This window comes from Pseudomonas sp. NPDC089741 (assembly GCF_044748825.1).
Taxonomy (GTDB): Bacteria; Pseudomonadota; Gammaproteobacteria; order Pseudomonadales; family Pseudomonadaceae; genus Aquipseudomonas; species Aquipseudomonas helmanticensis.
This window is the reverse complement of record NZ_JBIVGT010000016.1, coordinates 55,530-113,200: the sequence shown is the minus strand read 5'-3', so window position 1 is coordinate 113,200 and position 57,671 is coordinate 55,530. Positions and strand designations below refer to the sequence as shown.

46 protein-coding genes and 2 pseudogenes (2 of these 48 cut by a window edge) are annotated in these 57,671 nt (G+C 61.4%); 30 read left to right on the top strand and 18 right to left on the bottom strand.

The window, feature by feature from the left end; genetic code table 11:
• The 4 genes from ACIPZE_RS17135 to ACIPZE_RS17120 form a co-directional block, all read right to left on the bottom strand.
• Positions 1–621, bottom strand: partial view of an aminopeptidase P family protein gene (locus ACIPZE_RS17135; RefSeq protein ID WP_400774060.1) — the beginning only. The gene continues 1,188 nt to the left of window position 1, outside the view; only the first 621 of its 1,809 coding nucleotides appear in the window; the start codon lies at positions 619–621; its stop codon lies beyond the left edge, outside the window.
• A 56-nt stretch (positions 622–677) separates the two neighbouring features.
• Positions 678–1,844, bottom strand: coding sequence for an aminotransferase class V-fold PLP-dependent enzyme (locus tag ACIPZE_RS17130; protein WP_400774057.1), 1,167 nt, complete (start codon positions 1,842–1,844; stop codon positions 678–680).
• Between the two features lie 205 nt (positions 1,845–2,049).
• A complete protein-coding gene (locus ACIPZE_RS17125; protein WP_283438848.1) occupies positions 2,050–2,664 on the bottom strand; it encodes a LysE family translocator in 615 nt (204 codons plus the stop codon).
• Between the two features lie 102 nt (positions 2,665–2,766).
• Complete coding sequence (locus tag ACIPZE_RS17120; protein WP_064391321.1) at positions 2,767–3,036, bottom strand: hypothetical protein; 270 nt, start codon at positions 3,034–3,036, stop codon at positions 2,767–2,769.
• Positions 3,037–3,425: 389 nt separating this feature from the next.
• On the opposite strand from ACIPZE_RS17120, the gene msuE reads away from it, so the two are divergent.
• The 4 genes from msuE to ACIPZE_RS17100 all read left to right on the top strand — a co-directional run bounded on the left by msuE (position 3,426) and on the right by ACIPZE_RS17100 (position 7,591).
• Entirely contained in the window at positions 3,426–3,989 is a 564-nt protein-coding gene (msuE, locus tag ACIPZE_RS17115; protein WP_129394835.1) for an FMN reductase, read from the top strand.
• 10 nt (positions 3,990–3,999) lie between these two features.
• Positions 4,000–5,145, top strand: a complete 1,146-nt coding sequence (ssuD, locus tag ACIPZE_RS17110) for an FMNH2-dependent alkanesulfonate monooxygenase (RefSeq protein ID WP_400774053.1) — start codon at positions 4,000–4,002, stop codon at positions 5,143–5,145.
• A 121-nt stretch (positions 5,146–5,266) separates the two neighbouring features.
• The gene (locus ACIPZE_RS17105) at positions 5,267–6,454 is read left to right on the top strand and encodes an acyl-CoA dehydrogenase family protein (protein ID WP_400774051.1); all 1,188 of its coding nucleotides are present in this window, start codon (positions 5,267–5,269) and stop codon (positions 6,452–6,454) included.
• A 36-nt stretch (positions 6,455–6,490) separates the two neighbouring features.
• Positions 6,491–7,591, top strand: a complete 1,101-nt coding sequence (locus ACIPZE_RS17100) for a sigma-54 interaction domain-containing protein (RefSeq protein ID WP_400774048.1) — start codon at positions 6,491–6,493, stop codon at positions 7,589–7,591.
• On the opposite strand, the gene ACIPZE_RS17095 is transcribed toward ACIPZE_RS17100, so the two are convergent.
• Complete coding sequence (locus tag ACIPZE_RS17095; RefSeq protein ID WP_400774045.1) at positions 7,588–7,941, bottom strand: antibiotic biosynthesis monooxygenase; 354 nt, start codon at positions 7,939–7,941, stop codon at positions 7,588–7,590. The genes ACIPZE_RS17100 and ACIPZE_RS17095 overlap by 4 nt on opposite strands.
• Before the next feature lie 93 nt (positions 7,942–8,034).
• Here ACIPZE_RS17095 and soxR point away from each other — a divergent pair, with 93 nt between their 5' ends.
• The 5 genes from soxR (at position 8,035) to ACIPZE_RS17070 (ending at position 12,687) form a co-directional block, all read left to right on the top strand.
• Positions 8,035–8,487 carry a redox-sensitive transcriptional activator SoxR gene (soxR, locus tag ACIPZE_RS17090; protein WP_283438853.1) on the top strand — a complete coding sequence of 151 codons (453 nt, stop codon included), beginning with the start codon at positions 8,035–8,037 and terminating at the stop codon, positions 8,485–8,487.
• Between the two features lie 245 nt (positions 8,488–8,732).
• Positions 8,733–9,191, top strand: a complete 459-nt coding sequence (locus tag ACIPZE_RS17085; RefSeq protein ID WP_129394841.1) for a VOC family protein — start codon at positions 8,733–8,735, stop codon at positions 9,189–9,191.
• Positions 9,192–9,441: 250 nt separating this feature from the next.
• Entirely contained in the window at positions 9,442–10,317 is an 876-nt protein-coding gene (locus ACIPZE_RS17080; RefSeq protein ID WP_400774041.1) for an alpha/beta fold hydrolase, read from the top strand.
• 96 nt (positions 10,318–10,413) lie between these two features.
• Complete coding sequence (locus ACIPZE_RS17075; RefSeq protein WP_400774039.1) at positions 10,414–11,715, top strand: dicarboxylate/amino acid:cation symporter; 1,302 nt, start codon at positions 10,414–10,416, stop codon at positions 11,713–11,715.
• 57 nt (positions 11,716–11,772) lie between these two features.
• On the top strand, positions 11,773–12,687 hold the full coding sequence (locus tag ACIPZE_RS17070) for a LysR substrate-binding domain-containing protein (protein WP_283438855.1): 915 nt from the start codon (positions 11,773–11,775) through the stop codon (positions 12,685–12,687).
• Between the two features lie 76 nt (positions 12,688–12,763).
• Here ACIPZE_RS17070 and leuD read toward each other — a convergent pair whose 3' ends face one another.
• Together leuD and leuC are read right to left on the bottom strand one after the other, a co-directional pair.
• The gene (gene leuD / locus ACIPZE_RS17065; protein WP_283438856.1) at positions 12,764–13,378 is read right to left on the bottom strand and encodes a 3-isopropylmalate dehydratase small subunit; all 615 of its coding nucleotides are present in this window, start codon (positions 13,376–13,378) and stop codon (positions 12,764–12,766) included.
• Positions 13,375–14,793: a 3-isopropylmalate dehydratase large subunit gene (gene leuC, locus ACIPZE_RS17060; protein ID WP_283438857.1), complete on the bottom strand. Its 1,419-nt coding sequence runs from the start codon at positions 14,791–14,793 to the stop codon at positions 13,375–13,377. The genes leuD and leuC overlap by 4 nt, the downstream gene beginning before the upstream one ends.
• A 398-nt stretch (positions 14,794–15,191) precedes the next feature.
• On the opposite strand from leuC, the gene ACIPZE_RS17055 reads away from it, so the two are divergent.
• The 8 genes from ACIPZE_RS17055 to ACIPZE_RS17020 are packed head-to-tail and all read left to right on the top strand — an operon-like array spanning position 15,192 to position 21,451.
• Complete coding sequence (locus tag ACIPZE_RS17055) at positions 15,192–16,394, top strand: PepSY-associated TM helix domain-containing protein (protein ID WP_400774035.1); 1,203 nt, start codon at positions 15,192–15,194, stop codon at positions 16,392–16,394.
• A complete protein-coding gene (locus tag ACIPZE_RS17050; protein WP_129394847.1) occupies positions 16,391–16,930 on the top strand; it encodes a thiamine pyrophosphate-binding protein in 540 nt (179 codons plus the stop codon). Before ACIPZE_RS17055 ends, ACIPZE_RS17050 begins: the two co-directional genes overlap by 4 nt.
• Positions 16,927–17,268 carry a hypothetical protein gene (locus ACIPZE_RS17045; protein WP_283438859.1) on the top strand — a complete coding sequence of 114 codons (342 nt, stop codon included), beginning with the start codon at positions 16,927–16,929 and terminating at the stop codon, positions 17,266–17,268. The genes ACIPZE_RS17050 and ACIPZE_RS17045 overlap by 4 nt, the downstream gene beginning before the upstream one ends.
• Positions 17,265–17,840 (top strand): DUF6162 family protein, encoded by a 576-nt coding sequence (locus tag ACIPZE_RS17040; protein WP_400774030.1) that lies wholly within the window; start codon positions 17,265–17,267, stop codon positions 17,838–17,840. Before ACIPZE_RS17045 ends, ACIPZE_RS17040 begins: the two co-directional genes overlap by 4 nt.
• A gap of 34 nt (positions 17,841–17,874) precedes the next feature.
• Complete coding sequence (locus tag ACIPZE_RS17035; protein WP_283438861.1) at positions 17,875–18,804, top strand: metal ABC transporter substrate-binding protein; 930 nt, start codon at positions 17,875–17,877, stop codon at positions 18,802–18,804.
• Positions 18,801–19,646 carry a metal ABC transporter ATP-binding protein gene (locus tag ACIPZE_RS17030; RefSeq protein WP_400774028.1) on the top strand — a complete coding sequence of 282 codons (846 nt, stop codon included), beginning with the start codon at positions 18,801–18,803 and terminating at the stop codon, positions 19,644–19,646. Before ACIPZE_RS17035 ends, ACIPZE_RS17030 begins: the two co-directional genes overlap by 4 nt.
• Positions 19,646–20,545 (top strand): metal ABC transporter permease, encoded by a 900-nt coding sequence (locus ACIPZE_RS17025; RefSeq protein WP_007917717.1) that lies wholly within the window; start codon positions 19,646–19,648, stop codon positions 20,543–20,545. Before ACIPZE_RS17030 ends, ACIPZE_RS17025 begins: the two co-directional genes overlap by 1 nt.
• Positions 20,546–21,451, top strand: a complete 906-nt coding sequence (locus tag ACIPZE_RS17020; RefSeq protein WP_283438863.1) for a metal ABC transporter solute-binding protein, Zn/Mn family — start codon at positions 20,546–20,548, stop codon at positions 21,449–21,451.
• A gap of 177 nt (positions 21,452–21,628) precedes the next feature.
• On the opposite strand, the gene ACIPZE_RS17015 is transcribed toward ACIPZE_RS17020, so the two are convergent.
• The 5 genes from ACIPZE_RS17015 to ACIPZE_RS16995 form a co-directional block, all read right to left on the bottom strand.
• On the bottom strand, positions 21,629–21,853 hold the full coding sequence (locus ACIPZE_RS17015) for an MbtH family protein (RefSeq protein WP_064391340.1): 225 nt from the start codon (positions 21,851–21,853) through the stop codon (positions 21,629–21,631).
• An 83-nt stretch (positions 21,854–21,936) separates the two neighbouring features.
• The gene (locus tag ACIPZE_RS17010) at positions 21,937–23,349 is read right to left on the bottom strand and encodes an aspartate aminotransferase family protein (RefSeq protein WP_283438864.1); all 1,413 of its coding nucleotides are present in this window, start codon (positions 23,347–23,349) and stop codon (positions 21,937–21,939) included.
• Between the two features lie 143 nt (positions 23,350–23,492).
• Positions 23,493–23,978 carry a GNAT family N-acetyltransferase gene (locus ACIPZE_RS17005; protein ID WP_400774024.1) on the bottom strand — a complete coding sequence of 162 codons (486 nt, stop codon included), beginning with the start codon at positions 23,976–23,978 and terminating at the stop codon, positions 23,493–23,495.
• Between the two features lie 370 nt (positions 23,979–24,348).
• Positions 24,349–25,671 carry an ATP-binding protein gene (locus ACIPZE_RS17000; protein ID WP_400774023.1) on the bottom strand — a complete coding sequence of 441 codons (1,323 nt, stop codon included), beginning with the start codon at positions 25,669–25,671 and terminating at the stop codon, positions 24,349–24,351.
• Positions 25,671–26,351: a response regulator gene (locus ACIPZE_RS16995; RefSeq protein ID WP_129394857.1), complete on the bottom strand. Its 681-nt coding sequence runs from the start codon at positions 26,349–26,351 to the stop codon at positions 25,671–25,673. Before ACIPZE_RS16995 ends, ACIPZE_RS17000 begins: the two co-directional genes overlap by 1 nt.
• Positions 26,352–26,505: 154 nt before the next feature.
• Between ACIPZE_RS16995 and dsbD the strand changes: the two genes are divergently transcribed.
• Genes dsbD through dsbG form a run of 3 tightly spaced genes read left to right on the top strand, consistent with a single transcriptional unit; the run spans position 26,506 to position 29,866 of the window.
• Entirely contained in the window at positions 26,506–28,239 is a 1,734-nt protein-coding gene (dsbD, locus tag ACIPZE_RS16990) for a protein-disulfide reductase DsbD (protein ID WP_283438867.1), read from the top strand.
• Positions 28,239–29,120 (top strand): TlpA disulfide reductase family protein, encoded by an 882-nt coding sequence (locus tag ACIPZE_RS16985; protein ID WP_283438868.1) that lies wholly within the window; start codon positions 28,239–28,241, stop codon positions 29,118–29,120. The genes dsbD and ACIPZE_RS16985 overlap by 1 nt, the downstream gene beginning before the upstream one ends.
• Positions 29,096–29,866: a thiol:disulfide interchange protein DsbG gene (dsbG, locus tag ACIPZE_RS16980; protein ID WP_283438869.1), complete on the top strand. Its 771-nt coding sequence runs from the start codon at positions 29,096–29,098 to the stop codon at positions 29,864–29,866. The genes ACIPZE_RS16985 and dsbG overlap by 25 nt, the downstream gene beginning before the upstream one ends.
• Positions 29,867–29,930: 64 nt before the next feature.
• Here the strand turns inward: dsbG and ACIPZE_RS16975 are convergent, their stop codons facing one another.
• Both ACIPZE_RS16975 and ACIPZE_RS16970 read right to left on the bottom strand, forming a co-directional pair.
• Positions 29,931–30,743: an alpha/beta fold hydrolase gene (locus tag ACIPZE_RS16975; RefSeq protein ID WP_400774020.1), complete on the bottom strand. Its 813-nt coding sequence runs from the start codon at positions 30,741–30,743 to the stop codon at positions 29,931–29,933.
• Positions 30,744–30,924: 181 nt separating this feature from the next.
• Positions 30,925–43,923, bottom strand: a complete 12,999-nt coding sequence (locus ACIPZE_RS16970; RefSeq protein WP_400774017.1) for a non-ribosomal peptide synthetase — start codon at positions 43,921–43,923, stop codon at positions 30,925–30,927.
• Between the two features lie 369 nt (positions 43,924–44,292).
• On the opposite strand from ACIPZE_RS16970, the gene ACIPZE_RS16965 reads away from it, so the two are divergent.
• The gene (locus ACIPZE_RS16965; RefSeq protein WP_283438872.1) at positions 44,293–44,847 is read left to right on the top strand and encodes an RNA polymerase factor sigma-70; all 555 of its coding nucleotides are present in this window, start codon (positions 44,293–44,295) and stop codon (positions 44,845–44,847) included.
• A gap of 110 nt (positions 44,848–44,957) precedes the next feature.
• Here the strand turns inward: ACIPZE_RS16965 and ACIPZE_RS16960 are convergent, their stop codons facing one another.
• From ACIPZE_RS16960 to ACIPZE_RS16950, 3 genes are all read right to left on the bottom strand, one after another.
• Entirely contained in the window at positions 44,958–45,971 is a 1,014-nt protein-coding gene (locus ACIPZE_RS16960) for a GNAT family N-acetyltransferase (RefSeq protein WP_400774015.1), read from the bottom strand.
• A gap of 87 nt (positions 45,972–46,058) precedes the next feature.
• The gene (locus tag ACIPZE_RS16955; protein ID WP_400774012.1) at positions 46,059–46,856 is read right to left on the bottom strand and encodes a substrate-binding periplasmic protein; all 798 of its coding nucleotides are present in this window, start codon (positions 46,854–46,856) and stop codon (positions 46,059–46,061) included.
• Between the two features lie 92 nt (positions 46,857–46,948).
• On the bottom strand, positions 46,949–47,572 hold the full coding sequence (locus ACIPZE_RS16950; protein WP_129394865.1) for a TetR/AcrR family transcriptional regulator: 624 nt from the start codon (positions 47,570–47,572) through the stop codon (positions 46,949–46,951).
• Positions 47,573–47,756: 184 nt separating this feature from the next.
• On the opposite strand from ACIPZE_RS16950, the gene ACIPZE_RS16945 reads away from it, so the two are divergent.
• From ACIPZE_RS16945 to ACIPZE_RS16905, 9 genes and pseudogenes are all read left to right on the top strand, one after another.
• Positions 47,757–49,541, top strand: a complete 1,785-nt coding sequence (locus ACIPZE_RS16945) for an acyclic terpene utilization AtuA family protein (RefSeq protein ID WP_400774010.1) — start codon at positions 47,757–47,759, stop codon at positions 49,539–49,541.
• A gap of 12 nt (positions 49,542–49,553) precedes the next feature.
• The gene (locus ACIPZE_RS16940; RefSeq protein ID WP_283438876.1) at positions 49,554–50,423 is read left to right on the top strand and encodes an SDR family oxidoreductase; all 870 of its coding nucleotides are present in this window, start codon (positions 49,554–49,556) and stop codon (positions 50,421–50,423) included.
• 3 nt (positions 50,424–50,426) lie between these two features.
• A complete protein-coding gene (gene atuC / locus ACIPZE_RS16935; protein WP_283438877.1) occupies positions 50,427–52,043 on the top strand; it encodes a geranyl-CoA carboxylase subunit beta in 1,617 nt (538 codons plus the stop codon).
• Positions 52,044–52,074: 31 nt separating this feature from the next.
• Positions 52,075–53,232, top strand: coding sequence for a citronellyl-CoA dehydrogenase (gene atuD, locus ACIPZE_RS16930; RefSeq protein WP_129394869.1), 1,158 nt, complete (start codon positions 52,075–52,077; stop codon positions 53,230–53,232).
• Entirely contained in the window at positions 53,229–54,026 is a 798-nt protein-coding gene (locus ACIPZE_RS16925) for an enoyl-CoA hydratase/isomerase family protein (RefSeq protein ID WP_283438878.1), read from the top strand. The genes atuD and ACIPZE_RS16925 overlap by 4 nt, the downstream gene beginning before the upstream one ends.
• Positions 54,027–54,137: 111 nt before the next feature.
• A pseudogene (locus ACIPZE_RS16920) lies at positions 54,138–55,605 on the top strand (acetyl/propionyl/methylcrotonyl-CoA carboxylase subunit alpha); the annotation flags it as partial.
• Between the two features lie 140 nt (positions 55,606–55,745).
• Positions 55,746–56,099: pseudogene (locus tag ACIPZE_RS16915) on the top strand (acetyl-CoA carboxylase biotin carboxyl carrier protein subunit); the annotation flags it as partial.
• A gap of 70 nt (positions 56,100–56,169) precedes the next feature.
• On the top strand, positions 56,170–56,712 hold the full coding sequence (locus tag ACIPZE_RS16910; RefSeq protein WP_129394872.1) for an exonuclease domain-containing protein: 543 nt from the start codon (positions 56,170–56,172) through the stop codon (positions 56,710–56,712).
• A gap of 70 nt (positions 56,713–56,782) precedes the next feature.
• Positions 56,783–57,067, top strand: a complete 285-nt coding sequence (locus ACIPZE_RS16905; RefSeq protein WP_007940055.1) for a pyrimidine/purine nucleoside phosphorylase — start codon at positions 56,783–56,785, stop codon at positions 57,065–57,067.
• Between the two features lie 71 nt (positions 57,068–57,138).
• Here the strand turns inward: ACIPZE_RS16905 and ACIPZE_RS16900 are convergent, their stop codons facing one another.
• Positions 57,139–57,671 carry the 3' portion of an MOSC domain-containing protein gene (locus tag ACIPZE_RS16900; RefSeq protein ID WP_283438880.1) on the bottom strand. It continues 274 nt past the right edge of the window, so 533 of the gene's 807 nt are visible here — the last part of the coding sequence; its start codon lies beyond the right edge, outside the window — the gene reads right to left on this strand; its stop codon occupies positions 57,139–57,141.

The window sequence follows — 57,671 nt, the reverse complement described above, 5'->3', positions numbered from 1 at the left end:
CAACCAGGCGATGTCGTCGAGGGTGGCGATGAAGTGCCAGTCGGCGCCGCGTTCCTGCAGGGTTTCGCGCAGCTTGGCGAGTTTCTCGCCACGGCTGACGGTCGCTTGCGGCGGCAGATGTTGATAGATCGCTGCATTCGGCAGGCCCGGGCGATCGCTCCAGACTTCCTGCAACAGATCGATGTCGGTCCGCAGACGTGCACCGCGCGCCTCAAGCTTGCTGCTCAATGTGCGTGCCGAAGCCACCGCCATCACGGCGCCATCGACGGCAACGACGCCACCTTGCGGGGTCTGTTCGGCCAGCCAGTCGAGCGGACTCGGTTGACCCGGTTGTAATTTGACCAGTTCGATGCCGCTGCCCTTGAGTTCCTTGCTGGCCTGTTCCCAGTAACGACTGTCGGCCCAGACACCGGCGAAATCAGCGGTGACAATCAAAGTACCGACCGAACCATGGAACCCCGACAGCCACTGCCGACCTTGCCAGTAACCCGGCAGATATTCCGACAAGTGCGGGTCGGCGGAGGGCACCAGCAAGGCATGGATGCCTTCGCGGCGCATCAGTTCTCGGGTGTGCGCCAGGCGCTGGGGCACCGATCCTTCGGTCGAGGTCTGGGTACTCATCATGTCTCCTGCTAATCACTTCTTCGTTATTGTTCGTAGCCGTGGATTCGGCTCGTTTAAAGCCCGGTCGCCCAGAATGCCGGAGCACTGGCGCAGGCGGTCTTGATCAGTTCAACAGCCTTGTCGACGTCTTCGGCGGTGGTAAAACGGCCGAGACTCAAACGGATGGTGCGGCTGGCCAGATGCGCATCGTGCCCGAGGGCCAGCAGCACATGGGACGGCGCGTTGCTGGCGGAATTGCAGGCCGACGTCGCGGAAAACGCAATCGAGTGACTGAGTGCGGCACTGTTGAATTCGCCTTCGCTGAACGTCAGGCTCAGGGTGTGCGCAATGCGCTGTACAGGGCTGCCATTCAGGCGCACGCCCGGCAGGCTCAGCAGTTGCTCAAGCAAGCGCTCGCGCAGGGCCGCGATGGACTTTTTCTCCGCGTCGAACGCAGCCGCCGCCAAGGCAAACGCTGCGCCCATGCCGGCAATCTGGTGCGTCGCCAAGGTCCCGGAACGCAAGCCACCTTCGTGACCGCCGCCGTGAATCTGCGCCTGCAAACGCTGTTGCGCGCGCGGGCCGACGTACAACGCGCCGATCCCTTTCGGACCGTAGAGTTTGTGTGCCGAGAACGACATCAGATCGACCGGCAACTGCGCCAGATCGATTGCCACCTTGCCGGCGCCTTGAGCGGCATCGACATGGAACAGCGCTTCGCGCCCGCGCACCACGGCGCCGATGGCCTGAATATCGTTGAGCGTGCCCAACTCATTGTTGACCAGCATCAGCGACACCAGAAAGGTGTCGTCGCGCATTGCGGCGCTGACCGCTTGCGGGGTGATCAAGCCGTCGGCGTCCGGCACCAGATAGGTCACGGCAATACCCGCGTCCTGCAACTGGCGAGCGGTATCGAGGATGGCTTTGTGTTCGATCTGACTGGTGATGATGTGGCCGCCAGGCACACCGCGCGCCTGCGCCACGCCCTTGAGGGCGAGGTTGTTGGACTCGGTCGCACCGGACGTCCAGACAATCTGCTCGGCACTGGCACCGACCAGCTCGGCGACTTGCCGCCGGGCCAGTTCGACTGTCTGCCGGGCCTGCTGGCCGAAGGCGTGGGAGCTGGAGGCCGGATTACCGAAGTTACCGTGAAACCCCAGACATTCGATCATCACCTGGATGACCCGCTCGTCCACCGGGGTGGTGGCGGCGTAATCGAAATACAACGGACGTGTGTTCATAAAAGACTCGCAGAGCGTGTTCCGGGATCAGGAGGCTCGTGTCTGCAAACGGCTTGGCGCTGCCTTGTGAGCGGCGCGTCGGTTCGAGACCGTCATCAATACCTGATCGGATGCCGTTAAAGAAGAACAACTTCATTTAAAAGTGCGTAGGAACGCTCCTGAAGTCGAGCTTAACAGGCATCGGGCCGGCGATTGAAGCAATGCGTCAGCTAAAGCTTTCGACAAGCAGCGGGTACAGCGAAATCACCAGCAGTGCGGCCATGCCCCAGTTGAATACGCGCAACCAGCGCGGCTCCTTCAAGACATTGCGCAACAACGTGCCGCAAGCGGCCCAGACGCCGACGCTCGGCAGGTTGATGATGGCGAACACCGCAGCAATCACCACGACATTGGTGAAATAGCCCTGCATCGGCGTGTACGTGCTGATGGCACCGATGGCCATGATCCACGCCTTCGGATTGACCCACTGAAACGCCGCCGCGCCGAGGTAACTGATCGGCTTGGCTTCACCTTCAACGCTGTCACCGACAGGTCCCGAGTGGGCGATTTTCCACGCCAGATACAAAAGATAAGCGGCACCGACGTAGCGCAGAACCGTATAGAGCAGCGGATATGTCTGAAACACCGCGCCCAGACCGAAGCCCACCGCCACCACCAGCACAAAGAACCCGCAGGTGATGCCGAGCATGTGCGGGATGGTCCGGTTAAAACCGAAGTTGACACCCGATGCGAGCAACATGGTGTTGTTCGGCCCCGGGGTGATCGAGGTGACAAGGGCAAACAGGGCAAAGCCCAGCAGCAGATCGAGCGAGAGGTTCATGGTGCGGCAATCCATCAGGGTCATTCAGGTGTTGACCCTATCCCACGCAGCCCGGCAAACCCACGGACAGTTAGGCAAAACTTCAAGCGGTACAGTTGGTTTTCAGCTGGAGCGACCGTGCAGCTGTACGGCACGTTCGGCGCTCATCTCACCCTGTTTGTCGAAACCGTAAGTCTGCTGTGGCTGACCGAGCAACTGAGCTTTTTTCGAGTGGTATTCGTCGAAGGACAACCCACTGCGATTCAGCGCCTCCATCGCCAGTTCACGTGATTCTTCGGCGCTGTAAGGACGCAATTCCGGAGCAACGTGGCTGGCGCATCCGGCCAGTACAGAGACAGCGAGCAGCAGCGAAACAGTCAGTAAATGATTCATGGGAGCGTCCTGGCGAGCAATGTGGGAGTCGATGAAGAAAGGCTACGCCCGCCCACGCTCATGCAGAAATCAACGCTCTCAATAGTGGCTATCAGGAATTCAACAACGACTTCGCATATCTCTAAAAGATCTATAAATATCTAATAACGTTCTTTTACGGAATAACAATCAGTCTTTATAAATCCCTTCATGCGCTCATCACTGTTGCTCCAGCAACTGTTGCTCAGCCAACAGCGATTCAACAAACCGCATCGGTACTCACACAGCCAATCGCTAGCGGAACGCTCAACGCCCCGTAAACCGGGTTCTCCAGGAATTGGTACAGCACTTGCTCCAGTGCAGTGACTTACTCACTGCTCGTTGAGCAACTGTTGAAAAAGGAACTGATCATGTCGCGTCCCCTGAAAGTCGTCGCCCTGTCCGGCGGCACCTGGCGTCCATCGCGCACCTTGGTACTAACTCAAGCCTTGCTGGCTGAGCTGGCCGCGCATCTGCCGATCGAGAGCCACTTGATCGAACTCGGCGACATTGCCCGGCCACTCGGCGGCGCGCTTTCGCGCCAGGAACTCAGCGCGGAAGTCGAAGCCGAGTTGCAAGCCATCGAGCAGGCCGACCTGCTGATCGTCGCCGCGCCGGTGTATCGCGGCTCCTACCCGGGGTTGCTCAAGCATCTGTTCGACCTGATCGATCTCAACGCGCTGATCGATACGCCGGTATTGCTCGCCGCCACCGGTGGCAGCGAACGCCATGCGCTGGTGCTCGATCATCAATTGCGGCCGCTGTTCAGCTTCTTCCAGGCCGTTACGTTGCCGATCGGCGTGTACGCCACCGAAGCGGATTTCGCCGACTACCAGATCACCAGCGAAACCCTGAAAGCACGCATCCGTCTGGCGGCCGAACGCGCTGCGCCGCTGTTCGCGACACAAATCAAACCGTTGCTGAAAATCGCCTGAGGAGCTGTTCATGGATGTTTTCTGGTTTCTCCCGACCCACGGCGACGGCCACTATCTGGGCACCACCCAAGGCGCGCGCCCGGTCACGCTCAACTATCTGAAACAAGTCGCGCAGGCGGCCGACAGCCTCGGTTATCACGGCGTGCTGATTCCCACCGGGCGATCTTGCGAGGATTCGTGGGTGATCGCGTCGGCACTGGTGCCGTTGACCGAACGCCTGCGCTATCTGGTGGCGATCCGTCCGGGGATCATTTCACCGACCGTTTCGGCGCGCATGGCGGCGACCCTCGACCGCTTGTCCAATGGCCGCTTGCTGATCAACGTGGTGACCGGCGGCGATCCAGATGAAAACCGTGGCGACGGCAGCTTCCTCAGCCATAGCGAACGCTACGAAGTCACCGATGAATTCCTGAAAATCTGGCGCCGGGTGCTGCAAGGCGAGGCCGTGGATTTCGACGGCAAACATCTGAAGGTGCAGAACGCCAAAGCGCTTTACCCACCCGTGCAGAAACCTTATCCACCGTTGTACTTCGGCGGTTCCTCCGACGCTGCGCATGATCTCGCTGCCGAACAGGTTGACGTCTACCTGACCTGGGGCGAACCACCGGCCGCCGTCGCCGAAAAACTCGCCGATGTACGTGAACGCGCGGCGCGGCATGGGCGCAAAGTGAAGTTCGGTATCCGTCTGCATGTGATCGTCCGCGAAACCGCCGAAGAGGCATGGAAAGCTGCAGACAAGCTGATCGAACACATCAGCGACGAGACCATCGAGGCGGCGCAGAAATCCTTTTCACGCTTCGACTCTGAAGGGCAGCGGCGCATGGCCGCGCTGCACGATGGTCGGCGCGATAACCTGGAAATCGCCCCCAACCTGTGGGCCGGCGTCGGCCTGGTGCGCGGCGGTGCCGGCACGGCATTGGTCGGCGATCCGCAGCAAGTGGCGGCGCGGATCAAGGAATACGCCGATCTGGGGATCGAGAGTTTCATCTTCTCCGGCTATCCGCATCTGGAAGAGGCTTATCGCTTTGCCGAGCTGGTGTTCCCGCTGCTGCCCGAGCCTTACGCGAGTCTGGCCGGGCGCGGCGTGACCAACCTCACCGGACCGTTTGGCGAAATGATCGCCAACGACGTCCTGCCGACAAAAGCCACCGCATAAACCACCCCTGTAGGAGCTGCCGCAGGCTGCGATCTTTTGATCTGGTGTTTAAAAATCAACGTCAAAAGATCGCAGCCTGCGGCAGCTCCTACACGGGATGATTGAATTCAGGAGTGTTGGTGTGACTGCCAAACCGCAAAATAGCCTTTTATCGCCGTTGCAGACTGCCCGCCAGCTGGCCGCCGAATTTGCATTGACCGCCGTCGAGCGCGACGAACGTGGCGGCACGCCCAAGGCCGAACGCGATGCCCTGCGCGACAGCGGCCTGCTCGCCCTGAGCATTCCCGGCCGTTACGGCGGCCTCGGCGCGAGCTGGAGCGAAACCCTGCAAGTGGTGCGCGAGTTCGCCAAGGTCGACAGTTCGATCGCCCACGTTTTCGGTTTTCATCACCTGATGCTGGCCACCGTGCGCCTGTTCTCTCGCCCGGAACAATGGCAGCCGTGGTTCGAACAGACCGCCCGGCAGAACTGGTTCTGGGGCAACGCGCTGAACCCGCTCGACACCCGCACCGTGGTCAAGAACCTCGGTGGCTGGCGCGAGTTTTCCGGCAAGAAAAGCTTCTGCTCCGGCGCCAGCGACTCGCAAATGCTGATCGCCTCGGCGGTGGACGAAAGCGCCGGCGGCAAGCTGTTGATCGCGGCGATTCCCAGCGGCCGCAGCGGCATCACTCTGCACAACGACTGGAACAACATCGGCCAGCGCCAGACCGACAGCGGTAGCGCGACGTTCGAACGGGTCCGCGTCGAAGAATCGGAACTGCTGCTCGATCCCGGCCCGCTGAGCACGCCGTTCGCCTGCCTGCGGCCGCTGATCGCGCAACTGACTTTCACGCACATGTTCCTCGGGATTGCCGAAGGCGCATTCACCGAGGCGCGGCAATACACCCTCAACGAAACCCGGCCGTGGCACAAATCCTCGGCGCGCGATGTCCGTGAAGATCCGTACGTGCTCGCGCATTACGGCGAGTTCTGGGTGGCCCTCGAAGGTATTCGTCTGCTGGTCGAACGGGCGGCGGCATTGCTCGATGCTGCCTGGGCCAAAGGCCCGACTCTCAGCGCCGAAGAACGCGGTCATGTCGCCACAGCGATTGCCACGGCGAAAGTCGCCGCCAGCCGTCAGGGCCTGGATATTTGCAGCCGCCTGTTCGAAGTCACCGGTGCGCGTTCGACCCACGCCTCGCTGCGCCTTGATCGACATTGGCGCAACCTGCGCACGCAAACCCTGCACGACCCGCTGGATTACAAACTTCATGAGCTGGGCGACTGGGCGCTGAATCAGGCGCTGCCGATGCCGACGTTCTATTCCTGATCTGCCTATATTTGAACTGAAGAAAAGGACGCGCCCATGCAACTGCTGACACTACCGCCCTCACCCGCGCTGGCGACGTCGATCCGCGCCACCGCGCAGGTGTTCGAAGACCCGAAGTCCCAAGCGCTGCTCGCACATTTGCAACAGGTCGCACCGAGCGAAGCCAGCGTGCTGATCATCGGCGAGACCGGCACCGGCAAGGAGCTGGTCGCGCGACATATTCACAACCTGAGCAATCGCCGCCATCGGCCGTTTGTCGCGGTGAACTGCGGCGCCTTCTCCGAATCGCTGGTGGAAGCGGAATTGTTCGGCCATGAAAAAGGCGCGTTTACCGGTGCGCTGAGCGCCAAAGCCGGCTGGTTCGAGGAGGCGGATGGCGGCACGCTGTTTCTCGATGAGATCGGTGATCTGCCGATTGCGATTCAGGTGAAGCTGTTGCGGGTCTTGCAGGAGCGCGAAGTGGTGCGGCTCGGTTCGCGCAAAAGCATCCCCATCGATGTGCGAGTGCTGGCGGCGACCAACGTACAACTGGAAAAAGCCATCAATGCCGGGAATTTTCGCGAGGATCTGTATTACCGCCTCAACGTGGTCAATCTGGAACTCAGCCCGCTGCGCGAGCGTCCCGGCGACATCCTGCCGCTGACCCGCCACTTCATCGAGGCTTATAGCCAGCGCCTCGGTTATGGCCGCGTCAGCATCAGCCCTGGCGCCGAGCACAAACTGCGCGCCTACAGCTGGCCGGGGAATATTCGCGAGCTGGAAAACGTCATCCATCACACGCTGTTGATCTGCCGCAATGGCGTGATCGAACGTGATGATCTGCGCTTGTCGAACCTGCGCATCGAACGCCCGGACGATCATCACGCCAGCGCCGACGACTCACCGGAAGCGTTGCTCGAACAGGCTTTCCAAAAGCTCTTCGCGCAACAGGCCGGCGCTCTGCACGAGAAGGTCGAAGACGCTTTGCTGCGCGCCGCTTATCGCTTCTGCCATTACAACCAGGTGCACACTGCTGCGTTGCTTGGCCTGAGCCGCAACGTCACCCGTACGCGGTTGATCAAGATCGGCGAACTGGCGGTGAACAAGCGGCGGATGACCGAGAACCTGCGCGAGCGCCTGATCCAGTTGTCGATCTAGCCCACCAGATTGCAGTGCAAGGCATCGTCGTGACTGCGGGCGATGCTGCTCAGCACCTGGAAGGAATTGAAAGTGACGGTTTTCGCCTGATGCGTGCGGATCAGTTGCCAGAAGTCCTGTTCGCCACGCTCAAAACTGGAAAACGCCGCCTCCCCCGCTTCGCGGGTCTGCCATTGCAGAAAACTCAACACCCGGCGTCCATCGTCGCTGGCCTGCACGCTGGCGCTGAGGAAACCGTCATAGCGCTGGGCCAGGCGTTCGCTTTGCACCGAAAGCGCAGTGACCAAGGACGTTTGCTGACGCGGCTCGATTTCGAATTCAATCAATTGGGTAAAGCTGCGGTTGTTCATGGAATGCCCCCACTCATCGTAAGACGAGTCTTGCGACTCGAAGGCCTGCAGGGTAAAACCTCTAGTTAAGTCAAGGTCAAGAGTCTTTTTCCAATGATCACCCGGGAAAACCTGCACAAGCAGCTTACGGTCGGAGAAGTCGCGGCGCGCAGTGGTGTCGCGGTGACAGCGCTGCATTTCTACGAAGCCAAAGGCTTGCTCAAGAGCCAGCGCAATGCCGGCAACCAACGGCGTTATCCGCGCGAAGTGCTGCGCCGGGTGGCGTTGATCAAGGTTGCGCAGCGATTGGGGATTCCACTGGCGGAGATTGGCGAGGCGCTGAAAATCCTCCCGGAGGATCGCGCGCCGACGGCAGCGGACTGGAAGGTTTTGTCCGAGCAATGGCGACGCGAGCTGGATGAACGGATCGAGCAACTGACGCTGTTGCGCGACCGGCTCAATGGCTGTATCGGCTGTGGCTGTCTGTCGATGGAAGCCTGCCCGCTACGCAACCAGGGCGACGTACTCGGCGAACAGGGCCCAGGGCCACACTTCCCCAAGGACTAATGGAGAACCCTGTGGCGAGGGGATTTATCCCCGTTGGGCTGCGAAGCAGACCCTAAGCCAGTCAATGAGGTTTGTCTGAAGGAATGAGGATTGAGGTTTTGGGGCTGCTCCGCAGCCCAACGGGGATAAATCCCCTCGCCACAGGTCAGTGTGTACCCCTGCTGCTCGTCGGGTGAAAATCTGGACTGCGTGGACAGTTCTATAGTGATTCTTCATCTCGCAAAACAACAATCAGGGAGAACGTCATGAGCGTCAAACCCATTCCCGAGGGGTATCACAGCATTACCCCGTATCTCGGCATCCACAAGGCCGCCGAGGCCATCGACTTCTACAAAAAAGCCTTCGGTGCCACCGAAGTCATGCGCCTGGCCATGCCCGACGGCGGTATCGGCCACGCCGAACTGCGCATCGGCGACAGCGCCATCATGCTCGGCTCGCCGTGCGATCAGGGGCCATTGAGCAACCCGGACAATGCAGTGTCGGTCGGTTTGCATCTGTACGTGACCGATGTCGACAAATCCTTCCAGCGGGCGCTGGACGCCGGCGCGACCACGGTGTCCGAGGTCAAGGATCAGTTTTACGGTGATCGCAGCGGGACGTTGAAGGATCCCTATGGACACCTGTGGTTTCTGGCCTCGCGCAAAGAGGATCTGACCGAAGAGCAGATCAGGCAGCGGGCGATGGAGATGTTTCAGCAGGGTTGAGTATTTCAGTGTCTGGATTGGCCTCTTCGCGAGCAGGCTCGCTCCCACAGGGTTTTGTGGTGTGACATGAAAAGTGACCACACCAACGATCCCTGTGGGAGCGGGCTTGCCCGCGAAGGGGCCGGCACAGCTGACACAAAAACCTCATGAACACACTTCATGAACCGGCCCATCACGCTTTGCGCCTTGCCCCGAACGCCAGACAATTTCAGGATGCATGCAACAAGAACCCTGAGAAAGGATCAGCCTGATGTTTGCCGGATTCCTCAAAGACCAGCGTCACGTCAACGGCGTTGACATTGCCTACCGCCTCGGCGGCAGCGGGCCGGGCCTGCTGTTGCTGCATGGCCACCCGCAGACCCACGTGATCTGGCACAAGATTGCCGAACAACTGGCCGAGTATTTCACCGTGGTCGCCGCCGACCTGCGCGGCTACGGTGACAGCGGCCGCCCGGCCGCCGATGACCAGCACCGCAACTACTCGAAACGCGAAATGGCCCGCGATGGCGTCGAACTGATGCAGGCGTTGGGTTTCGAGCAATTCTCGATCCTCGCCCATGATCGCGGCGCACGTGTCGCGCATCGCCTGGCGCTCGATCACCCCGCCGCCGTGCAGCGCATGATGCTGCTCGACATCGCCCCGACCCTGTCGATGTACGCGCAAACCAACGAAGCCTTCGCCCGCGCCTACTGGCACTGGTTCTTCCTGATTCGTCCGGCGCCGCTGCCGGAAACCCTGATCGAGGCCAATCCCGACGCCTATCTGCGCAGCGTGATGGGCAGCCGCAGCGCCGGCCTCAAACCCTTCACCGACGAAGCCTTCGGCGAGTACCTGCGCTGCCTGCAACAGCCGGACAGCGCCCGTGGCATCTGCGAAGACTATCGGGCCAGCGCCGGCATCGATCTGGAGCATGATCGCGCCGACATCGCCGCCCAACATCATTTGAGTCTGCCGCTGCGCGTGCTGTGGGGCGCCGAAGGGACGGTCGGGCGCTGTTTCGATCCACTGAGGGAATGGCAGCAAGTGGCGACGAACGTCTCCGGCCAGGCCCTGCCCGCCGGCCATTACCTTGCCGAAGAAGTCCCCGAACTGTTGCTCGCCGAAGCGCTGGCGTTCCTGCGCTGACCGCCGTTTCGCACTGACCTGAACCGTTTCCTGCCACGGGCCGACACTGGCCCGTGCGGGATCGTCATGCCCGAAAACCGTCTCGAGATAATAACAATGACTATTCGAAAACTGCTGGGAACCCTTTATGTGCAGGTGCTCATCGCCATCGCCCTCGGCGTGCTGATCGGCCATTACTGGCCGCAGGTCGGCGTCGATCTCAAGCCGTTGGGCGACGGCTTCATCAAGCTGATCAAGATGATCATCGGCCCGATCATCTTCTGCACGGTGGTCAGCGGGATCACCAGCATGCACGACGTCAAGCAGGTCGGCCGGGTCGGCGGCAAAGCGCTGCTGTATTTCGAAGTGGTGTCGAGCATCGCGCTGGTCATCGGCATTCTCGCCGCGCACCTGCTGCACCCCGGCGCCGGTTTCAACATTGATGTGAAGACCCTCGATTCCTCGGCGATTGCCGGGTTTGTCGGTCAGGCCGAACACGGCGAAGGCGTCACCGGGTTTCTCCTGCATGTGATCCCGACGACGTTTTTCGACGCGTTTTCCAAAGGTGAAATTCTCCCGGTGCTGTTCGTTTCGGTGCTGTTTGGCGTGGCACTGGTGATGGTCGGAGAAAAGGGCCGGCCACTGGTGGGCATCATCAATCAGGCCAGCGAAGTGTTTTTCCGCATCGTCGGCATGATCGCTCGGGTGGCGCCGATTGGCGCGTTCGGCGCGATTGCTTTCACCATCGGCAAATACGGGGTCGGCTCGCTGCTGCCGCTGTTGAAGTTGATCGGCACGTTTTACCTGACGGCATTTATCTTCGTCGCTTGCGTGCTCGGCGGGATCGCGCGGTACGCCGGTTTCAGCATTTTCAAATTGCTCGGCTATATAAAAGCCGAACTGTTGATCGTGCTTGGCACCAGTTCGTCGGAATCGGCACTGCCGCAACTGATCCAGAAACTCGAAAGCCTCGGCGCCTCGAAAGGTGTGGTCGGCATCGTTGTGCCGACCGGCTACACCTTCAACCTCGACGGCACCAACATCTATATGACCCTGGCGGTGCTGTTTCTCGCGCAGGCGACCAACATCGACCTGACGCTGGAGCAGCAACTGACGTTGCTCGCGGTGGCGATGCTCACCTCAAAAGGTGCCGGCGCCGTGGTCGGTGCCGGGTTTGTCGCGCTGGCCGCGAGCCTCGCCGTAGTGCCGACCGTGCCGGTAGCGGCGATGGTGCTGATCCTCGGCGTCGACCGTTTCATGGCGGAATGCCGTTCGCTGACCAACATCATCGGCAATGCTGTCGCCGCCTTGGTGGTGGCCGCGTGGGAGGGCGAACTGGATCGCGACAAACTCGCCCCGATCGCCCTCAAGACCGGTCGTCATGCCCGCGCGGCAGCGGCCAGACTCAGCGCCGAGTAATCGCCCCCGACGGCAATGCTATGCTGGTGGCTTCTGCCGCCAGTGTTCGTTTTAGACATGTCCCAGAAGAAAGACACCGTGCCCCTGCCCGAAGACCTGCGTGTGCTGCTCACCGTGATCCGCAAGAACGGCTTTGCTGCCGCAGCGGATGAACTGGGCCTGTCCCCGGCCTACGTCAGCAAACGCATCCAGATTCTCGAAAGCACCCTCGGCACGCGCCTGCTGCACCGTACCAGTCGGCGCGTCTCGCTGACCGAGGATGGCGAACGCGTGCAGCGTTGGGCGTTGCGCATTCTCGATGACTTCCAGCAACTGCACGACGAACTTTCCGACGCCCACGACAGCCCGCGTGGGCGTTTGCACATCTGCAGCAGTTTCGGTTTCGGCCGCAATCATGTGGCGCCAGCGGTGTCGCTGTTGGCCGAACGTTATCCCGAGCTGGAAATCCGCCTCGACCTGTTTGACCGCGTGGTCGACATCATCAATGAAGGTTTCGATCTGGAGATCCGCGTCGGCGATGACATTCCCGGCCAGCACATCGGCCGCCGCCTGGTGAGCAACCGGCGAGTGTTGTGTGCCGCGCCAGCCTATCTGCAACGCCGTGGCACCCCGCGAACCCTGGAAGAACTGCAACAGCACGATTGCCTGGTGATCAAGGAGCGCGACAACGCCTTCGGCATCTGGAGTCTGGATCGCGATGGCGCACAGGAAAGCGTGCGGGTCAGCGGGCCGTTGTCGTCGAACAATGGCGAGATCGTCCTGCAATGGGCGCTGGATGGGCGGGGAATGTTGCTGCGTTCATTGTGGGACGTGAAGCCGTTGCTGGAGCAAGGGCGGCTGGTGCAGGTGCTGGAGGATTACAGCCAGAGCGCGAATGTCTGGGCGGTGTACCCGACACGGCTGGCGCATTCGGGGAAGTTGCGTGCGTGTGTGGAGTTTTTGCAGGAACATTTCAAAAGCCTGTCCGTTTAGCAGATCAAAAGATCGCAGCCTGCGGCAGCTCCTACCTGTATCCCTGCAGGAGCTGCCGCAGGCTGCGATCTTTTCGTCAGGACAGCCAGGGATTGTCCACCAGATGTTGGCGTTCGAAAGCTTTGATCTGCTCGCGCCGTTGCAAGGTGCTGCCGATCGCATCCAGACCGAGCAGCAAGGCAGTTTTACGCAGCGTATCGATCTCGAACTCGATGATCGAACCGTCCGCCAGAGCAATCTGCTGCGCCTCCAGATCAAGGCTGATCCGCGCTGTTTCTGCCTGACCAACCCACTGCCCGAGCCGTTGCACCTGCGCTTCTTCCAGGGTGATCAACAACACGCCGTTGCGCTGGCAGTTGTCGAAAAAGATCCCGGCGAAGCTGCTGCCGATCAGCGCGCGAATGCCCATCTGTTGCAAGCCCCATACGGCGTGTTCACGGCTGGAACCACAACCGAAGTTAGGGCCGACGACGAGAAAACTTGCGCCCTGCCACGCAGGCTGATTGAGCACGAACTCAGGATTGGGCGTGCCGTCGGGCAAAAACCGCAGATCGAAAAACAGGCCGCGATCCAGGCCCTGGCGATCGATGCCTTTGAGAAACTGCTTGGGCATGATCACGTCGGTGTCGACGTTGGCCGCGAGCAACGGCGCGGCCTGGCCGCTGACCTGAGTGAAGGGTTGCAGGCTCATGGGCGTTCTCCAAAATGGCGGATGTCGGTGAGTCGGCCACTGATCGCAGCGGCGGCAACCATCGCCGGACTCATCAGATGGGTGCGCGCGCCGGCGCCCTGCCGACCTTCGAAATTGCGGTTGGTGCTGGACGCGCAGCGGTCGCCGGGGGCCAGCACGTCGTCGTTCATCGCCAGGCACATCGAGCAACCGGACTGCCGCCATTCAAAACCGGCGTCGATAAAGATCTGCGCCAGCCCTTCAGCCTCGGCCTGCGCGCGCACTTCGCTCGAACCCGGGACGATCATCGCTCGCACATGCGCAGCCACCTGCTGGCCGCGCACGACGCTGGCGGCGTCGCGCAAGTCTTCGATTCGCGCATTGGTGCAGGAGCCGATAAACGCATGGCTGATGACGATATCGCTGAGTGCCATGCCCGCTTCGAGGCCCATGTAATTGAGCGCGCGGCGCATGTCCTGACGCAGGATCGGGTCGCTGACCGCTTGCGGGTCGGGCACTCGCGCGCCAATCGGTGCGGCCTGATCCGGGCTGGTGCCCCAGGTCACCATCGGCTCCAGCAGGCTGGCGTCGAGATGAACCTCGCGGTCGAACAGTGCGCCGGGATCGCTGCGCAAATCGCGCCATTTTTGCAATCCGCGCTCCCACAACTCACCGGTGGGCGCACGCGGTTTGCCCTTGAGATAGGCGAACACTTTTTCGTCTGGCGCCATGAACGCGCCGCGCGCACCGGCCTCGACCGCCATGTTGCAAATGGTCATGCGCGCCTCGACGCTCAGCGCATCGATGGTCGAACCGCAGAACTCGATGGCATAGCCGGTGGCGCCGGACGCGCCAATCTGGCCGATCAGCGCCATGATCACGTCTTTCGAAGTCAGGCCCGGCGACAGCTCGCCGGCAACGGTCACGCGCATGCTTTTCAGGCGTTTGTAGACCAGCGTCTGCGAGGCCAGCAAGTGCTCGATTTCGGAGGTGCCGATACCAAAACCGAAGGCGCCGAGTGCGCCGTAAGTGGTGGTGTGGCTGTCACCGGCGGCAATGACCATGCCCGGCAGGATGAAGCCCTGTTCCGGGGCAATCACGTGTTCGATGCCCTGGCGTTTGTCGAGGATGTCGAGTAACTCGATGCCGAAGTCGCGGCAGTTTTCCGCCAGATACGACACTTGCCGGGCACCGCCGGCATCCGGCATCGCCGCCACACGCAGCGGTGTGGTCGGGTTGACGTGATCGACTACCGCCAGCGCCGTGCCCGGGCGCCAGACCTCGCGCCCGGCCGCGCGCAGGCCGCTGAACGCCTGCGGGCTGGTGTATTCGTTGATCACCTGACGATCGATATACAACAGGACATGGCCCTGATCGTCGAGGCGGCACACCGTGTGCGAATCGATGTGTTTGTCGTAAAGGGTTCTGGGGCTCATCAAGCACTACTCAGGCAATCACTGGTGATTTCCATCATAGGCAGCGGCCCGCCGCCATCAATTGGCAGAGAGTGATGGCATCCTCCATGAATCGTGTTCGATCCGAAGACCTGTAGGAGCTGACAAGTGAAACGAGGCTGCGATCTTTTGATCCAGGATTGTTAAACACCAGATCAAAAGATCGCAGCGTGCCGCAGCTCCTACATGGGGGAGAGTTGGCGTGAGGGAAGTGCGAAACATTTACTTTCATATCCCTTATCGGGATTCGTCACGCTCATCCGTCTTATAGAGATGCGGGCTGGTCGCGTAGGCAACAGCCACGACCAGACCTTCCAGGGATACATGGACTGCGAAGCCCGTAGTCACGCTCCCTTCCATCGAAATCAAGACGCGCAATCATGTCGAAGAAGTCCCGCTCCAAACTGTGGTTCCTGGTACATAGCTGGCTCGCGTTACCGATCTGGTTTTTTGTCCTGATCGTCTGTGTCACCGGCACTCTGGCAGTGGTCAGCCAGGAAATCGTCTGGCTGGCCAACCCGCAGATGCGCGCCAGCCAGCCTACCGATGACGCGCCCCTGCTCAGCTATGACGAGATTCTCGCCGCGATCAAAAAGGCCGAGCCGCAGACGCTGGTCGAAAGCATCAGCCGGCCGGATGAAGCGCATTTTGCCCTCGATGTCGAAGTGAGCTACCCGGACGGGCGTTCGCTGACCGTCTACGTCAACCCCTACACCGGCGCCATCCAGGGCACCGCCCCCGAATTCAATTTCAAGGCCTTCACCCGCGCCTTGCATGGCTGGTGGCTGGTGCCGTTTACCAATGGCTACAGCTGGGGCTGGTATCTGGTGTCGTTCCTCGGCCTGCCGATGCTCGTCTCGCTGGTCACCGGCCTGGTGGTTTACAAGCGCTTCTGGAAAGGCTTTCTGCGTCCGACCCTGCGCATCCGCCACGGCGCACGGATTTTCTGGGGCGACTTCCATCGCCTGAGCGGCATCTGGTCGATCTGGTTTATCGCGGTGATTTCCATCACCGGCACCTGGTTCCTGATTCAGGCACTGCTCTCGGACAACCATATTTCCTGGTCGAGCGAGCCGATCATTCCGGCGCTCGCCCGTGAAAGCGTGCCGGTGTCGAGCGATGCCGCGCCCCCGGCGAAGATCAGCCTGGCGCGCGCCATCGAAATCACCGAACAGAAGATCCCCGGCCTCGAAGTCAGTTTCGTCAGCATGCCCGGCAACGCCTACAGCCATCTGAGCCTTGGCGGACGTGGCTGGTATCCGCTGATGTTCCAGACCGCGACGCTCAATCCGTATAACGGTGACTTGGCGGCGACTCGCCTGCTGTCCGATCGCAACTCGCTGGAGTTCGTTACCGAATCCATGCGCCCGTTGCACACCGGTGACTTTGGCGGGCTGTGGATCAAGCTGATCTGGTTCTTCTTCGGCCTGCTGCTGAGCATGATGGTGCTCAGCGGTCTGTTGATCTGGACCAAGCGCACCGCGCTGGCCACCGCCAACGCCCTCAAACGCGAAAGCAAGAAAGCCCGCAGCGCCGCCGTGCAGCCCGCGACCACCCGCGAGACTTCGGAGGCCAGCCTGTGAGCCAGACGACGAGCATTGCCCAACCTTCCCGCCTGAGCCGCTTCTGGCACAAATGGCGCTTCCACATCAACGTGCTGCTGCTGCTGATTCCGCTGGGTTTCATGCCGAAATACTTTGCCGACGTCGCGTTGTTCCGTGGCGACAGCGGTCTTGGCGAACGCGAGATCGGTGAAGTCCAGGTCGGCCCGTGGAGCCTGCGCCTGGCCGAGCTGCGCAACGAAGCGCCGCTCAATGGTCCCGCCGGTTTCATGAAGGACTTCAACGCTGCCTTGTGTGATGCCTGTATCGAACAGGTCAAGGCGACTTACCTGCGCATCGGCAAACCCCGCAGCCTGCGCGCCGCCGGGGTGATTTTCTTCGGCACGCCGTACCGCATGGGCACGCAATTGCTGATCCCGGAAAAGACCAAAACCGACGCCGAACTGTGGATCACCATGGAAGGCTGGGACGGCAACATGCATCAGGCCTCGATTCCCCTGAGCCAGGCCTCCCCCGCGACGATCGCCTGGCTGAACAAACAAGGAGCCAAACCATGAGCCACGCCAAACGCCCTTCCCGCCTGCGGCTGAGTACTGCGCTGCTGGTGCTGTGCACAGGTTTCAGCGCCAGCGCCCTGGCGCATAACCCGATGTGCGAATGCAAAGCCGTCGATGCCGAGCAGATCAAATGCACCGGTGGTTTCTCCGACGGCAGCGGTGCCCCGGGAGTGACCCTCGATGTGATCGGCTACGACGAAACGATTCTGCTGCCGGGCAAGCTCGGCAGCGATTCGACCCTGACCTTCAAGAAGCCCGGCGCCGAGTTCTATGTATTGTTCGACGCCGGCCCGGGCCACGTCGTGGAAATCGACCAAGCGGATATCGAGACCCCATGAGTACGCCCACCACACAAATCGTGCGTCCGGCGGGTGCCGGCCATGAAACCCTCAATGTGCTGCTGTTGTGCCTGCTGATCCTGGCAATTGCCGGTTCCGTGGTGGCGTGGCGCGGCGTATCGCATGAACCGGAGCCGGTCGCCAGCAACCAGCTCGACGCCCGTCGTGACCTCAGCGCCGCCGAGCAAGGCATCTATGCCGATCTGCGGGTCACCCTCGACGAAATCCACTTGCTGCGCGAAGAGCAGAAAGCCCTGCCGACCCCGCAAAACCTCGCGGACGAAGGTTTCGCACCGTTTGCCCAGGACGCCAGTTCGGTCAGCCGTGGCGGGCATGCCTGGCAAATGCTCGCAGGCACTGCCTATTACGGTCACAGCCAGACGCCCGCCGTCGCCGGTTCGTTTCTGATGCGCGTCAGCGCCGACGACAAGGCTGCGCCGGACATCTGGCTCAGCCGCGATGCCGACCTCAAGCCGGCTGCCGATCTGTCGGATGCCGCACTGTCCGCTGCCGGCTGGAAACAAATCGTCGCGCAATACGATGCCGGGGTTACCCGCGAACATCGTCATTGAACCCTCGCCCCATTCGAGAGAAGACCGCTTGCCCATGTCTATTTCATCGCCTCGCCGTCCCTTGCTGCGCCTGTTTCTAGTCGGCCTTTGCGCCTGCCTGCTGAGCCCGCTGGCCAGTGCCGATCCGGCCAAACGCCTGCGCATCGGCATCACCCTGCACCCTTATTACAGCTACGTGGCCAACATCGTCGGCGACAAGGCCGACGTCGTGCCGCTGATTCCTGCCGGCTTCAACCCGCATGCCTACGAGCCTCGGGCCGAGGACATCAAGCGCATCAGCGGGCTGGACGTGATCGTGCTGAATGGTGTCGGCCATGACGATTTCGCCGACCGCATGATCGCCGCCAGCGAAACGCCGAACATCAAGACCATCGAAGCCAACGAGAACGTGCCGCTGCTGGCCGCCACCGGGGTCGCCGCGCGCGGTGCCGGCAAAGTGGTCAACCCGCACACGTTCCTGTCGATCAGCGCCTCGATCGCGCAGGTCAACAACATCGCCCGCGAGCTGGGCAAACTCGACCCGGACAACGCCAAGACCTACACGCAGAACGCCCGCGCCTACGGCAAACGCCTGCGGCAGATGCGTGCCGACGCCTTGGCCAAACTGACCCAGGCGCCGAATGCCGAACTGCGCGTGGCCACGGTTCACGCGGCCTACGACTATCTGCTGCGCGAATTCGGCCTGGAAGTGACGGCGGTGGTCGAGCCGGCGCACGGTATCGAGCCAAGCCCAAGCCAGTTGAAAAAGACCATCGATCAACTGCGCGAGCTGGATGTGAAAGTGATCTTCTCGGAGATGGATTTCCCCTCTACCTATGTCGAAACCATCCAGCGTGAGTCGGGCGTGAAGCTCTACCCGCTGTCGCACATTTCCTATGGCGAATACACCGCCGACAAATATGAAAAGGAAATGACCGGCAACCTCAATACCGTGGTGCGGGCGATTCAGGAGTCGGGCGCATGACCTCAAAAGAAACGATCTCGGACGAACTCCAATCTCCTGTGGGAGCGGGCTTGCTCGCGAATGCGTCGGTTCAGGCAACATCTTCGTTGGATGACATACCGCTATCGCGAGCAGGCTCACTCCTACAAGTTTGCGGGCCGACTTTGGATTTTTCGGAGGTTTGTCTGACCCTGGGCCGCACGACGATTCTCGACAAAGTCACTTTCCAGGTGCGGCCCGGCAGCGTGCATGCGCTGGTCGGCCCGAACGGCGGCGGCAAGAGTTCGCTGATCAAGACGTTGCTCGGGCAGATGCCGCATCAGGGCCAGCTCAGCCTGCAATGGCCCGGCGTCCCCGGCACCATCGGTTATGTGCCGCAGGCGCTGGAGTTCGATCGTGGTTTACCGATGACCGTCGACGATTTCATGGCCGCGATGTGCCAGCGCCGTCCGGCGTTTCTCGGCTTGAGCAAACACTACGCCGGCGCCATCGGCGAAGCGCTGGAGCGCGTCGGCATGCAGGACAAGCGCAAACGCCGCATGGGCGCGCTGTCGGGCGGTGAACGGCAGCGGGTTCTCCTCGCGCAAGGGCTGATTCCGGCGCCGCAACTGCTGGTGCTCGACGAACCGATGTCGGCCCTCGACGAAGCCGGGATTCAAGTCTTTGAACGACTGCTGAATGACTGGCGCGCAGCGGGCATTACCGTGCTGTGGATCGAACACGATCTGGAAGCCGTCGGGCGTCTGGCCAATCACGTCACCGGTCTCAACCGTCGCGTGCTGTTCGATGCCACGCCGCAACAGGCGCTGACCCCGGAACGCCTGCTGACCTTGTTCTCGACCCATCCGCGGAGCGCTGTCTGATGAGTTACGAAGCTTTTCGCCTGATGGTCCAGGGCTGGGCCTCCTCTGGTTATCTGCCGGAAGCGCTGGCCTATGGATTTGTGGTCAACGCGTTGCTCGCCGGCCTGCTGATCGGCCCGGTGCTCGGTGGTCTCGGTACGCTGGTGGTGGTCAAGCGCTTCGCGTTTTTCTCCGAAGCGGTCGGGCACGCGGCGCTGACCGGCGTGGCCATCGGCATTCTGCTCGGCGAACCCTACACCGGCCCATATGGCAGCCTGTTCGGTTATTGCCTGCTGTTCGGCATCCTGCTCAATTACCTGCGCAACCGCACTGGTCTGGCGCCGGACACCTTGATCGGCGTGTTCCTGTCGGTGTCGCTGGCATTGGGTGCAAGCCTGCTGCTGATTCTCGCGGGCAAGATCAACGTGCACATTCTCGAAAACGTACTGTTTGGCTCGGTGCTGACGGTCAACGGCAATGATCTGGCGGTGCTGGCGATCGTCGGTTCGCTAGTCATGGCGTTGGCGCTGCCGCTGTACAACCGCATCATGCTCGCCAGTTTCAACCCGCAACTGGCGGCGGTGCGCGGAGTGGCGGTGAAGACCCTGGATTATCTGTTCGTGATTCTGGTGACGCTGATCACCGTCGCGGCGGTGAAGGTGATTGGTGCAATTCTGGTCGGCGCACTGCTGGTGATTCCGGCCGCTGCTGCACGTTTGCTCAGTCAATCGCTCAAGGGCTTTTTCTGGTGTTCGGTGCTGATCGCCACCGTCAGCACGTTGTGCGGAATTCTCGCGCCCATCGTGTTCGACCTGCCGATCCCGTCCGGCGCCGCGATCATTCTGGTCGCCGGCATCGCCTTCGCCCTCGCCGCCATCGCGCGCGGGGTTGTCCCGAGTCTGAAAGGGAATCTTGGATAAATGACTTTTTCACTGCGTAAGCTGACCTTGGCCATGGCCCTGTGCGGCGCGATGGGTACACCGTTACTGGCCGCCGAAAACACCAAGCCACTGCGGGTGCTGGCGTCGTTGCCGATCACCTACGGCCTGGGCGAAGTGCTGCTCAAGGGCACCGACGTCAACCTCGAACGTGCGGCGCCGGCGAATCTGCCCGGCAGTCGCCAGACCGCCTACTTCACCGGTCGCGGCGCGCCGGCGCTGAGCAAACTGGCGACCGGAGCCGACGCGGTGATCGGCGTGCGCTCGCTGTGGGCTGATGATCCGCTGTACCCGATCGCCCGCCGCAGCAACATCCGTATCGTCGAGGTCGATGCCGCACGTCCGGTCGACGGTGCCCTGCCCGGCATTGCCGTGCAACCCGAGCTGAAAGGCGATGGACTGAACAGTCAGCCATGGCAGGCGAGCAACAACATGGGGCGCATGGCGGACGTGATGGCGGCAGATCTGGTGCGGCTGGCACCGAGCGCCAAACCAAAGATCGAGGCCAATCTGGCGGCGTTGAAGCAGCGTCTACTGAAACTCAGCGCCGACAGCGAGGCGCGTCTGGCCAGTGCCGACAATCTGAGTGTGATGAGCCTGAGCGATCACTACGGCTATCTGATCGGCAGCCTCAATCTCGAGCTGATCGGCGAGGATCCCCGCCCCGATGTCGAGTGGACGCCAGAAGACCTGAAAAAACTGACGGCAACGCTCAAGGACAATGATGTCGCCGTTGTGCTGCATCATCGTCAGCCTTCGGAAGCGGTGAAAGCGGCGATTGCCGAGTCGGGTAGTCATCTGGTGGTGCTGAGCACCGATTCGGCGGATCCGGTGGCGGAGCTGGAGGGGAATGTTGATTTGCTACTGAAGGGTTTGAGCGGGGCGTAGTTTCATCCGGAACCGCGTTATCGTTCATCGCGAGCAGGCTCACTCCTACAGTTGGAATGCATTCCCTTGTAGGAGTGAGCCTGCTCGCGATGAGGCCCTGATCATCAACACAAATCCAGGGCATGAAAAAACCCGCTGAACCGTTATCGGTCCAGCGGGTTTGTTTTGTCCGGCAGCTTATTGTGCGGCGGCCTGGCCTTCCATCTTCTGACGCAGGCTCAATGGACGCATGTCAGTCCAGGTCTCTTCGATGTAGGCCAGGCATTCCTTTTTCAGACCGCTCTTGCCCACGGTACGCCAGCCTTCCGGCACGGCTTTGTAGTCGGGCCAGATCGAGTATTGCTCTTCGTGGTTGACCACGACCTGAAAGAGGATGTCCTCGCGGTCGAATACTGACGTCATGCTGGTTCTCCATCGTTGTAAGGGTGGGCCGCACAACGGGTGCGGCCGGGTATGTAGAAAGAACGTTCGGCGCGGCGAAAAATTTACAGCGCGGCAGTCGCGGCAATCAGGGCGCGACCGAAAATCTCGGCAACACGGTCGATCTCGGCGGCGGTGATCACCAGCGGCGGCAGGAAACGCACCACCGCGCCGTGTCGACCGCCCAGCTCCAGAATCAGCCCACGCTTGAGGCATTCGCGCTGCACCAGCGGCGCCAGACGGGCAAACGCTGGCGGATGACCCAGCGCATCCAGCGCACCGGCCGGATCGACCAGCTCGACACCGAGCATCAGGCCACGCCCCCGAATGTCGCCGAGTTGCGGGAAGTCACGCTGCAGAATACGCAGATGTTCGCTGAGGCGTTCACCCATGGCGGCAGCGTGTTCGCAGACCTTGTGTTCGACCAGGTAACGCATCACCGCCGAACCGGCAGCCATCGCCATCTGATTGCCACGGAAAGTGCCGGCGTGTGCACCCGGCTGCCAGGTGTCGAGCCAGTCGCGATAAACCACCACCGCCAGCGGCAGGCTGCCGCCAATGGCTTTGGACAGCACCACCACATCCGGGATGATCCCGGCGTGTTCAAAGGCAAACATTTTGCCGGTGCGGGCGAAACCGCTCTGGATCTCATCGACGATCAGCGCGACCCCCGCCTTCTCGGTGATCCGGCGCAAACCGCGCAGCCACTCGATATCGGCGGGAATCACGCCGCCCTCGCCCTGCACTGCTTCAACGATCACCGCCGCTGGCAATTGCACACCGGCTTCAGGATCGTTGAGCAGGTTTTCCAGGTAGCTCAAGTTGGCCTTGACGCCGGCGGCGCCACCGAGGCCGAACGGGCAGCGATAGTCATACGGGAACGGCATGAACTGCACACCGTTGCTGAGCAAGGCACCCAACGGCTTTTTCGGCCCCAGGCTGCCCATCAGGCTTAACGCGCCCTGGCTCATGCCGTGGTAACCGCCGGAAAACGACAGCACGGTGCTGCGGCCGGTGGCGGTGCGCACCAGTTTCAGCGCAGCTTCCACAGCGTCGGTACCGGTCGGGCCGCAGAACTGGATTTTGGCTTGCGCCGCCAGCTCACGAGGCAACAAGCCGAACAGATCCTGGACGAACTGATCCTTGACCGGCGTGGTCAGGTCCAGCGTGTGCAGCGGCAGCTCGTCGGCAAGCACCTGCTGGATCGCTTCGATCACCACCGGGTGGTTATGCCCCAATGCCAGCGTGCCGGCACCGGCCAGGCAGTCGATGAAGGTGCGCCCTTCGACGTCCTCGACATACAGACCCTTGGCCCGCTTGAGTGCCAGCGGAATACGCCGCGGATAACTGCGAGCGTTGGATTCCTGCTGGCTCTGCCGAGCCAGCAGCGGCGATTCATTGAACTGGTACAACGTTTCCGCTGGCGCCGAGCTGACCCGGGCCGACGACTCTTCGATAAGGCTGGTGGCGACTGACATCTCTCGACCCCTCAATTCGCTATGGATTGTGACCAAAACAGCACACCAGACAGGTGCGCGTTCCGGTCGCGGGGCGCACTTGCAGGTTTTCCTGTTCTGGAAACGCTTAAGCGCGGCGAGGATTTAGACCCTTGATCGAGATGTCAGGCAGGAACCGCCAGCGACTTGTGCATGGGCGTGGCTTTTACCCCGTGATGGAGCGACGCCGGTGCCGACTCGCGATAACCCAAGTGCCGATAAAACGCTTCGCCGGTGCGTGTACTTTTCAGGGCCACGCCCGGCCTGCCCCGGATTCGCAGCCAGCCTTCGAGATCCGCCATCAACGCCCGACCGGCGCCGCGGCGAAACCATTCCGGCTGCACATGGCAGAAGGTCACGTCGCCACTGGACGCTGCCATGCCGACGCCGACCGGTTTGTCCGATAGCAACGCGATGTTGAGGTAGAAGTGCGGATCGACCAGCCACGCAGTGATGCGCTCTGCCGATTGCTGGCGTACCCAGGTGTTGACGAGTCGCGGGTCGTTACGATGATCGAGCGCGCAACCGACGCGAATCGAGCGTTCGATGATACGGCTGATGATGCCGGAGTCGGCAGGTGTGGCGGCGTAAATGTAGATGGGGGCATCCATGGCGCTGTTCTCTCAATCCGTTGAGTCAAGGCTGCGCAGACCATAACGTCAGGGCCGGCGGATAGCCAACGCCCAGAAGTTACATTTGATGTGCCGATGCACCAATCCCCGTAGGAGCTGCCGCAGGCTGCGATCTTTTGATCTTGTTTTAAAAAGACGAGATCAAGAGATCGCAGCCTTCACCAATCCCTGTAGGAGCTGCCGCAGGCTGCGATCTTTTGATCTTGTTTTTAAAAAGACAAGACCAAGAGATCGCAGCCTTCACCAATCCCTGTAGGAGCTGCCGCAGGCTGCGATCTTTTGATCTTGTTTTTAAAAAGACGAGATCAAGAGATCGCAGCCTGCGGCAGCTCCTACATAGGGGGTGAGATCAGACGGGTTGCAGTGGCATGCTCAGTTCGACACGCAAGCCATCCGGGCGGCTGTCGAAATGCAGGGCGCATTCGCAGCGCTGGACGATCGCCTGGACTATCGCCAGACCCAGGCCACAACCGGTGCTCTGGCCGTTGCGCCAGAAGCGTTGGGTCAGATGTTGCAGATCATCCGGCGCAATGCCCGGACCATGATCGCGCACGACATAACGGACGCGGTTGCCAAGGGTCTCCAGACTCAACTCCACCGCGCAATCCTCGGGCGTATGGCGCAGGGCGTTATCGAGCAGATTGCGCAGCGCGGCAATCGACAACACGGCCGGCATTTGCAACGCTGCTGTGGAGAGGTCGTCCGGCAGCTGCAACTTGATCCGCAGACGTTCGCCACCGGTGGCGTCCTGAATCGCCAGCCGTGCGACTTGCTCGGCGCTGCATTGCACGCCATCGTCAAACGACAGACTGCCTTCGACACGCGCCAGCAACAGCAGTTGCTCAAGGGTGCGATGCATGCGATCGGCACCCTCCTCGGCCCGCGCCAGCGATTGATCACGCGCACTGCCTTCGGTCATGCGCGCCACTTGCAGGTGGGTCTTGATCGCGGTCAGCGGGCTGCGCAGTTCATGCGCCGCATCACCGGTCAGCCGACGCTCTCGTTCGATGGTCTTGGCGATGCGCTGGAACAGCTGGTTCTGGGTGTCGAGCAATGGCTTCAGCTCGCTGGGAAACGCCTGCAATTGCAGCGGTTCCAGCGAGTCGGCATTACGCCGCATCAGCGCTTCCCGCAGGCGATTGAGCGGCGCCAGCCCCTGGCCGATGCCCAGCCACAACAGGCACAGGCAACCGAGCAATGCGACACCCACCGGCACCGACGCAGCCAGCAGAATCGACATGTTCAGGGCTTCGCGTTCGATTTGCCGATCGGCCGTGGTAATCCGTACATCACCGCGAGCAAGGGTGAAACTGCGCCACGGCGCGCCGTCGATCATCTGGTCGTGGAAGCCCATTTTCTCGGCTTCCAGCGCTTGCTCGGGATTGTTGTGGCTGCGCGCGAGAATTTCCCCGCGCAACGAGCTGACCTGACAAGCCATGCCACCGGGAATGTTCAACTGCTCGGCGCTGAAATGGGTGCCCTCGCCTTTGCTCGGCAATGTCGGCAACTGCTCCAGCAGGCCGGCGACCATGCGCGCGGAAGCGACCAGGCGCTGGTCGAGGGAAAACATCATCTGATTGCGCAGATCGCTGAGCATCCAGGCTGCCGCCAGCGCCCAGATCAACGCGAACGCGGCGCCGAGCGTCAGGCTCAGGCGCAGTCGCAGGCTCATCACTTGCCTTGATCTCCACCATCGGCCGGGCCCAGGCGATAGCCGAGGCCGCGCACGGTTTCAACGATGCCTTTACCGAGTTTGCTGCGCAGGTGATGGATATGCACGTTGAGCGCATTGCTTTCCAGCTCATCGTTGAAGCCATAGACGCTGTCTTTCAACTGCTCGGTGGACAGCACGCGACCGCGGTTATGCAACAACGCCTGCAACAACGACTGTTCGCGGCGCGACAAGTCCACGGCTTGACCACCCAGACGGGTTTCACGGCTGCTCGGGTCGTAGGTCAGCGCACCGTGTTCGATGAGGTTGACGCTGCGGCCCGCCACGCGACGCAGCAGGGTTTGCAACCGCGCGAACAACTCACGCAGGTCGAACGGTTTGAGCAGGTAATCGTCAGCACCGGCCTGCAAGCCATCGACGCGGTCGGTGACCGAATCCCGCGCAGTGAGGATCAGCACGGGAATTTCCAGGCCGCCCTGACGCAATTGCTGCAGCAACTTGAGGCCATCTTCGTCGGGCAAGCCGAGATCGAGCACCATCACGTCAAATTCAGCGACCTTGAGCATCGCCCGCGCCTTCGACGCCGTGTTGACGTGCTCGACGGTCAGACCCTGCGCCGTGAGACCGGCAACGATGCCGCTGGCGATCAACTCATCGTCTTCGCAAACCAGTACGTGCATGGTGAGTCCCGTAGAAAAAAGCGGATTAGGCAGTTCGCCGATTAAGCTGACATTATGCCCCGAACGTCACAGCGACAAGGGCATTGCGGTTAATCATCGGTTAATCGCCAACGGCCATTGTGCACCTCACTTGCACAGGGACAAGGCTTCCTCCATGCGTCATTTTTTTCTTTTGTTTGCCCTCTTGCTCTCGGGCCTGGCCCAGGCAGGAAACAATCCATTCGAGACAAAACCTGAGTTTCTTCCGGTCGACAAGGCGTTCGTCCTCACGTCCGAACGCCTGGAGTCCGGTGAAACCCAGCTGTTCTGGCAAATCACCGATGGCTATTACCTATATCAGAAACGCCTGAAATTCGATGGCCTGACGGCGCAGCAACAACCAGCGTTGCCCGAAGGCGAATCGCACAGTGATGAATACTTCGGTGAGCAACCGGTTTATCGCCAAGGCCTCGAGGTGAAGATCCCGGCCTCGGCCAGCGGGCAGATCAAGGTCAGCTATCAAGGCTGCGCGGATGCCGGCCTGTGTTATCCGCCGCAAACCCGGGTCATCGACCTGGGCGGTAAAGCGCCGTCGACGACCGCCACCGAAGCACCGGATCAAGCCCTTGCCAGCGGCCTGCAACAGCATGCATTGGGCTGGAGCCTGCTGGTGTTTTTCGGCTTGGGTCTGCTGTTGGCATTTACCCCTTGCACGTTGCCGATGCTGCCGATTCTGGCCGGTATGGTGGTGGGCAGCGGCGCCACGCCTCGACGCGGTTTTGCCTTGGCCAGCAGTTATGTGATCTGCATGGCGCTGGTGTACGCGGCGATGGGCGTGATTGCTGCGCTGCTCGGCGCGAACTTGCAGGCGTGGTTGCAGAACCCTTGGTTGCTCGGCACCTTTGCCGCGATTTTTGTTGTGCTGGCGCTGCCGATGTTTGGCTTCTTCGAGCTGCAATTGCCGGTGGCCCTGCGCGATCGGCTGGAACACGCTTCGCGCAGCCGCAGCGGTGGCAGCCTGATCGGCGCCGGCGTCCTCGGTGCCTTGTCGGGATTGTTGGTCGGCCCGTGCATGACCGCACCGCTGGCCGGCGCCTTGCTGTATATCGCGCAGAGTGGCAACGCCCTGCACGGCGGGTTGATCCTGTTTGCGCTGGGCATCGGCATCGGTGTGCCGCTGTTGCTGCTGGTGACGGTCGGCAATCGCTTCCTGCCCAAACCCGGCGCGTGGATGAACCTGCTCAAAGGCATATTCGGTTTCCTCTTTCTCGCCACCGCGCTGTTGATGCTGCGTCCGGTACTGGATCCGTCGTTGTGGCTGGGCCTGTGCGGTGCGCTGCTGCTGATCGCGGCGTTCTGTGCCTGGAAGCAATCGGAAGGATTTGGCCGGGTGGCGCAACTGTTTGGCGCGACTTCGTTGTTGCTGGGTGTGTGGGGCAGTGTGCTGGTGATCGGCGCGGCGGGCGGCAGCGATGATCCGTATCAGCCATTGCAGGTCTATAGCGCTGGCCGAACTGTCAGCGCTGCACCCAACGGTCACGAGGCATTCACCACGATCAAGGAACCGGCGGCGCTGCAACGCGAACTGGATGCCGCCAAGGCTCAGGGCCAGTGGGTGCTGCTCGATTACTACGCCGACTGGTGCGTGTCATGCAAAGTCATGGAGAAACAGGTGTTCGGCCAGGACAAGGTCATGCAGGGCTTGAGTGATGTGCGCCTGCTGCGCCTCGATGTCACCGCCGACAATGCAGCCAGCCGCGAACTGCTCGGCCGCTACAAAGTGCCGGGGCCACCGAGTTTCGTGTGGATCGGCACTGATGGCGAAGAACGCCGCAGCCAGCGCATCACCGGCGAAGTCGATGCCGATACGTTCCTGCAACGCTGGACCGCCACCCGAGACGCCAATTAATGCTGACCTTCACCCTCGGCACCTTTGCCATCGCGCTCAACCACCTGCTGCTGATCAGTGCATTGGCACTGGCAACCTTTGTCGGCTGGCGGGTGGCCAAGCGCGGCGGCGATAACCCCGAGTCGGCACTGTTCAGCCTGTTTCTGCTGGGCATGCTGGCGGCGCGCATCGCCTTTGTCGGCGTGTACTGGAGCCACTATCGCAACGATCCGTGGCAGATCATCGACCTGCGCGATGGTGGTTTTCTCGCCTGGCCGGGGGTCATTGTGCTGCTGCTGGCGGCGCTGTATCGCGGCTGGCGCCGGCCCGGTTTGCGTCGACCGCTGGGCTTTGGCGTAGCCAGCGGCGTGGCGTTCTGGTTGCTCGCAACCCTGTCACTGAATATCTATGAACAAGGCACGCGCCTGCCGGAAATCTCCCTGCGTAATGCGGCCGGGGAAACCATCCAGCTCAGCGACTATCAGGGCGGCCCGCTGGTGATCAACTTGTGGGCCACGTGGTGCCCACCGTGCCGACGCGAGATGCCAGTACTGGAAAACGCCCAACAGCAACGACCAGATCTGACCTTTCTGTTCGTCAATCAGGCCGAAAGCATGCAAAGCGTGGCGACGTTTCTCGAAACCCAAGGCCTGAGCCTCAATAACGTGTTGTTCGACCGCAGTGGCCGACTCGGCCAGGCCGTGGGTTCCATGGCATTGCCGACTACGCTGTTCTATAGCCCTGACGGTCGGCTGCTGAGCAGTCACCTCGGTGAGCTATCGAACGCCAGCCTGGCCCGCGCCCTGGAAAACTTCGACACCCCGACTCCGAATTCGACCCCGGCCACTGCACCGGCCACCTCTGCAAGGAAACTGCCATGCCCCGCCTCCGCCACCTGCTGACGCTAACCCTGGGCACTGCCCTGCTGCACTTGCCGTCGGTGCAGGCTGCTGAAGAATTGCCGGCGGCGATCAAGCAGATCGAAGCCAAAGGCGCGAAAATCGTTGGCCAGTTCGATGCTCCCGATGGTTTGCGCGGCTACGCGGCGCAATATCAGAACCGTGGCATGGCGCTGTACCTGACCCCGGATGGCAAACACGTCCTGCTGGGTAATCTGTATGACGCCGACGGCAAGGACCTGAGCAGCGAACCGTTGCAAAAACTGGTCTACGCGCCGATGGCCAAGGAAGTCTGGGCCAAGTTCGAAGCGAGCAACTGGATTCAGGACGGCAACAAGGATGCACCGCGCACGGTGTACCTGTTCAGTGATCCGAACTGCCCTTACTGCAACATGTTCTGGGAACAGGCGCGACCTTGGGTCAAGTCCGGCAAGGTGCAGTTGCGGCACATCATGGTTGGCATCATTCGCGAAGACAGCCCGGGCAAATCGGCGGCGCTGCTGGCGGCGAAAGACCCGGCCAAGGCGCTGGAAGATCATGAGAAGGCTGGCAAGGCCAGTTCACTCAAGGCGCTCAAAGATATTCCGGCAGCCGTGCAGAGCAAGCTGGCGGCGAACATGCAGTTGATGGAAGACCTCGATTTGCAGGCGACGCCGGCGATTTTCTACATGGATGCCAAGGGTGAGTTGCAACAACAGCAAGGTGCTCCTTCGCCGGAGAAACTGGCGCAGATTCTCGGGCCTAAGTAAGCAAGATCAAAAGATCGCAGCCTGCGGCAGCTCCTACATGGGCTGCCGTAGGCTGCAATCTTTTTCAATGGCGCTCAGCCAGGAAGGCGAACAACACCTCGGTGACAAACTCGGGGTTCTCCAGATTGGAGATATGCCCCGCCTGCGGCACCAGCACCCACGGGCAACCGATCAGCTCGGCCATTTCCTGCGCTTCCGAGGGTGGTCGCGGTTTGTCCTGATCGCCGCACAGCACCAGCGTGGTCGCGGCATTCAACTCGCTCAGGCGTGGCAACAGATCATCGCGACCAAAGGTGATGCGCCCCATTGGCACGATGCTTTCGCGCAAGCGGTCAGACGAATACGCCGCCAGTTTTGCACGGAAATCCTGATACAGCGCCGACTGCGGATCGATGCCCGGGCGGAAGAAGATTGGCACGACGATGTCGAGCAGTTGCGCGGAGATTTCGCCGCTGTCTTCGATTTGCTTGAACAGCGAGAAGTAATACTGACGGGTCGGCTCCGGCTCGACGCCGACGTAGGTGTCCATCAGCACCAGGCCGTTGATCCGCTGCGGAGCCGCCAGCGCCAGACGCACGCCCCACATGCCGCCGACCGACAAGCCAACGAGCGTGACCTGATCGATGTCCAGATGATCGAGCACGGCCTGCGCCTGGCGGGCGATGTCGTCCAGCGAGGTGGTGTTTTCGGGTAACCGCCCCGACTCGCCGTGACCCCACAGGTCCAGCGCAATCACCCGATAGTGCGGCGACAACGCGGCAATCTGCGGCGCCCACATGGCCTGATCCCACAGATAGCTGCCGGCCAGCAGGACTGCCGGGCCGGTGCCTTGATCAATGTAATGCAGTGCTTGTCCGTCAACCGTGAAGAAGGGCATCGATTCACCTGCGCGGTAAAAAACAGAACCGGCAGACTGAGCTGCCGGTTCTTTATCGTCAATCGGGGAAATGTCTGAAAATGTGCCGGCCCCGATCGCGAGCAGGCTCGCTCCTACAGGGGAACGCATTCCAATGTAGGAGTGAGCCTGCTCGCGATGAGGCCAGTACAGACGCTGGAGATTACAGCCCCTCCAGCTCCGCCATCAGATCATTCAACCGGTCAACCTTCTCCTCGGTGATATCACTCGCCGCCAGCCCATCAATGTACTCGGCCAATTCCTCCACCGTGCTGCACTCGAACATCGCCCGCAACGGCACGTCGCGTTGCAGCGACTTCTGCACCCGCGAGGCGATCTGCGTGGCCAGCAACGAATGCCCGCCCAGTTCAAAGAAGTTGTCACGCACACCGACCTGCTCGACCTTCAACACCTCTGCCCAAATGTCGGCCAACGTCTGCTCCAGCTCATTGCGCGGGGCCAGATAATCCTGGCTCTGCAACTGACCGATCTCCAGCGCCGGCAGGGCTTTGCGGTCGAGTTTGCCGTTGGCATTCAGCGGCAACTGATCGAGCCACAACCAGTGCAGCGGCACCATGTATTCCGGCAACTCGGCGCGCAGGCGCTGTTTGATCCGCTCCAGACGTTCGCTTGGGTTGAGTGCCGAATCGGCCGCAACCAGATAGCCGACCAAGTGCTTGCCGTTGACGCCTTCCTGCACACCGACCGCGCCATCGCGCACTTCCGGCTGTTCATGCAGGCGCGCTTCAATCTCGCCCAGTTCGATGCGGTAACCGCGAATCTTCACCTGATGGTCAACGCGGCCAACGTACTCGAGCACACCGTCGCTGCGACGCCGAGCGAGGTCACCGGTGCGGTACAGACGTTCGCCCGGCGCACCGAACGGGTTCGGCACAAACACCGGCGCAGTGCGCAACGGATCGCTGACATAACCGCGACCGACGCCCGTGCCCGCCACGCACAACTCACCCACCGCACCCAGCGGCACCAGTTCCAGCGCGCCATCGACCAGATAGAGCAAGTTGTTGTCGGTCGGTGTACCGATCGGCAAATAGCTGCCGCGCGTCGACGCCATGTCGACACGGAAGAACGCCACGTCATCCGAGCATTCCGCCGGGCCATAAGCGTTGACCAGACCGATGTCCGGATAACGCAGCAACCATTGATGCGCCAGCTCCGGCGGCATGGCTTCACCGGTCGGCAACATCCAGCGCAAGCCATCGAGACTCAGGCGCTCCGAGGCGAGCATGCCCTGAATCAGCGACGGCACGCTCTCCAGCACGGTGATGCCCTGCGCTTGCACGTGCACCAGCAACCCTTGCGGATCGTGGGCGATGGTATTCGGCACGATGTCCACCCGCGCGCCGAACAGCGGCGCGGCGAGGAACTGCCAGACCGAAATATCGAAGCTTTGCGAAGCGGTCTGCGCGATCACATCGGCGTTGCTCAAATTCAAGTACGGCACCTTGCTCAACTGGTTATTAAGCATGCCGCGCTGCTCGACCATCACGCCTTTCGGCAGGCCAGTGGAGCCCGAGGTGTAGATCACGTAGGCGAGGTTGTCCGGGCCGCTGTAAATGCCCAGGTCCTGCGCCGATGTTGCCGCCGCCTGAATCTCTTCCCAGACCAGCAACTTTGGACGATTGGCGCAGCTGAACTCATCCAGCAACGTCTGCGCCTGTTCAAAGCATGCTTTAGAGCAGACGAGAACCGGCGTGCGGCTCAGCTCGATGATGCGTTGCAGACGCTGGCTCGGCAGGCCCGGATCCAGTGGCAGATAACCCGCGCCAGCCTTGAAGCTGCCGATGATCATGCCGAGCAGATCGAGATTGCGTTCGCCGAGCAACGCCACCGGTTGATCCATCTGCACCCCGGCCGCGACCAGTGCATGGCCGAGACGGTTGGCGTTGTGGTTCAGTTCAGCGTAGCTCTGTTGCTGATCCAGGCACGTCGCGGCGATGCGCTGCGGATGCGCCGCCACCTGCGCTTCGAACAGCGCCACATAGCTCTGCTCCAGCGGATAATCGTGGCCACTCTGGTTGCAACCGTGCAGCAGGAAGTCCTGTTCCTCGGCACCCAGCAGCGGCAGATCGGCCATGTCGCCATGGAAGCCATCGACCAGCGCCAGCAGCAGACGCTTGAACTCGCCGAGCATGCGCTCGATGGTCGATTCGTCGAAATAGCGCTGGTCATAAGACAAGTGCAGACCAAGGTCATCGCCCGGGTAGCACACCGCCGTCAACGGGAAGTTGGTGTGCGTGCGGCCCGAGTCCGAGGTCGCATTCAGGCTCTGCGCCCGATCCAGCACCGAGACTTCAACCGGGGCGTTTTCGAAGACGAACAGGCTGTCGAACAGCGGCTGGCCTTTCGGCAATTCGCTTTGTTCCTGGATGTTCACCAGCGGCAGGTATTCGTATTCGCGCAGTTGCATGTTGCTGTCGAGCAAACCACTGAGCCACTGACGCACGCTACTGCGCTGATCGTCAGCCGGCATCTGCACCCGCAGCGCGATGCTGTTGATGAACAGACCAACCGTGCGCTGCATCTCCGGCATTTCCACCGGCCGCCCGGCCACGGTCACGCCGAACAGCACATCACGATCACCGCTCATACGGCGCAGCACCAAGGCCCACGCTGCTTGAGCAAAAGTGTTGATCGTCTGTTGATGCGCTTGCGCCAGTTCACGCAGACGCGCACCGTCCTCGACATCGAGGCGGGTGTAGCGGTCACCGACGACCATCCCGCCGCTCTCACCGGCATGTTCGCGCAGGAACGGACGATCACTCGGAATCGGCGTGGTGCGCTCAAAGCCTTGCAGATTGCTCTGCCACCACTGCCGCGCTTCGTCGAGGCTCTGGCGTTGCAGCCAGCCAATATAGTCGCGATAACGCGGCGGCACGGCGAGTTGCGCTTCACGTCCCTCACCGAGGGCGGTGTAGATCTCGAAGAAGTCATTCATCAGCAACGAGCGGCACCAGGCATCGATGAGGATGTGGTGGTTGCTCATCATGAACCAGTAGCGCGCCGCGCCGACCTTGATCAGGCGCAGGTGGAACGGTGCCTGATTGAGCAGATCGAAACCAGCCTCGCGCTCGTTTTTCAGCAGCGCTTGCAGCTTCGGTTCCTGCTCGGTTTCGGCGATGGCGCTCCAGTCCAGATACTCGATTGGCGTGCGACCCGGGGTGTGAATCACTTGCAGCATGTCTTCGCCGACGTTCCAGCAGAACGACGCGCGCAACGCTTCATGACGGGCGATCACCGCTTGCCAGGCATGGGCGAAACGCTCGGCGTCGAGTTCACTGTTGATGCGGTAGCGATCCTGCATGTAGTACAGACCGGTGCCCGGTTCGAGCAAGGTGTGCAGGAGCATGCCTTCCTGCATCGGCGTCAGCGGATAGACGTCTTCGATGTGCGCGGCCGGCACCGGCAAGGCATCGAGTTGCGCCTGAGTCAGCTTGGCCAATGGGAAGTCCGAAGGCGTCAGCCCACCGGCCTCGTCTTGCAGGCAATGGTCGATCAGGCTTTGCAGCTCACCGAGGTAGGCGTCGGCCAGATCGTTGATGGTCTGTGCGTCGTAACGCTCGGCGCTGAAGGTCCAGCGCAAGAGCAATTCACCGCCATAAACCTGGCTGTCGACGCTCAATTCATTCGGCAACGGTGCCTGCGGATCGTGGGCGGCACCGACCGGTTCATCCAGCGGACGGAACAGCGCATCGCTGCCAAAACTCTGATCGAACTGGCCGAGGTAGTTGAAGGTGATCGGCGCCTGCGGCAACGCGGCCATGCTGCGCTGGCTGAGGTCGTCGGCGAGATAACGCAGCACGCCATAACCGAGGCCTTTGTGCGGTACCGCGCGCAGTTGCTCCTTGATCGCCTTGATCGAAGCGCCCTGCCCGGCGGCCTCTTCGATGTTGTGCGGGGTCAGGCGCAGCGGGTAAGCGCTGGTGAACCAGCCGACGGTGCGCGTCAGGTCGATCTCGTCAAACAGGGTTTCGCGGCCGTGGCCTTCCAGTTGAATGAGCGCCGACGGCTGACCGCTCCAGCGGCACAGCACGCGGGCCAATGCGGTCAGCAGCAGATCGTTGACCTGCGTGCGGTAAGCGGCCGGCGCCTGTTGCAGCAACTGTCTGGTGTGTTCGACATCGAGACGCACGCTGACGGTTTGTGCATGGCAATTCTGCTGGCCGCCCAGTGGGTTTTCGCAAGGCAGGTCGGCGTTCGGGCCGGCCAGTTGGGTCTGCCACCAGCTCAGTTCTTCGCGAAGGGATTCGCTGCCGGCGTAGGCCTGCAAGCGTGCGGCCCAGTCCTTGAAGGCACTGGTTTTTGCCGGCAGTTTCACCGCTTGTTCGGCGTCGAGTTGGCGGTACACGGTTTGCAAATCGTCGAGCAACACGCGCCACGACACGCCATCGACCACCAAGTGATGAATCGCGATAAACAGGCGTTGCTGACCTTGCGGGCCATCGACCAGCACGGCACGCAGCAGCGGGCCTTGCGCAAGATCGAGGCTGCGCTGGGCATCGGCGCACAGTGCTGCGCACTTGTCCATCGATGGCACGCGCACTTGCCACATCACCGCCGCATCGGACACCGGTGGATGGCTGGCTTGCCACCGGCTGTCGGACTCGGTGAAGCGCAGACGCAGGGCGTCATGTTGCTCGATCACCGCCAGCAACGCTTGCTCCAGACGATGCGGTTCCAGCGCCACGGTTGGTTCCAGCAACAGCGCCTGATTCCAGTGCTGACGCTCAGGGATATCGGTGTCGAAGAACCAATGCTGAATCGGCGTCAGACGCGATTCACCAACCACCAGACCTTGCTCGGCCGTCACTTGTTCAGTGCGGCTGGCCACGGCGGCGAGGGTCTGCACGGTCTGATGCTGGAACAGATCACGCGGGCTGAAATGAATCCCCTGCTGGCGTGCACGGCTGACCACTTGAATCGACAGAATCGAGTCGCCACCCAGTTCAAAGAAGTTGTCGTTGAGACCGACTTGTTCGACGTTGAGCACTTCGCACCAGATCTGCGCCAGGGTCTGCTCCAGCTCGTTACTTGGCGCGACGTAATCCTGCCGATTGAGCTCAGGATCCGGCGCCGGCAAGGCGCGGCGGTCGAGCTTGCCGTTGGCCGTCAGCGGCATGCTCGCCAGCAGAATCAGGTGGGTCGGCACCATGTAATCCGGAAGTTGCGCCTTGAGCTGCGACTTGAGGGCGTCGCGTAGCTCGGCCTGTTTGGCTTCGCTTTGTTCGGCGGCCTCGGTGACGAGGTAACCGACCAATTGTTTGCCGCTCGGCGTATCCAATGCCAGCACCACGGCTTCGCGGATCGATTCGTGATCGAGCAGGCGCGTTTCGATTTCGCCCAGTTCGATACGGAAACCACGGATTTTCACCTGATGGTCGATCCGGCCCAAGTATTCCACCAAGCCATCGGAGCGCTGGCGCACGAGGTCGCCGGTGCGGTACATGCGCCCGCCATCAGTGGCGAACGGGTCCGCGATAAAACGCTCGGCGGTGATGCCCGGACGATCGTGATAAGCCTGCGCCAGACCGGCGCCTCCGACGAACAATTCACCGGTCGCGCCTTGCGGCACCAGCGCCAGATCGGCGTCGAGAATATAGGCGACACGCGCGCCGATCACGCTGCCGATCGGCACACTGCTGGCGCCTTCTTCGAGCACTTCCGGCGCGAGACTGGCCAGTGGCATGACCACGGTTTCCGTCGGGCCGTAGGCGTTGAAGAACATCGATGGTTTGAACGCTGCACGAATGCGTTGCAGGTGTTCGCCGGTCAGCGCTTCGCCGCCGGTGATGATCATACGCACCGGCAGGATTTGGTTTTGCGTCGAGAGGAACTGCGCTAACTGGCTGCCGTAGCTCGGAGTGAAACCGAGGACGTTGATTTTATGCGTGCGGATCAAGCCGCAGATTTCTTCCGCGTCCCACTGACCTTGCGCACGCAGCACAACCTGCGCGCCGCTGAGCAGCGGCACCAGCAGACGCTCGGTGGCGGCGTCAAAGTTGATCGAATAGAAATGCAGTTCGCAGTCGTCGGGGCGCATGCCGAAACGCTCGATCACGGCTTGGCAGTGCATGGCGATTTCGCCGTGGGAGACCACCACGCCTTTCGGCTTGCCGGTCGAGCCGGAGGTGTAAATCAGGTACGCCTGATGCTGCGGCAGGCTGATAAACGGCAGCTCGCTGGCCGGATAATCAGCGAGTGCCGCGCTGTCGTCTTCCAGGCACCAGCGCGCCACACTCGACGGCAGATCGCCAAGGGCATTGAACATCGCGCGATCACTGAGCAGCAGGCCGATGCGGCTGTCTTCGATCATGTAATGCAGACGGTCGAGCGGGTATTCCGGGTCCAGCGGCACATACGCACCGCCAGCCTTGAGAATCGCCAGCAGGCCGATGACCATTTCCAGCGAACGCTCCAGCGCCAGACCGACCCGCACTTGCGGCCCGACGCCACGCTCACGCAAAACCCAGGCCAGGCGATTGGCGCGGGCATCGAGTTCGGCGTAGCTCAGGGTCTGCCCGGCGAAAGTCAGGGCCGGTGCTTCTTTGCGCGCCAGCGCCTGTTCGGCGAACAGGTGATGAATGCACTGATCGAGACGATGCTCGCCCGGCTCGATGCCGAGGCTTTCGAGCAGCTGTTGTTGTTCAGGTTGATCGAGCAGCGGCAATTCGCTGAGACGTTGTTGCGGATCGGCGATCAGCGCTTCGAGCAGGTTGCGCCAATGTTTGGCCATGCGCGCGATGGTCGGCTCGTCGAACAGATCGGTGCTGTAAGTCAGGCAGCAACCAAGGCGATGGTCGAGATCGGTGACTTCCAGGTTGAGGTCGAATTTGGTCGCCCGCGCATCGTTGGCCAGGTACTCGACAGTCATCCCGGCGAGCATGCGGCTCTGCTGGAATTCCCAGCGCTGCACGTTGCACATCACCTGGAACAGCGGGTTGTACGCAGCACTGCGCGGCGGCTGCAAGGCTTCAACCAGATGATCGAAGGGCAGGTCCTGATGCGACTGGCCTTCGATCACGGTGTGGCGCACCTGCTCGAACAACTCGCTGACCGCCATCATCCCATCGAGCTGGCAGCGCAGCACTTGAGTGTTGAGGAACGCACCAATCAGCCCTTCGCTTTCCGGACGAATGCGGTTGGCCACCGGCGCGCCGATGCGCAGATCGGTCTGGCCGCTGTAGCGGTAGAGCAGCGTGGCCAGTGCGGCAGTCATGGTCATGAACAGGGTCAGACCGTTTTGCGCGTTGAATGCACGAACCCGCGCGGCGAGGTCGTCACTCAGGTCGAAGCGGAACAGTTCGCCCTGATGGCTTTGCACCGCTGGCCGCGGACGATCACCCGGTAATTCCAGCAGCGGATGTTCACGGCCGAGTTGCGCGGTCCAGTAATCGAGTTGGCGCTGACGCTCGCCGGACTCCAGCCAGTTACGTTGCCAGACGCTGTAGTCGAGGTATTGCACCGGCAGTGGTTCCAGCGGCGAATCGCGATCATCGACAAACGCTTCGTACAGCGCACTGAGTTCACGGGCGAAGATGTCCATCGCCCAGCCTTCGGTGACGATGTGGTGCAGGGTCAGGACGAAGTAATGTTCGTGCTCGGCAGTCTTGACCAGGCAAGCGCGCAGCAGCGGACCGGTTTCCAGATCGAACGGCAGATGCGCTTCTTCATCGGCCAGTTGCTGAACCTTTTGTTCACGCACGTCGGCGGCGAATTTGGAGAAATCCTTCCAGCCCATGCGCACGCCGGTCTCGGCATGCACCTGCTGACGAGCGACGCCATCAACGCTCGGGAACGTGGTGCGCAGGGTTTCGTGACGCAGGATCAGCGCTTGCAACGCCGACTCGAAACGCTCGACATGCAACACGCCACGCAGGCGCGCCATGCCGCCGACGTTATACGCCGGGCTGTCCGGTTCCATCTGCCAGAGGAACCACATGCGCTGTTGCGAGTACGACAGCGGCACCGGTTTGCTGCGATCAACCTTGTCGATCGGTGGCTGCTTGTTGGTGCGGCCGCTGACCTGGATCAGGCGGATCTGTTCGGCGAAATCACCGAGTTCGCTGTGCTCGAACAACGCGCGCAGCGGCAGCTCGACGTCGCAGGCCTGACGGCTACGCGAGATGATTTGCGTGGCCAGCAGCGAGTGGCCGCCGAGGGCGAAGAAGTCATCGCGCAGACCGACTTGTGCCAGACCCAGCACTTCGCGCCAGATCGCCGCGATCTGCTGTTGCAGTTCAGTGACCGGTTCGACGTGTTCACGAACCTGCCATTGCGGCTCGGGCAAGGCGCGGCGGTCGAGTTTGCCGCTGGGGCTGAGGGGCATTGCGTCGAGGCGCATCAGTTGCGCCGGGACCATGTATTCCGGTAGCTCGGCGGCCAGTGCAGTTTTCAGCCGGGTGATTTGCTCGTCTGCATCAACGCTGGCATCGGTTGCAGTGAAGTAGCCGATCAGTTGCGCGCCGGCAGCGGTTTCGCGCACCAGCACCACGGCTTGAGCGACGCCGTTCTGTGCGAGCAAACGCGCTTCGATTTCTTCCGGCTCGACGCGGAAACCACGCAGTTTGACCTGCTGATCGAGACGACCGAGGTACTCGATCACGCCATCGGCTATCCAGCGCGCACGGTCGCCAGTGCGGTACAAACGCGCGCCCTGCTCGCCCAACGGATCGACAACAAAGCGTTCAGCGGTCAGCGACGGACGACCGAGGTAACCGCGAGCCAGACCGATGCCGCTGATGCACAACTCTCCCGGCACACCGGCCGGCACCGGATTGAGATCGGCATCGAGCACGCGGCAAATCACGTTGCCCAGCGGCCGGCCGATCGGCGAGCGCTCGCCATCGGCAGCGGTGCAATGCCAGTGGGTGACGTTGATCGCGGTTTCGGTCGGGCCGTAACGGTTGTGCAATTGCACTGCCGGCAATTGCGCCAGCACGCGGTTGCGCAGTTCGGCGGGCAGCGCTTCACCACCGGAGAACACCCGGCGCAGGCTGGTGCATTCGGCGCTCAGCGGTTCGTCGATGAACAGCGCGAGCAGCGGCGGGACAAAGTGCAGCGTAGTCACACCATGCTCTTGAACAAGCTGGGCGATTCGATGCGGATCGCGGTGTTCACCGGGACCTGCAATCAGCAGACGTGCGCCAGTGATCAACGGCCAGAAGCATTCCCACACCGATACGTCGAAACTGATCGGCGCCTTTTGCATCAGCACATCCGTTTCATTCAGCGCGTAAGTGTTCTGCATCCATTGCAGACGTTCGGCCAGTGCCGCGTGGGTGTTGCCGACACCTTTCGGTTGGCCGGTGGAACCCGAGGTGTAGATCACGTAGGCGAGGTTGTCGCCGTGCAGGTGCAAGCCCGGCGCCTGGCTCGGCCAGTTTTCCAGGTGCAGCGCGTCCATGGCGATGACGCTGACGCCGTCGCTGGCCGGCAAACGGTCAAGCAATTCGGTCTGGGTCAGCAGCAGTTCGACGCCGCTGTCGCTGAGCATGTAGGCGAGACGCTCGGCCGGGTAATCCGGGTCCAGCGGCACGTAGGCGCCGCCAGCCTTGATGATCGCCAGCAGACCGATCAACAGCTGCGGCGAACGCTCGGCGGCGATAGCCACGCAGACATCCGGACCGACACCTTTGTCGCGCAAATAGTGCGCGAGGCGGTTGGCCTGGTTGTGCAGTTCGGCGAAGTCGAGGCTGCCGCCCTCCCACACCAGCGCGGTGCGTTCCGGGGTTTGGCGGGCCTGTTCGTTGAGCAGTTCCGGCAGCCATTGTTGCGCCGGGGTGCACGGCGCGACGCTCCAGTTTTTTTGCTGATCGTGCTCGTTGATGGTGAGCAGTTGCAGGTCGCCGATGGCTTGCTGCGGGCGCTCGCAGACATCGCGCAACAGGTTGCTGAAATGCTCGCACAGCCGCTCGATAGTTGCCGCGTCGAACAGTTCGCTGGCGTAGTCGAACGACAGCGTCAGGCGACCGTTACGGTCTTCTTCGCTGTGCAGTTGCAGGTCGAACTTGGCTTCGCGGCTGTGCCACGGCAGCTCTTCGGCAAGCAGACCCGGCAGGCGTTTCAGCGCACTGAGGTCGCGTTGCTGATGGTTGAACATGACTTGAAACAGACCTTGTTCACGGGCCTGCGGGAAGGCTTCGAGGAGTTGCTCGAACGGTAGATCCTGATTCGCCTGCGCACCCAGTGTGGCCTCGCGAGTCTGGCCCAGCAGCTCGACGAACGACAGGCGCGAATCGATCTTTGCGCGCAGCACCTGGGTGTTGATGAAGAAGCCAATCAAGCCTTGGGTTTCCAGGCGCGGACGGTTGGCATTCGGCACGCCGATGCGGATGTCGCGCTGACCGCTGTAGCGATGCAGCAAGCTCTGGAATGCCGAGAGCAGCAGCATGAACGGCGTCGACTGATGCGCCTGCGCGGTGTTGCGGATCGCATCGCTGAGACTCACGCCCAGACGTACGGTGTGGCGTGCTGCACTGTGAGTTTGCTTGGCGGATCGTGGGTAATCGGTGGCCAGTTCCAGCGCTGGATGCTCGTCACCCAACTGGTTTTTCCAGTAGGCCAGTTGCCGCTCGCCCTCACCTTGCGCCAGCCATTGGCGCTGCCAGCTGCCGTAGTCGGCGTACTGGGTTGGCAGTGGCGCGAGGCTGGCCGTCGCGCCCTGCGAAGCGGCGGCGTACAGGCGCGAGAATTCGTCGATCAAGATATTCAGCGACCATCCATCGGCGATGATGTGGTGCAGCGTCACCAGCAACTGGTGATCTTCGTCGTCGAGACGCACCAGCGTCACCCACAGCAGCGGGCCTTTTTCCAGGTCGAACTGGCTGCGCGCTTCGTCTTCGCGGATCTGCTGCGCGCGGGCTTCGCGCTCATGCGCCGGCAGATCGCTGATGTCGATCAGTTGCAGGTTGAATTCGGCGGCGGCATCGACTTGTTGCAGGGCCACGCCGTCGCGTTCGAAGAAGCGTGTGCGCAGGGATTCGTGGCGCTCGATCAGTTGCTGGAAGCTCGCGCGCAAGGCGTCTTCGTCGAGTTCGCCGCGCAGGCGCAGGGCACCGGGAATGTTGTAGGCGCTGCTTTGCGGGTCGAGTTGCCAAGTGATCCACAAACGGTTTTGCGCCAGCGATTGCGGCATCGGCTCGCTGCGCGACAGTGCGGCGATTGCACCTTGGGCACTGCCGCCGTCTTGCTGCTGTTGCGCCACGGCTGCGGCGAACGCGGACAGCGTCGGCGCTTCGAACAGCAGGCGCAGGTTCAGCTCAAGAGCGAGTTCTTCACGCACGCGGGCGATCACTTGCGTGGCGGCGATCGAGTTGCCGCCAAGCAGGAAGAAGTGATCGTCGGCGTTGACCTGTTTGACGTTGAGTTGCTCGGCCCAGATCTTGCCGATCAGGGCTTCGAGTTCAGAGACGCTGGTGGTCGCTTCTTGGGTTTCAGAGGCGGTTGACGGGAACACCGCGTAGCTGTCGAGGCTGCCATCGGCCAACCGATTGCGGCAGGCCGAACGTTGCAACTTGCCGCTGGAGGTTTTCGGCAACGCGCCCGGATTGAGCAACACCACCACGCTCGGCGCTTCCTGATACGCCTCGGCCACGGCTTGGCGAATGGCTTTGATCAGCGCTTGCGGCGGCAGGATTTTCTGCACGCTGCGGCTGATTTCCGCAGCGATGCCGATGCCTTCCGCGCCATTCTGATTGACCGCGAATGCAGCGACGCGGCCCTTGCGCACGACCTCCACTTCGTTCTCGACAGTCTTCTCGATGTCCTGCGGATACAGGTTATGGCCGCGCACGATGAGCATGTCTTTCAAGCGGCCGGTGACGAACAACTCGCCGTCGCGGATAAAACCGAGGTCGCCGGTGCGTAGCCAGGTGCGGCCGGCGTGCTCGACGAAGGTCTTGGCGCTGGCCTCGGGGTTGCGCCAGTAGCCGAGGGCGATGCTCGGGCCGGCCGCCCAGACTTCGCCGATGGCGTTGTCGGCGAGTTCTACCCGCGTATTCGGCTCGACGATCAGCACCGCATGCTCAGGTTGGCTGATCCCGCAGCTCATGATCGGGCTGCCCTCGCCCGGCTCGGCACGGTTTTGTGCCAGGGCCTGATCGTCCACACGCAGTGCCGGAATGCCAGTGCCGCGCGGCGTGCCGGCGACGAACAGCGTGGCCTCGGCCAGACCGTACGAGGCCATGAAACTGTCGTCACTGAAACCGCTCGCGGCGAACTTTTCGGCGAAGCGTTCGAGGGTGTCGAGACGGATCGGCTCGGAGCCGGAATAAGCCACGCGCCAACGGCTCAGATCAAGGCGTTCAAGCGCCGATTCGCTGACCCGTTCGCTGCACAGGCGATAGGCAAAATCCGGCCCGCCGCTGATGGTGCCGCCGTATTGGCTGATTGCTTCGAGCCAGCGCAATGGCCGACCGAGGAAGTACGCCGGCGACATCAGGATGCACGGCACACCGCTGAAGATCGGTTGCAGCAAGCCACCGATCAAGCCCATGTCGTGGTACAGCGGCAGCCAACTGACGATGACGTCGTCCGGGTTCACGTCAATGCCGAAACCATGGCGGATCAACAGTTCGTTGGCGACCAGATTGCCGTGGCTGACCTGCACGCCTTTGGGCAAAGCGGTAGAGCCGGAGGTGTATTGCAGGAAGGCGATGTGATCTTGCGGCAGGTTCGGCTCAACCCAGTTTTCGGCCTGTGCACTGTCGAGGGTATCGACGCACAGCAGCGGCGGCGCGCCTTCGATCTGCTGCAAGGCGTCGCGCAGCTCGGCACTGGTCAGCAACAGACGCGGCTCGGCATCGGCAATGATCGACAGCAAACGTTCCTGATGATGGCGACGCGCGGATTCCGGCGGATAGGCCGGCACCGCGATCACCCCGGCGTACAGGCAACCAAAGAACGCCGCGACGTAGTCCGGACCGCTGGGAAACAGCAACACCGCGCGATCACCGAATTGCGCTTCAGCCTGCAACGCGGCAGCAATGGTGCGCGCGCGCTGATCGAGTTCGCGATAGCTGAGTACCACAGCTTGCTCTGCGTTTTCGGCGAGAAAACGCAAGGCCAGTTGATCCGGCGTCAGGGCCGCGCGGCGCTGGAGGGCTTGGACCAGGGTGCTGGGGAGTTCGAACGCGTCGGTCATGAGGTTTCCTGCCTGAATTCGGCTTGCTAATGGAATCGGGTTGCTGCGTCACGCCCCTCAAGGGCATGCAGGGCGCGGTCTGTGCCGACCGCGCAAGGCATGGGAATGCTGTCTGGCCGGGGCTCTGTACCCGGAACCATTCACCAATGAGAACGGATGACGTCTTGAAATAATTAGTCGGCAGGCTGGATAGCCAATGGGGCCGGGGTGCGGCCGCGTGTCGCAGTTCGCAGAACGCACCGTTGTGGATCATTAATTCTTTTTCTCAATTGACAATCATTATCATTCAACATAATTTGTCGCTCGATGTGTAGGACGGCCCCGTCCCCCAGGCGTCCCACTAACCTATTTGGCAGCAAGGTGATTTCCATGACGGAACAAGTATCCACAAGCAGGTGCGATTCACCGCTACTTCAGGCATTCGTCGAAAATCGACTGATTCTGGTCAAGATTGCAGCGCGCATTACCGGCTGCCGCTCGCGTGCCGAGGATGTGGTGCAGGATGCGTTTTTCCGACTGCAATCGGCACCACCGATCACGTCGTCGATCAAGGCCCAGCTGAGTTATCTGTTTCAGATCGTGCGCAACCTCGCCATCGATCACTACCGCAAACAGGCGCTCGAGCAGAAGTACGCCGGCCCTGAAGAGGAAGGGCTGAACGTGGTCATTCAGGGTGCTTCGCCGGAAACCTCGCACATCAATTTCTCCACCCTGGAACACATCGCCGACGCGCTGACCGAGCTGCCAAGCCGCACCCGTTATGCATTCGAGATGTATCGCCTGCACGGTGTGCCGCAGAAAGACATTGCCAAGGAACTGGGCGTATCGCCGACCCTGGTCAACTTCATGATTCGCGATGCGCTGGTGCACTGCCGCAAGGTCTCGAGCAGTCGCCGCGATGTGGTGATTGCCGGTCGCCGGTAAGACCGCGTCGTCAGATAGAAAAAGATCGCAGCCTGCGGCAGCTCCTACAGCGGAACGCATTCCAAATGTAGGAGCTGCCGAAGGCTGCGATCTTTTGCTTTCAGGTCACTTCAAGCCAAATTGCACCGATCAAAAAACCGCTCACGCCCCAGAATCATCAACGCCGCGCGCTTGTGCGGGAAGTCGAATTCCTTCTCGCAGTGGAAGCACTGATTCTGCATATGGCCAATCATTTTCGCGTTATCGGCACGCGGCTCGGCGACCACCCGCTGGGTGCGCGGATCATCGAGAAACAGGTAATGCACCAGCGCCGATAACCAGCTCGCCACTTTGTGCGGGCCGCGGTGATCTTCCTCGCCGACCAGCATGTGAATGCCACGGTCGAAGTTATCGGCATCGTAGAACGGCGCGATGCGATCTTCCTTGGCCCAATAAGCCTCGAAATAGGCAAAAGGCTGATCATCGAAGCAGCCGATCAACGTTAGCGTGTGTGGATCGGTGTCGAGTTTGCTCAGGTACTCACGATGCTTTTCGATACTGCCCTCCTCCTGCCAGAAACTGGCGACACGAGGGCTGTTCTGCCAGCGATTGAATCGCGGCAGATCTTCTTCGATCTCCACGGTTCGCAGGGAAATCCACGCACCCAGGCGCGCATCGAAACGCCGATAGACTTCACCACGCGGCTTCACCGGTCGCAGCGGATGGCGCTTGCCTTGGCTGATGACCATTTGCTGCGGGTAGCTGCCGGTCAGCGAAGTGCCGAGCCACGGCTGCGGCAGTTGCCAGAACAGCGTGCGTTCGCAGCGATATTCGCCGGCCACTTCAGTGCTTACCAGCAAACCGCTGAGCAACGCTTCGGTCGGCGGCTGATCCAGTTGCCAGGTCAATTGCTGGCAGTCAGGATCGCGGGCGAACAGCCAATAACAGGCGGCCCACAGCGCTTGCCCGGGCGGCAAGGCAAAACGCTCATCGATCTGAATCGGCCCTTTGGCCTCACGATCAAGGCGCAGGCGAATCAGCGGCTGCCCGTCCAGGCTCAGGCTCAGACGGCTTTCGGTGGCATCAGCGATCAGTTGACTGCCCGAAGGCAACGCAAGGGCAGTCAGTTCATTCAGATTGGACATGGGTCGGGCTCACGATAATCGTCGACAGTTCAACGATGGGACGTGATCCGCGCAGGGAAATTTAGCCTTTGCCGGGAAATCACTGCCTCAGTGGTGAGGCACTGGCACCACGGCAATCTTGTACGGATCGAAAATCTTCAGCATTTCACCGTTGTCGCGCAAACCCTGCAGCAGTCTGGAAAATGCCTCGCCGGTGATCGGCGCGGTTGGCCGCAGGATCGCGTAATGGTGATAGACCTGATCGATACGCTGCGAGACCAGCAGCTCCTCACGGACTTTTTCATTGCGCAGCAGATAATCGAACAGATAGGAACGCGTCACCAGCGCAATATCGGCGCGCCCGCGCAGGACCATCAGCAAGTTGCTGTCGTGAGAATAGGTCAACGTCGCGTTGAAGTTCTGTGCAAGGAACTTGGGGTCTGCGTTGAAGCTGGCGAATTCATAGTGATAGCCGCTGAACAACGCCAGACGCTTGCCGGTCAGGCTGGCGAAGTAATTTTGCTGGCGCCCGTCTTCACGTTGCGCGACGAAAATCTCGGCGTCTTCCAGGCCCATATCGACATCGGTGTGAGGAATATCCTTCCAGCCCCATTCCGGATTCTCGAAGATCGCCATGTCGATCCGGCCCTGCTTGAAATCACCAAAGCGCCGTGGAATCGACGTCGGCACGAGGACGAACTGGTAGTCGCTTTGCTGCGCGTTCAGGGCCTCGACCAATTGCGGCAGCAGGCCGGTGTCGGCACCGTTTTCCGGGCGAACGGTGTAAGGCGGAAAATGCGCCGCGCCGACCCGAACCAGTTGCGCTGCCTGAGCGGGCAATACCCATATTGCAGCCAGCGCTGCGAGCATCAACCCCGCAGCCGTCCGAATTGGCGAAGACTTCAAAACACCCCACTCCCCGAAAAAATACCGATCATTGCATTCAAGCTAGGCGGTTTCGCCCAGTTAGCCAGTTTCCCGGCTCAATAGAAAGTCGCTCAACGTTCTTCGAGGACCAGAATCAACGCCTCTTCCGCCAGCTGTTCGAGGCTCAAACCACCGCCAGCACGGAACCAGGTGGTGGTCCAGGACAGTGCGCCCGTGAGGAAACGTCGGGTAATAAATACGTCGCCGCGAATAAAACCTTGCGCCTTGGCTTCGCCGAGCACTTGCAGCCACAACTCTTCATAAACATCGCGCAACGCCAGCACCTTGGCCTGGCCGTCTTCGGACAACGAGCGCCATTCGTAAACCAGCACCGCCATCGCTTCGCCACTGCCGCCCATGATCGACTGCAATTCACAGCGGATCAGCGCCAGCACCCGCTCGCGCACATTGCCGGCTTCGGCGAGTGCCGCGCGCATCAATGCAGTGTTGTAACGGATGGTTTCTTCCATCACCGCACGGAGAATTTCATCCTTGCTTTTGAAGTGATGAAAAATGCTCCCCGACTGAATGCCGACTGCACCGGCCAGATCACGCACCGTGGTGCGTTCGTAACCTTTGTTACGGAACAGGTGAGCCGCCACTTGCAGCAATTTGCCGCGGGCGCTGTCCGGGTCGGTCAACTGACCTTCGTCGACCAATTCGCGCATGACCCTCAGGGCTTTTTGCTCGTCCACCCGTTCTCTCCTACAGTCGATCAGTCTGTTGCCCCCTGAAACCGCAGGGTTGCGCGCAATTTAAGCCGCCAGCGACGACCAAGCAAGCGCTTGGGCAGAAGATAATCTTAGCCATTTACAAACCAAGCGCTTGCTTGGTAGCCTCAAGGCACTTCTGTCGCAGGTTCCTGAGTCGGAGATAAAAATGCCAAACACCGTCCGCATCGGATGCGCCAGTGCATTCTGGGGAGACACGTCTACCGCCGCCGCGCAGCTTGTGGCCGGAGGGCGCCTGGATTATCTGGTGTTCGATTACCTGGCCGAGATCACCCTGTCGATCATGGCCGGCGCACGCATGAAAGATCCGCAGGCGGGTTTCGCCGGTGACTTCATCGAAGTCCTGACGCCGCTGTTGCCACAACTGGCAGAACAGAACATCCGCGTCATCAGCAACGCCGGCGGGGTCAATCCGCTCGCCTGCGCCGCCGCATTGCAAGCAGCCTGCGACAAGGCCGGAGTAACACTGAAGATCGCCGTTTTACTGGGTGATGATCTGCAACCGCAATTCAAACAGCTCAGTGGCATCCGCGAGATGTTCAGCGGCGCCCCGCTGCCGCCGCTGTGCGTGTCGACCAACGCCTACCTCGGCGCACCGGGCATCGTCGAAGCCCTGCGCCTGGGCGCCGACATTGTCATCACCGGGCGAGTGGTCGACAGCGCCGTGGTCAGCGCCGCACTGGTGCACGAATTCGGCTGGTCATGGCACGACTACGACAAACTTGCGCAAGCCGCGCTGGCCGGGCACATCATCGAATGTGGCGCGCAATGCACCGGCGGCAATTTCACCGATTGGCGCGACGTGCCGGATTACGAACACATCGGCTTTCCTATCGTTGAAGTCAGCGCCGACAGCCAATTCACCGTCAGCAAACCCGAGGGCTCCGGCGGACTGGTCACACCGCTGACGGTCGGCGAACAGATGCTCTATGAAATTGGTGACCCTCAGGCGTATCTGTTACCCGATGTGGTCTGCGATTTCACTGAAGTCAGGCTTCAGCAGCAAGGCAAGAACATCGTCCATGTGCATGGCGCCAAAGGCTTGCCGCCGAGTGACAAATACAAGGTCAGCGCGACCTCGCCGGATGGTTTCCGCTGCACCGCCAGTTGCCTGATTGCCGGCATCGATGCGGTGGAAAAGGCTCAGCGCGTCAGTCAGGCGATCATCGATAAAACCGCAGAGATGTTCAGCCAGCGCGGCTGGGCACCCTACAGCGAAACCAGTATCGAACTGCTCGGCAGCGAAGCCACCTACGGCCCCCACGGTCAGCGCCGCGACAGTCGCGAAGTAGTGATCAAACTCGCCGTGCGGCATCCGCACAAACAGGCATTGGTACTGTTCTCGCGGGAAATCGCCCAGGCCGCGACCGGCATGGCGCCGGGGCTGACCGGCATCGTCGGTGGACGGCCAACGGTGTACCCGCTGATCCGGCTGTTCTCGTTCCTGATCGAGAAAAGCGCCTGCACCCTGCAAATCGAGATGGCCGGTGAGCGCCATCCTTGCGCCCTGCCCGCGCAGGTGGCGCTCGACAGCGAAGACTTGCCGATTGCTCATCAACCACCAAAACCACAGGGCCGCGCCGATGCCAGCGTGGCGCTGGTAAAACTGGCCGTGGCGCGCTCTGGTGACAAGGGCAATCACAGCAACATCGGCGTGATGCCGCGCCAGCCTGAATATCTGCCGTGGATTGCCGAAGCGTTGACTCCGGCCGTGATCGTCGACTGGATGAGCCATGTGCTCGATCCGATCCACGGCCGCGTCGAACGCTGGTATCTGCCCGGCACCCACAGCCTCAATTTTCTCCTGGAAAACGCTCTCGGCGGTGGCGGCGTGGCCAGTCTGCGCATCGACCCGCAAGGCAAAGCCTTCGCCCAGCAATTATTGGAAATCCAGATCCCGGTGCCGCAGAGCATCGCCGAACAGCTCGACTAGAGGATGGTTTGCATGGCTTACGCGTCGATTTTCAACGCCGATCTGTTCAGCGGCCAGACCATCATTGTCACCGGTGGTGGCAGCGGCATCGGCCGCTGCACCGCACATGAACTGGCAGCACTCGGCGCCAATGTGCTGCTGGTCGGGCGCAAGCCGGAAAAGCTCGAAAAGGTCGCCGCCGAAATCGCCGAGGACGGTGGCCGTGCGCACTGGCAGGCCTGCGATATCCGCGATGAAGAAGCGGTGAAACAACTGGTCAGGGAGCTGATCGCCGAGCACGGGCCGATTCATGGACTGGTCAACAATGCGGGCGGCCAATACCCGTCGCCGCTGGCCTCGATCAATCAGAAAGGTTTCGAAACCGTGCTGCGTACCAATCTGGTCGGCGGCTTTCTGATGGCGCGGGAAGTGTTCAACCAGTCGATGAGCAAACACGGCGGCAACATCGTCAACATGCTCGCCGACATGTGGGGCGGCATGCCCGGCATGGGTCATTCGGGCGCGGCGCGTGCGGGCATGGATAACTTCACCAAGACCGCCGCGTTCGAATGGGGTTATGCCGGCGTGCGGGTCAACGCTGTGGCGCCGGGCTGGATCGCCTCAAGCGGCATGGACACTTATGAAGGTGCGTTCAAAGCGGTGATTCCGACCCTGCGCGAGCATGTGCCACTCAAGCGCATCGGCACCGAATCGGAAGTCAGCGCGGCGATCGTGTTTCTGCTCAGCCCGGCGGCGGCGTTCATCAGCGGCAGCACCTTGAAAATCGATGGTGCGGCCAGCCTTGGCAGTCGCGCGTGGCCGCTGCACAAGGCGACTCACAGCGAGTCGTTCAATGGTTTTCACCGGGCGTACCTTCCGGATGTCCTCAAGGACAAGGAGTAAGCCATGCCGCAGATCCAGTCCCAACTCGACCCGCACAGTGAGGCCTTCGCCGGTAATCGGGCGGCGATGCTTGCGGCCATCGAGCAAGTGCAGCAGCTCGAACAAAACCTGCTGAACAAAGCGGCCGAAGCGAAGGAGAAGTTCGACAAACGCGGGCAATTGCTCCCGCGCGAACGCCTGAACCTGCTGCTCGATCCCGGCGCACCGTTTCTGGAACTGGCCAGCCTCGCCGGTTACAAGCTGCATGACGACAAGGACGGCAGCGCGGCCGGTGGCGGACTGATCGCCGGCATCGGTTATGTCTCCGGTATCCGTGCAATGGTCGTGGCGAATAACAGTGCGATCAAGGGCGGCACGATCTCGCCGAGTGGTCTGAAAAAATCCCTGCGCCTGCAACAGATCGCCCAGGAAAACAAACTGCCGGTGATCACCCTCGCCGAAAGCGGCGGCGCCAACCTCAATTACGCCGCCGAGATTTTCGTCGAAGGCGCGCGCAGTTTCGCCAATCAGGCGCGCATGTCGGCGCTGGGTTTGCCACAGATCACCGTGGTCCATGGCTCGGCCACGGCCGGCGGCGCCTATCAGCCAGGCCTGTCGGATTACGTAGTGGTGGTGCGCGGCAAGGCCAAGCTGTTTCTCGCCGGACCGCCGCTGCTCAAAGCGGCGACCGGCGAAGTCGCCACCGATGAAGAACTCGGTGGCGCCGAGATGCACGCGCAGGTCGCCGGCACGGCTGAATACCTGGCGGAAAACGATGCCGATGGCGTGCGCCAGGTGCGTGAAATCCTCCGCATGCTGCCGTGGAACGAGCAACTGCCATGGCTGCCGGAGCCGCAATACAAAGAGCCGCTCTACCCGATCGAAGAACTGCTCGGCTTGATCCCTGACGATCCGAAAAAGCCTTACGACGTGCGCGAAATCATCGCGCGTATTGCCGATGAATCGTGCTTTCTCGAATTCAAGGGCGAGTTCGATCAGCAAACCATCTGCGGCCAATTGAAGATCCAGGGTCGCGCCTGCGGTTTCATCGGCAACAACGGACCGATCACCCCGAACGGCGCGAGCAAGGCAGCGCAGTTCATTCAACTGTGCGATCAAAGCCAGACGCCGCTGCTGTTTTTCCACAACACCACTGGCTTCATGGTCGGCACCGAATCCGAGCAACAAGGCGTGATCAAACACGGTTCGAAATTGATTCAGGCGGTGGCGAATGCGCGGGTGCCTAAACTGACCATCGTCGTCGGCGGTTCCTACGGTGCCGGCAACTATGCGATGTGCGGACGCGGACTCGATCCGCGCTTTATCTTTGCCTGGCCAAACAGCCGCACGGCGGTGATGGGCGGCGCGCAGGCCGGCAAGGTTTTGCGCATCGTTACCGAGGCCAAACAACTCAAGGACGGCCTGGTGCCGGACCCGAAAATGCTCGACATGCTCGAACAGGTCACCGCGCAGAAACTCGACAGCCAGTCCACCGCGCTCTACGGCAGCGCCAATCTGTGGGATGACGGGCTGATCGATCCACGCGACACGCGCACCCTGCTCGGCTATTTGCTGGACATCTGCCACGAAGCCGACATTCGCACGCTGCAACCCAACAGCTTCGGCGTCAGCCGGTTCTGACCGCCACGGATCCTACGGAGAACAATAAAAAATGATCTTCACCCCGGAACACGAAGCCTTGCGCCGTACCGTCCGCCAGTTCGTCGAGCACGAGATCAATCCGCACGTCGACGAATGGGAAAAGGCCGGCCGCTTTCCGATCCACGAGATTTTCCGCAAGGCCGGCGATCTCGGTTTGCTGGGCATTTCCAAACCGGAAAAATTCGGCGGCATGGGCCTCGATTACAGCTATTCGATTGTCGCCGCCGAAGAGTTCGGCACCATTCATTGCGGCGGCATTCCGATGTCGATCGGCGTACAGACCGACATGTGCACCCCCGCCCTCGCCCGCTTTGGCTCCGATGAATTGCGCGACGAATTCCTGCGCCCGGCCATCACCGGCGAGCAGGTCGGCTGTATCGGCGTTTCCGAAGTCGGTGCCGGCTCCGACGTCGCCGGGCTGAAAACCACTGCGCGCAAGGACGGTGACGACTACGTGATCAACGGCAGCAAGATGTGGATCACCAACTCGCCGAGCGCCGACTTCATCTGCCTGCTGGCGAACACTTCGGACGACAAACCGCACATCAACAAGTCGCTGATCATGGTGCCGATGAACACAGCGGGGATCAGCCTCAGCTCGCACCTGGACAAACTCGGCATGCGCAGCTCGGAAACTGCCCAGGTGTTTTTCGACGACGTGCGCGTGCCGCAGCGCAATCGCATCGGCCACGAAGGCGCCGGGTTCATGATGCAGATGTTGCAGTTTCAGGAGGAACGCCTGTTCGGCGCGGCGAACATGATCAAGGGCCTGGAATATTGCGTCGACAGCACCATCGAGTACTGCAAGGAGCGCAAGACCTTCGGCAATGCGCTGATCGACAACCAGGTTATCCACTTTCGCCTCGCCGAATTACAGACCGAAATCGAATGCCTGCGCGCGCTGGTCTATCAGGCGACCGAGCAGTATGTGAAGGGTCAGGACGTCACGCGCCTGGCGTCGATGGCCAAGCTCAAGGCCGGGCGCCTCGGCCGCGAAGTCAGCGACAGCTGCCTGCAATATTGGGGCGGCATGGGTTTCATGTGGGACAACCCGGTGGCCCGCGCCTATCGCGATGTGCGTCTGGTGTCGATTGGCGGCGGTGCCGACGAAATCATGCTGGGGATCATCTGCAAACTGATGGGCATTCTGCCGGGGAAAAAGAAATGAGCAACCTGCCCGATTGTCAGACGCTACTGCTGGAAACGCATGGCGGCGTGTTGCACATCACCCTCAACCGCCCGGACAGCCGCAATGCGATGAGCCTGCAAATGGTCGCCGAATTGCGCGCGGTGTTCGCGGCAGTACGTGATGATCGCGCGGTTCGCGCCTTGGTCCTCAGCGGCGCCGGCGGGCATTTCTGCGCGGGTGGTGACATCAAGGACATGGCCAATGCGCGCGCGCAGGGCGCCGACGCCTACCGAGAGTTGAATCGCGCGTTCGGCGCCTTGCTCGAAGAAGCGCAGCACGCGCCGCAAGTATTGATCACGCTGTTGCAGGGCGCCGTGCTCGGTGGCGGCTTCGGTCTGGCGTGTGTCAGCGACATCGCCATCGCCGATCATCAGGCGCAATTCGGTTTGCCGGAAACCAGTCTTGGCCTGTTGCCGGCGCAGATCGCGCCGTTTGTCGTGCAGCGCATCGGCCTGACCGAGACCCGCCGGCTGGCGCTCACCGCTGCGCGTTTCGATGGTCACCAGGCGCGGCGTCTGGGCCTGGTGCATTTTGTCGAGCAGGATGCGCAGGCATTGGCCGAGCGCCTCGATGAGGTGCTGCAACATGTGCTGTGTTGTGCGCCGGAGGCGAATGCGATGACCAAGAAGTTGTTGTTGGCGAGTGCCGGGCAGCCGTCGAGTGAATTGCTCGATGAAGCGGCTCGATGGTTCAGCGAAGCGGTAACGGGGGACGAAGGAATCGAGGGCACGATGGCTTTTGTGCAAAAACGCAAACCGCGGTGGGCCACCTGAAAAACTTCGCGAGCAAGCCCGCTCCTACAGTTGGAATGCGTTTCCCCTGTAGGAGTGAGCCTGCTCGCGATGAGGCCTCCACATCCACCGCCAAACCTCAGGAAACCCACCATGCCCACCCTGCAAAAAATCCTGATCGCCAACCGCGGTGAAATCGCCTGCCGCATCCAGCGCACTGCTCAGGCTCTCGGCTACCGAACCGTCGCCGTCTACAGCGACGCCGACGCCGATGCCCTGCACGTAAAAATGGCTGATCAAGCCGTGCACATCGGCCCGGCGCCCGTGCAAGAGTCCTACCTGAACATCCCGGCAATCCTCGATGCCGCCCGCCGCAGCGGTGCCGACGCGATCCATCCCGGTTACGGCTTTCTCTCGGAAAACGCCGGGTTCGCCCGCGCCTGCCAACAGTCCGGCCTGACGTTCATCGGCCCCAGCGCTGCAGCCATCGAACTGATGGGCAGCAAACGCCTGTCGAAAATAGCCATGCTCGACGCAGGCGTGCCGTGCATCGCCGGCTATCAAGGCGCCGAACAGGACGACGCAACCCTGCTGCGCGAAGCCGCACGCATCGGTTATCCGCTGATGATCAAGGCCAGCGCCGGCGGTGGTGGACGCGGCATGCGCCTGGTGCACGACGCATCCGAGTTGCCCGCGCAACTTCGCACTGCGCGCTCCGAAGCCCTGAACGGTTTTGGCAGCGACGAATTGATTCTCGAACAAGCATTGATCGAACCGCGCCACGTTGAAGTGCAACTGTTCGGCGATCAACACGGCAATCTGATTTACCTCGGCGAACGCGATTGCTCGATCCAGCGCCGCCACCAGAAAGTCATTGAAGAAGCGCCCTGCCCGGTGATGACTGCCGAACTGCGCCAGGCGATGGGCGAAGCGGCGTTGCAGGCCGGGCGCGCAGTGAACTACGTGGGCGCCGGCACCGTGGAGTTTCTGCTCGATGCGCGTGGACAGTTCTACTTTCTGGAGATGAATACCCGCCTGCAGGTCGAACACCCGGTGACTGAACTGATCACCGGGCTGGATCTGGTCGCCTGGCAACTGCTGGTGGCCGAAGGGCAGCCGTTGCCACTGACGCAAGATCAAGTGCAGCTCAGTGGCCATGCGATGGAGGTACGCCTTTACGCTGAAGATCCGGCGGCAGGTTTCCTCCCGCAAACCGGCCGCATACAAGCCTGGGAACCCGCGCAGCAGCATGGTGTGCGCATCGACCATGGCTTGCTTGAAGGTCAGGCTGTCAGCCCGTTCTACGACCCGATGCTGGGCAAACTGATTGCCCATGGCGCGACCCGCGAGGAGGCGCGGCGCAAACTCCTGCGCGCGGTGCAGGACACGGTGTTGCTGGGTGTACAAAGCAATCAGCGTCTGTTGGTCAGCTTGTTGCAGCATCCGCAGTTCGTCAGTGGCGAATTCAGTACAGCGTTCATCGCGCAACACTTCAGCGAGCATCCCTGCTTGCAGGCGCACGTGCCAAGTGCCGAGGCGCTGACCGTGGCGGCCATATTGTTCTACCAGACCGGCGCCCAGATGCATCGGCCCGCATTGAACGGATGGCGCAATAACGCCAGTGTTGCGCTGCATTATCGCCTGGGACTGGAGGAACAGAATTGGCCCTTGCAACTGCTCGCGCGCGCCGATGGCAACGTTCAGGTGCAGGTGGCAGAACAATGTTTCGAAGTGCGGATCATCGACTGCAGCCCCCACGCGGTGACACTCGAAATCGACGGCCTGCGCCAGCGTCACGCCTACCGTATCGAAGGCGAGCAGCTGTGGCTGTTCACCCATCCTGGCAACTTGCGGCTGGAGGACCGAACTCACGCCATCATCAGCAGTCAGACCAGCGTCAGTTCCGGCACCTTGAAAGCACCAATGGACGGTGCCATCGTCGACGTACTGGTCAGCGAAGGCAGCCCGGTCAGCAAAGGTCAGTTGCTGGTGGTACTGGAGGCAATGAAAATGGAGCACCCGCTCAAGGCCGGCATCGATGGCGTGCTCAAGCGGGTGCAGGTCAAGGTTGGCGATCAGGTAAAAAATCGTCAGGTTCTGTTGCAGGTCGAGTAGTCACCCACACACAAGCGCTGGGTTTGACTACGCTCTGAATAATCAGGACGCGGAAATCAGGAACCCTGCGATGCCACATTGGCTGGTCATAGATCTGGAAGCCACCACCGACGAGGGTGGCTGGCCGGTCACGGAAATGGAAATAATCGAGATCGGCGCGACGCTGGTCGATCGTGCCGGGCGCGAGCAGGATCACTTTCAACGCTTCGTCAAACCGACGCGGCGCCCATTGCTGACACCGTTTTGTCGTGAACTCACGCACATCACCCAGGCCAATATCGATTCGGCGCAGCCGTTGAGTGAGGTCTGGCCGGCGTTCGAGCGTTGGCTCGCCCAGCATCAGAGCCGCCTCGAAGGCTGGGCCAGTTGGGGCGATTATGATCGCAAGCAGTTGTTGCAGGAATGGCAACGCCTGCACATCGACAGCGGTTTGAGCAAAGTGGCGCACATGAATCTCAAGCAGCGCTTCGCCAAGGCCCGACGCCTGGAGCGACCGTTGGGGCTGAACGGCGCGTTGCAACTCGCCGGGATGCAGTTCAGCGGTCAGCAACACCGGGCGCTGGAGGATGCGCGCAATACGGCGCGGTTACTGCCACTGGTTCTGCCACTTTAGGCGCGTGACGGCGCCAAAAGCCTTGTGCATACTGGCCGCCCCCTTTTTAGCCCTTTTCGAGGAATCGCCCATGTTTAAAGTCAACGAGTACTTCGACGGCACCGTCAAGTCGATCGCCTTTGGCACTGCTGAAGGCCCTGCGACCATCGGCGTCATGGCCCCGGGCGAATACGAATTCGGCACCAGCCAACGTGAAATCATGCACGTGGTGTCGGGCGCACTGACGGTCAAACTGCCGGACAGCAGCGACTGGGAAACCTTCGCCGCCGGCAGCCAGTTCAACGTTCCGGCCAACAGCAAGTTCCAGCTGAAAGTCGCGGTCGACACCGCTTACCTGTGCGAATACCGCGGCTAAACCCGCGGGTTCCACAGCGCAAAAAAATGCCCGTGGCGTAAAGACACGGGCATTTTTTATGGCAGCGACGTTTACTCGAGCACTTCCACCGACATGCCCACTTCAAGTCGGCCATTACTGTCATTCACCAGGTTCTGACCGAACATCGCACCATCTGCCTGAGCACGGTACTTCTGCAGCGTCGCCAGCGGCTCGCGGTCAGCACTGCGCTCGCCGGTTTGCGGATCAATGGTGGTGAGAATGCAGCGCGAGCAGGATTTGACGATGCGGAACTCGACATCGCCAATGCGAATACGCTTCCAGCCATCTTCGGCGTAAGCCTCGCTGCCTTCGATCACCAGATTCGGTCGGAAACGCAGCATTTCCAAAGGTCGCCCGACCTTTTGCGCAAGGTCCTGCAGCGACGCCTCGCCGATCAGCAGCAGCGGAAAGCCGTCGGCGAACGCAACCTGATCATCGTCCTTGCCGAAACCTGACTGCGTGGAGCGCGCGCGATCCAGCGGCACCTGTACCAGGCGGGTCGGTTTACCGATGAAATCACTGACCCAACGCGCCGCCTCATCACCAGCGTCCGGCACGCGCAGGGTGTCACGCCAAATGGTCA

Coding starts and splice junctions, on each gene's coding strand:
- ACIPZE_RS16985 (WP_283438868.1), top strand. CDS start 28,239: ATGCTGACCTTCACCCTCGGCACCTTTGCCATCGCGCTCAACCACCTG.
- ACIPZE_RS17000 (WP_400774023.1), bottom strand. CDS start 25,671: ATGAGCCTGCGACTGCGCCTGAGCCTGACGCTCGGCGCCGCGTTCGCG.
- ACIPZE_RS16965 (WP_283438872.1), top strand. CDS start 44,293: ATGACGGAACAAGTATCCACAAGCAGGTGCGATTCACCGCTACTTCAG.
- ACIPZE_RS17015 (WP_064391340.1), bottom strand. CDS start 21,853: ATGACGTCAGTATTCGACCGCGAGGACATCCTCTTTCAGGTCGTGGTC.
- ssuD (WP_400774053.1), top strand. CDS start 4,000: ATGGATGTTTTCTGGTTTCTCCCGACCCACGGCGACGGCCACTATCTG.
- ACIPZE_RS17035 (WP_283438861.1), top strand. CDS start 17,875: ATGTCTATTTCATCGCCTCGCCGTCCCTTGCTGCGCCTGTTTCTAGTC.
- leuC (WP_283438857.1), bottom strand. CDS start 14,793: ATGAGCCCCAGAACCCTTTACGACAAACACATCGATTCGCACACGGTG.
- ACIPZE_RS17055 (WP_400774035.1), top strand. CDS start 15,192: ATGTCGAAGAAGTCCCGCTCCAAACTGTGGTTCCTGGTACATAGCTGG.
- ACIPZE_RS17130 (WP_400774057.1), bottom strand. CDS start 1,844: ATGAACACACGTCCGTTGTATTTCGATTACGCCGCCACCACCCCGGTG.
- dsbG (WP_283438869.1), top strand. CDS start 29,096: ATGCCCCGCCTCCGCCACCTGCTGACGCTAACCCTGGGCACTGCCCTG.
- ACIPZE_RS16970 (WP_400774017.1), bottom strand. CDS start 43,923: ATGACCGACGCGTTCGAACTCCCCAGCACCCTGGTCCAAGCCCTCCAG.
- leuD (WP_283438856.1), bottom strand. CDS start 13,378: ATGAGCCTGCAACCCTTCACTCAGGTCAGCGGCCAGGCCGCGCCGTTG.
- ACIPZE_RS17030 (WP_400774028.1), top strand. CDS start 18,801: ATGACCTCAAAAGAAACGATCTCGGACGAACTCCAATCTCCTGTGGGA.
- ACIPZE_RS17020 (WP_283438863.1), top strand. CDS start 20,546: ATGACTTTTTCACTGCGTAAGCTGACCTTGGCCATGGCCCTGTGCGGC.
- soxR (WP_283438853.1), top strand. CDS start 8,035: ATGATCACCCGGGAAAACCTGCACAAGCAGCTTACGGTCGGAGAAGTC.
- ACIPZE_RS17100 (WP_400774048.1), top strand. CDS start 6,491: ATGCAACTGCTGACACTACCGCCCTCACCCGCGCTGGCGACGTCGATC.
- ACIPZE_RS16945 (WP_400774010.1), top strand. CDS start 47,757: ATGCCAAACACCGTCCGCATCGGATGCGCCAGTGCATTCTGGGGAGAC.
- ACIPZE_RS17010 (WP_283438864.1), bottom strand. CDS start 23,349: ATGTCAGTCGCCACCAGCCTTATCGAAGAGTCGTCGGCCCGGGTCAGC.
- ACIPZE_RS16905 (WP_007940055.1), top strand. CDS start 56,783: ATGTTTAAAGTCAACGAGTACTTCGACGGCACCGTCAAGTCGATCGCC.
- ACIPZE_RS17070 (WP_283438855.1), top strand. CDS start 11,773: ATGTCCCAGAAGAAAGACACCGTGCCCCTGCCCGAAGACCTGCGTGTG.
- ACIPZE_RS16925 (WP_283438878.1), top strand. CDS start 53,229: ATGAGCAACCTGCCCGATTGTCAGACGCTACTGCTGGAAACGCATGGC.
- ACIPZE_RS17085 (WP_129394841.1), top strand. CDS start 8,733: ATGAGCGTCAAACCCATTCCCGAGGGGTATCACAGCATTACCCCGTAT.
- ACIPZE_RS17095 (WP_400774045.1), bottom strand. CDS start 7,941: ATGAACAACCGCAGCTTTACCCAATTGATTGAATTCGAAATCGAGCCG.
- atuD (WP_129394869.1), top strand. CDS start 52,075: ATGATCTTCACCCCGGAACACGAAGCCTTGCGCCGTACCGTCCGCCAG.
- ACIPZE_RS17120 (WP_064391321.1), bottom strand. CDS start 3,036: ATGAATCATTTACTGACTGTTTCGCTGCTGCTCGCTGTCTCTGTACTG.
- ACIPZE_RS17045 (WP_283438859.1), top strand. CDS start 16,927: ATGAGCCACGCCAAACGCCCTTCCCGCCTGCGGCTGAGTACTGCGCTG.
- ACIPZE_RS16960 (WP_400774015.1), bottom strand. CDS start 45,971: ATGTCCAATCTGAATGAACTGACTGCCCTTGCGTTGCCTTCGGGCAGT.
- ACIPZE_RS17025 (WP_007917717.1), top strand. CDS start 19,646: ATGAGTTACGAAGCTTTTCGCCTGATGGTCCAGGGCTGGGCCTCCTCT.
- ACIPZE_RS16940 (WP_283438876.1), top strand. CDS start 49,554: ATGGCTTACGCGTCGATTTTCAACGCCGATCTGTTCAGCGGCCAGACC.
- ACIPZE_RS17080 (WP_400774041.1), top strand. CDS start 9,442: ATGTTTGCCGGATTCCTCAAAGACCAGCGTCACGTCAACGGCGTTGAC.
- ACIPZE_RS17125 (WP_283438848.1), bottom strand. CDS start 2,664: ATGAACCTCTCGCTCGATCTGCTGCTGGGCTTTGCCCTGTTTGCCCTT.
- ACIPZE_RS16995 (WP_129394857.1), bottom strand. CDS start 26,351: ATGCACGTACTGGTTTGCGAAGACGATGAGTTGATCGCCAGCGGCATC.
- dsbD (WP_283438867.1), top strand. CDS start 26,506: ATGCGTCATTTTTTTCTTTTGTTTGCCCTCTTGCTCTCGGGCCTGGCC.
- atuC (WP_283438877.1), top strand. CDS start 50,427: ATGCCGCAGATCCAGTCCCAACTCGACCCGCACAGTGAGGCCTTCGCC.
- ACIPZE_RS17040 (WP_400774030.1), top strand. CDS start 17,265: ATGAGTACGCCCACCACACAAATCGTGCGTCCGGCGGGTGCCGGCCAT.
- ACIPZE_RS16975 (WP_400774020.1), bottom strand. CDS start 30,743: ATGCCCTTCTTCACGGTTGACGGACAAGCACTGCATTACATTGATCAA.
- msuE (WP_129394835.1), top strand. CDS start 3,426: ATGTCGCGTCCCCTGAAAGTCGTCGCCCTGTCCGGCGGCACCTGGCGT.
- ACIPZE_RS17005 (WP_400774024.1), bottom strand. CDS start 23,978: ATGGATGCCCCCATCTACATTTACGCCGCCACACCTGCCGACTCCGGC.
- ACIPZE_RS16910 (WP_129394872.1), top strand. CDS start 56,170: ATGCCACATTGGCTGGTCATAGATCTGGAAGCCACCACCGACGAGGGT.
- ACIPZE_RS17075 (WP_400774039.1), top strand. CDS start 10,414: ATGACTATTCGAAAACTGCTGGGAACCCTTTATGTGCAGGTGCTCATC.